Source organism: Mycobacterium sp. WUMAC-067, from assembly GCF_020217485.1.
Taxonomy (GTDB): Bacteria; Actinomycetota; Actinomycetes; order Mycobacteriales; family Mycobacteriaceae; genus Mycobacterium.
Window position 1 is genome coordinate 1 of record NZ_JAEKMI010000036.1, and the last position, 49,480, is coordinate 49,480.

The 49,480-nt window shown below is 67.5% G+C and carries 51 protein-coding genes and 2 pseudogenes; 29 read left to right on the forward strand and 24 right to left on the reverse strand.

Annotated elements, in window-relative coordinates; all coding sequences use genetic code 11:
- Window positions 1-302 precede the first annotated feature (302 nt).
- Together JF781_RS20930 and JF781_RS20935 are read left to right on the forward strand one after the other, a co-directional pair.
- Entirely contained in the window at window positions 303-1,484 is a 1,182-nt protein-coding gene (locus JF781_RS20930; RefSeq protein ID WP_225329295.1) for a glycosyltransferase, read from the forward strand.
- Between the two features lie 49 nt (window positions 1,485-1,533).
- The gene (locus tag JF781_RS20935) at window positions 1,534-2,580 is read left to right on the forward strand and encodes a bifunctional 2-polyprenyl-6-hydroxyphenol methylase/3-demethylubiquinol 3-O-methyltransferase UbiG (protein WP_225329294.1); all 1,047 of its coding nucleotides are present in this window, start codon (window positions 1,534-1,536) and stop codon (window positions 2,578-2,580) included.
- Between the two features lie 13 nt (window positions 2,581-2,593).
- Here the strand turns inward: JF781_RS20935 and JF781_RS20940 are convergent, their stop codons facing one another.
- On the reverse strand, window positions 2,594-4,084 hold the full coding sequence (locus tag JF781_RS20940) for an FAD-dependent oxidoreductase (protein WP_225329293.1): 1,491 nt from the start codon (window positions 4,082-4,084) through the stop codon (window positions 2,594-2,596).
- A gap of 60 nt (window positions 4,085-4,144) precedes the next feature.
- Window positions 4,145-4,897: a hypothetical protein gene (locus tag JF781_RS20945; protein ID WP_225329292.1), complete on the reverse strand. Its 753-nt coding sequence runs from the start codon at window positions 4,895-4,897 to the stop codon at window positions 4,145-4,147.
- Between the two features lie 99 nt (window positions 4,898-4,996).
- On the opposite strand from JF781_RS20945, the gene JF781_RS20950 reads away from it, so the two are divergent.
- The 3 genes from JF781_RS20950 (at window position 4,997) to katG (ending at window position 9,066) form a co-directional block, all read left to right on the forward strand.
- On the forward strand, window positions 4,997-6,223 hold the full coding sequence (locus JF781_RS20950) for an Ig-like domain-containing protein (RefSeq protein ID WP_225329291.1): 1,227 nt from the start codon (window positions 4,997-4,999) through the stop codon (window positions 6,221-6,223).
- A 111-nt stretch (window positions 6,224-6,334) separates the two neighbouring features.
- Window positions 6,335-6,775: a Fur family transcriptional regulator gene (locus JF781_RS20955; protein WP_225329290.1), complete on the forward strand. Its 441-nt coding sequence runs from the start codon at window positions 6,335-6,337 to the stop codon at window positions 6,773-6,775.
- A 50-nt stretch (window positions 6,776-6,825) separates the two neighbouring features.
- Window positions 6,826-9,066: a catalase/peroxidase HPI gene (gene katG, locus JF781_RS20960; RefSeq protein WP_225329289.1), complete on the forward strand. Its 2,241-nt coding sequence runs from the start codon at window positions 6,826-6,828 to the stop codon at window positions 9,064-9,066.
- Between the two features lie 123 nt (window positions 9,067-9,189).
- Here katG and JF781_RS20965 read toward each other — a convergent pair whose 3' ends face one another.
- Entirely contained in the window at window positions 9,190-9,993 is an 804-nt protein-coding gene (locus JF781_RS20965) for a DUF1906 domain-containing protein (protein ID WP_225329298.1), read from the reverse strand.
- A gap of 290 nt (window positions 9,994-10,283) precedes the next feature.
- On the opposite strand from JF781_RS20965, the gene JF781_RS20970 reads away from it, so the two are divergent.
- Genes JF781_RS20970 through JF781_RS20980 form a run of 3 tightly spaced genes read left to right on the forward strand, consistent with a single transcriptional unit; the run spans window position 10,284 to window position 13,349 of the window.
- The gene (locus tag JF781_RS20970; RefSeq protein ID WP_225329288.1) at window positions 10,284-11,534 is read left to right on the forward strand and encodes a glycosyltransferase family 4 protein; all 1,251 of its coding nucleotides are present in this window, start codon (window positions 10,284-10,286) and stop codon (window positions 11,532-11,534) included.
- Complete coding sequence (locus tag JF781_RS20975) at window positions 11,528-12,286, forward strand: class I SAM-dependent methyltransferase (RefSeq protein ID WP_225329287.1); 759 nt, start codon at window positions 11,528-11,530, stop codon at window positions 12,284-12,286. Before JF781_RS20970 ends, JF781_RS20975 begins: the two co-directional genes overlap by 7 nt.
- Window positions 12,273-13,349, forward strand: coding sequence for a prenyltransferase (locus JF781_RS20980; RefSeq protein WP_225329286.1), 1,077 nt, complete (start codon window positions 12,273-12,275; stop codon window positions 13,347-13,349). The genes JF781_RS20975 and JF781_RS20980 overlap by 14 nt, the downstream gene beginning before the upstream one ends.
- A gap of 13 nt (window positions 13,350-13,362) precedes the next feature.
- Here the strand turns inward: JF781_RS20980 and JF781_RS20985 are convergent, their stop codons facing one another.
- Window positions 13,363-14,025 carry a class I SAM-dependent methyltransferase gene (locus JF781_RS20985; protein WP_225329285.1) on the reverse strand — a complete coding sequence of 221 codons (663 nt, stop codon included), beginning with the start codon at window positions 14,023-14,025 and terminating at the stop codon, window positions 13,363-13,365.
- Window positions 14,026-14,144: 119 nt separating this feature from the next.
- Here JF781_RS20985 and JF781_RS20990 point away from each other — a divergent pair, with 119 nt between their 5' ends.
- The 3 genes from JF781_RS20990 to JF781_RS21000 all read left to right on the forward strand — a co-directional run bounded on the left by JF781_RS20990 (window position 14,145) and on the right by JF781_RS21000 (window position 17,102).
- On the forward strand, window positions 14,145-14,840 hold the full coding sequence (locus JF781_RS20990) for a cutinase family protein (protein ID WP_225329297.1): 696 nt from the start codon (window positions 14,145-14,147) through the stop codon (window positions 14,838-14,840).
- Between the two features lie 127 nt (window positions 14,841-14,967).
- Window positions 14,968-16,452, forward strand: a complete 1,485-nt coding sequence (locus tag JF781_RS20995; protein WP_225329284.1) for a UbiD family decarboxylase — start codon at window positions 14,968-14,970, stop codon at window positions 16,450-16,452.
- Window positions 16,452-17,102: a UbiX family flavin prenyltransferase gene (locus JF781_RS21000; protein WP_225329283.1), complete on the forward strand. Its 651-nt coding sequence runs from the start codon at window positions 16,452-16,454 to the stop codon at window positions 17,100-17,102. Before JF781_RS20995 ends, JF781_RS21000 begins: the two co-directional genes overlap by 1 nt.
- 14 nt (window positions 17,103-17,116) lie before the next feature.
- Here the strand turns inward: JF781_RS21000 and JF781_RS21005 are convergent.
- Window positions 17,117-17,263 (reverse strand): annotated as a pseudogene (locus JF781_RS21005) (LLM class flavin-dependent oxidoreductase); the annotation flags it as partial.
- A 356-nt stretch (window positions 17,264-17,619) separates the two neighbouring features.
- Between JF781_RS21005 and JF781_RS21010 the strand changes: the two are divergent.
- Together JF781_RS21010 and JF781_RS21015 are read left to right on the forward strand one after the other, a co-directional pair.
- Complete coding sequence (locus JF781_RS21010) at window positions 17,620-17,919, forward strand: PE family protein (protein WP_225329282.1); 300 nt, start codon at window positions 17,620-17,622, stop codon at window positions 17,917-17,919.
- Between the two features lie 41 nt (window positions 17,920-17,960).
- Window positions 17,961-18,137, forward strand: a complete 177-nt coding sequence (locus tag JF781_RS21015; RefSeq protein ID WP_225329281.1) for a PPE family protein — start codon at window positions 17,961-17,963, stop codon at window positions 18,135-18,137.
- Window positions 18,138-18,369: 232 nt separating this feature from the next.
- Here the strand turns inward: JF781_RS21015 and JF781_RS21020 are convergent, their stop codons facing one another.
- Entirely contained in the window at window positions 18,370-18,585 is a 216-nt protein-coding gene (locus JF781_RS21020) for a hypothetical protein (RefSeq protein ID WP_225341300.1), read from the reverse strand.
- A 245-nt stretch (window positions 18,586-18,830) separates the two neighbouring features.
- Between JF781_RS21020 and JF781_RS21025 the strand changes: the two genes are divergently transcribed.
- Window positions 18,831-19,679, forward strand: coding sequence for a family 16 glycosylhydrolase (locus JF781_RS21025; protein ID WP_225329279.1), 849 nt, complete (start codon window positions 18,831-18,833; stop codon window positions 19,677-19,679).
- Window positions 19,680-19,689: 10 nt separating this feature from the next.
- On the opposite strand, the gene JF781_RS21030 is transcribed toward JF781_RS21025, so the two are convergent.
- The 6 genes from JF781_RS21030 to JF781_RS21055 form a co-directional block, all read right to left on the reverse strand.
- The gene (locus JF781_RS21030) at window positions 19,690-20,535 is read right to left on the reverse strand and encodes an SAM-dependent methyltransferase (protein ID WP_225329278.1); all 846 of its coding nucleotides are present in this window, start codon (window positions 20,533-20,535) and stop codon (window positions 19,690-19,692) included.
- Between the two features lie 155 nt (window positions 20,536-20,690).
- Entirely contained in the window at window positions 20,691-22,145 is a 1,455-nt protein-coding gene (locus tag JF781_RS21035) for an aldehyde dehydrogenase (protein ID WP_225329277.1), read from the reverse strand.
- Between the two features lie 110 nt (window positions 22,146-22,255).
- Window positions 22,256-22,666, reverse strand: a complete 411-nt coding sequence (locus JF781_RS21040) for a VOC family protein (RefSeq protein ID WP_225329276.1) — start codon at window positions 22,664-22,666, stop codon at window positions 22,256-22,258.
- A 4-nt stretch (window positions 22,667-22,670) separates the two neighbouring features.
- Window positions 22,671-23,123, reverse strand: a complete 453-nt coding sequence (locus JF781_RS21045; protein WP_225329275.1) for a helix-turn-helix transcriptional regulator — start codon at window positions 23,121-23,123, stop codon at window positions 22,671-22,673.
- A gap of 69 nt (window positions 23,124-23,192) precedes the next feature.
- Entirely contained in the window at window positions 23,193-24,047 is an 855-nt protein-coding gene (locus tag JF781_RS21050; RefSeq protein ID WP_225329274.1) for a lysophospholipid acyltransferase family protein, read from the reverse strand.
- Window positions 24,040-24,858, reverse strand: a complete 819-nt coding sequence (locus JF781_RS21055) for a class I SAM-dependent methyltransferase (RefSeq protein ID WP_225329273.1) — start codon at window positions 24,856-24,858, stop codon at window positions 24,040-24,042. The genes JF781_RS21050 and JF781_RS21055 overlap by 8 nt, the downstream gene beginning before the upstream one ends.
- A 79-nt stretch (window positions 24,859-24,937) precedes the next feature.
- On the opposite strand from JF781_RS21055, the gene JF781_RS21060 reads away from it, so the two are divergent.
- Window positions 24,938-25,507, forward strand: coding sequence for a TetR/AcrR family transcriptional regulator (locus JF781_RS21060; RefSeq protein WP_225329272.1), 570 nt, complete (start codon window positions 24,938-24,940; stop codon window positions 25,505-25,507).
- A gap of 48 nt (window positions 25,508-25,555) precedes the next feature.
- On the opposite strand, the gene JF781_RS21065 is transcribed toward JF781_RS21060, so the two are convergent.
- The gene (locus JF781_RS21065) at window positions 25,556-26,458 is read right to left on the reverse strand and encodes an NAD(P)-dependent oxidoreductase (protein WP_225329271.1); all 903 of its coding nucleotides are present in this window, start codon (window positions 26,456-26,458) and stop codon (window positions 25,556-25,558) included.
- Between the two features lie 62 nt (window positions 26,459-26,520).
- Window positions 26,521-27,705, reverse strand: a complete 1,185-nt coding sequence (locus JF781_RS21070) for an acyl-CoA dehydrogenase family protein (RefSeq protein ID WP_225329270.1) — start codon at window positions 27,703-27,705, stop codon at window positions 26,521-26,523.
- Window positions 27,706-27,781: 76 nt separating this feature from the next.
- On the opposite strand from JF781_RS21070, the gene JF781_RS21075 reads away from it, so the two are divergent.
- Both JF781_RS21075 and JF781_RS21080 read left to right on the forward strand, forming a co-directional pair.
- Window positions 27,782-28,162 carry an NYN domain-containing protein gene (locus JF781_RS21075; RefSeq protein WP_225329269.1) on the forward strand — a complete coding sequence of 127 codons (381 nt, stop codon included), beginning with the start codon at window positions 27,782-27,784 and terminating at the stop codon, window positions 28,160-28,162.
- Window positions 28,159-29,133: a nitronate monooxygenase family protein gene (locus tag JF781_RS21080; protein ID WP_225329268.1), complete on the forward strand. Its 975-nt coding sequence runs from the start codon at window positions 28,159-28,161 to the stop codon at window positions 29,131-29,133. The genes JF781_RS21075 and JF781_RS21080 overlap by 4 nt, the downstream gene beginning before the upstream one ends.
- A gap of 13 nt (window positions 29,134-29,146) precedes the next feature.
- Here the strand turns inward: JF781_RS21080 and tpx are convergent, their stop codons facing one another.
- Window positions 29,147-29,641: a thiol peroxidase gene (gene tpx / locus JF781_RS21085; protein WP_064941189.1), complete on the reverse strand. Its 495-nt coding sequence runs from the start codon at window positions 29,639-29,641 to the stop codon at window positions 29,147-29,149.
- 120 nt (window positions 29,642-29,761) lie between these two features.
- On the opposite strand from tpx, the gene JF781_RS21090 reads away from it, so the two are divergent.
- Both JF781_RS21090 and JF781_RS21095 read left to right on the forward strand, forming a co-directional pair.
- On the forward strand, window positions 29,762-30,712 hold the full coding sequence (locus JF781_RS21090; RefSeq protein ID WP_225329267.1) for a GlxA family transcriptional regulator: 951 nt from the start codon (window positions 29,762-29,764) through the stop codon (window positions 30,710-30,712).
- An 18-nt stretch (window positions 30,713-30,730) separates the two neighbouring features.
- Window positions 30,731-31,474, forward strand: coding sequence for a DJ-1/PfpI family protein (locus JF781_RS21095; protein ID WP_225329266.1), 744 nt, complete (start codon window positions 30,731-30,733; stop codon window positions 31,472-31,474).
- Window positions 31,475-31,550: 76 nt separating this feature from the next.
- Here JF781_RS21095 and JF781_RS21100 read toward each other — a convergent pair whose 3' ends face one another.
- On the reverse strand, window positions 31,551-32,027 hold the full coding sequence (locus JF781_RS21100) for a nuclear transport factor 2 family protein (RefSeq protein WP_225329265.1): 477 nt from the start codon (window positions 32,025-32,027) through the stop codon (window positions 31,551-31,553).
- A 59-nt stretch (window positions 32,028-32,086) separates the two neighbouring features.
- Between JF781_RS21100 and JF781_RS21105 the strand changes: the two genes are divergently transcribed.
- The gene (locus JF781_RS21105) at window positions 32,087-32,857 is read left to right on the forward strand and encodes an SDR family oxidoreductase (RefSeq protein WP_225329264.1); all 771 of its coding nucleotides are present in this window, start codon (window positions 32,087-32,089) and stop codon (window positions 32,855-32,857) included.
- Window positions 32,858-32,864: 7 nt separating this feature from the next.
- On the opposite strand, the gene JF781_RS21110 is transcribed toward JF781_RS21105, so the two are convergent.
- The gene (locus tag JF781_RS21110; protein WP_225329263.1) at window positions 32,865-33,542 is read right to left on the reverse strand and encodes a hypothetical protein; all 678 of its coding nucleotides are present in this window, start codon (window positions 33,540-33,542) and stop codon (window positions 32,865-32,867) included.
- A 61-nt stretch (window positions 33,543-33,603) separates the two neighbouring features.
- A complete protein-coding gene (locus tag JF781_RS21115; protein WP_225329262.1) occupies window positions 33,604-35,448 on the reverse strand; it encodes a fatty acyl-AMP ligase in 1,845 nt (614 codons plus the stop codon).
- A gap of 201 nt (window positions 35,449-35,649) precedes the next feature.
- Between JF781_RS21115 and JF781_RS21120 the strand changes: the two genes are divergently transcribed.
- Window positions 35,650-36,117 carry an SRPBCC family protein gene (locus JF781_RS21120; RefSeq protein ID WP_225329261.1) on the forward strand — a complete coding sequence of 156 codons (468 nt, stop codon included), beginning with the start codon at window positions 35,650-35,652 and terminating at the stop codon, window positions 36,115-36,117.
- 61 nt (window positions 36,118-36,178) lie between these two features.
- Here the strand turns inward: JF781_RS21120 and JF781_RS21125 are convergent, their stop codons facing one another.
- The 4 genes from JF781_RS21125 to JF781_RS21140 form a co-directional block, all read right to left on the reverse strand.
- Window positions 36,179-37,342, reverse strand: a complete 1,164-nt coding sequence (locus JF781_RS21125) for an LLM class flavin-dependent oxidoreductase (RefSeq protein WP_225329260.1) — start codon at window positions 37,340-37,342, stop codon at window positions 36,179-36,181.
- A 171-nt stretch (window positions 37,343-37,513) separates the two neighbouring features.
- A complete protein-coding gene (locus JF781_RS21130) occupies window positions 37,514-37,891 on the reverse strand; it encodes a hypothetical protein (RefSeq protein ID WP_225329259.1) in 378 nt (125 codons plus the stop codon).
- A 408-nt stretch (window positions 37,892-38,299) separates the two neighbouring features.
- The gene (gene aceA / locus JF781_RS21135) at window positions 38,300-40,588 is read right to left on the reverse strand and encodes an isocitrate lyase ICL2 (protein WP_225329258.1); all 2,289 of its coding nucleotides are present in this window, start codon (window positions 40,586-40,588) and stop codon (window positions 38,300-38,302) included.
- A gap of 151 nt (window positions 40,589-40,739) precedes the next feature.
- Entirely contained in the window at window positions 40,740-41,438 is a 699-nt protein-coding gene (locus JF781_RS21140; protein ID WP_225329296.1) for an MBL fold metallo-hydrolase, read from the reverse strand.
- Between the two features lie 84 nt (window positions 41,439-41,522).
- Here JF781_RS21140 and JF781_RS21145 point away from each other — a divergent pair, with 84 nt between their 5' ends.
- Entirely contained in the window at window positions 41,523-41,969 is a 447-nt protein-coding gene (locus JF781_RS21145) for an SRPBCC family protein (RefSeq protein ID WP_225329257.1), read from the forward strand.
- 62 nt (window positions 41,970-42,031) lie between these two features.
- Window positions 42,032-42,634 carry a YbhB/YbcL family Raf kinase inhibitor-like protein gene (locus tag JF781_RS21150; RefSeq protein WP_225329256.1) on the forward strand — a complete coding sequence of 201 codons (603 nt, stop codon included), beginning with the start codon at window positions 42,032-42,034 and terminating at the stop codon, window positions 42,632-42,634.
- 10 nt (window positions 42,635-42,644) lie between these two features.
- On the opposite strand, the gene JF781_RS21155 is transcribed toward JF781_RS21150, so the two are convergent.
- The gene (locus JF781_RS21155; RefSeq protein WP_225329255.1) at window positions 42,645-44,213 is read right to left on the reverse strand and encodes an NAD(P)/FAD-dependent oxidoreductase; all 1,569 of its coding nucleotides are present in this window, start codon (window positions 44,211-44,213) and stop codon (window positions 42,645-42,647) included.
- A 104-nt stretch (window positions 44,214-44,317) separates the two neighbouring features.
- On the opposite strand from JF781_RS21155, the gene JF781_RS21160 reads away from it, so the two are divergent.
- From JF781_RS21160 to JF781_RS21180, 5 genes are all read left to right on the forward strand, one after another.
- Entirely contained in the window at window positions 44,318-44,917 is a 600-nt protein-coding gene (locus tag JF781_RS21160) for a TetR/AcrR family transcriptional regulator (protein ID WP_225329254.1), read from the forward strand.
- Window positions 44,918-44,994: 77 nt separating this feature from the next.
- Window positions 44,995-45,966 (forward strand): nitronate monooxygenase family protein, encoded by a 972-nt coding sequence (locus tag JF781_RS21165; protein WP_225329253.1) that lies wholly within the window; start codon window positions 44,995-44,997, stop codon window positions 45,964-45,966.
- 155 nt (window positions 45,967-46,121) lie between these two features.
- Window positions 46,122-46,751, forward strand: a complete 630-nt coding sequence (locus tag JF781_RS21170) for a nitroreductase family protein (protein ID WP_225329252.1) — start codon at window positions 46,122-46,124, stop codon at window positions 46,749-46,751.
- A gap of 69 nt (window positions 46,752-46,820) precedes the next feature.
- Complete coding sequence (locus tag JF781_RS21175) at window positions 46,821-47,477, forward strand: hypothetical protein (RefSeq protein ID WP_225329251.1); 657 nt, start codon at window positions 46,821-46,823, stop codon at window positions 47,475-47,477.
- A gap of 16 nt (window positions 47,478-47,493) precedes the next feature.
- Entirely contained in the window at window positions 47,494-48,456 is a 963-nt protein-coding gene (locus tag JF781_RS21180; RefSeq protein ID WP_225329250.1) for an FAD-dependent oxidoreductase, read from the forward strand.
- Window positions 48,457-48,458: 2 nt separating this feature from the next.
- On the opposite strand, the gene JF781_RS21185 is transcribed toward JF781_RS21180, so the two are convergent.
- Window positions 48,459-48,848 carry a phage holin family protein gene (locus JF781_RS21185; protein WP_225329249.1) on the reverse strand — a complete coding sequence of 130 codons (390 nt, stop codon included), beginning with the start codon at window positions 48,846-48,848 and terminating at the stop codon, window positions 48,459-48,461.
- A 213-nt stretch (window positions 48,849-49,061) separates the two neighbouring features.
- On the opposite strand from JF781_RS21185, the pseudogene JF781_RS21190 reads away from it, so the two are divergent.
- Window positions 49,062-49,480, forward strand: a pseudogene (locus tag JF781_RS21190) (DUF222 domain-containing protein); the annotation flags it as partial.

A 49,480-nucleotide genomic window follows, 5' to 3' on the forward strand; every position in this document is an offset into this window, starting at 1 on the left:
GTCGGCCTCACACGTTTGCAGGTGTGACCCAACGTTAACGAATACAGCGAAGTTGTTGCGATGGGTTAACGATAGGTTACCGGCGCATGACTCAGGAAACTCACAAGGGTTATCCGCGTGGTGCGCAAATCCTTTTCAGCCCGTTCTCAGTGGGACGCGAGGGTTTCGTCCATCGGCCCGGCGCGGCCCGTATCTCCCGAGCGGCGATAAAAGCGGTGGTCAGACGGCTGTCTCATGCCCAGCGGGTTAGGCGTCGACGGTTCTGCTTGGATTTGTGGCACCACCGTGAGCGAGGTCCTTTCATGAAATGTGTGCTGGCCGCCTACGGCAGTCGCGGCGACGTCGAACCCTGCGCCGCCGTCGCGCGGGAGCTGCAACACCGGGGCCACGACGTCGTGATCGCGGTGCCGCCCGACAAGCTCGCCTTGGCCGAGTCGGCCGGGCTGGCCGCGGTCGCCTACGGGCCCGACAGCCGCGAGCAGCTCGATACGGCCACCGACTTCGTCCGCAACGTCCAGGAGCCGATCGGCGTCTTGCCCCAACTCATCGAACGTGTCACCCAGATCTGGACGGAAAAGAGCGAGACGCTGGCCTCGCTGGCAGCCGATGCCGGCCTCCTGGTGGCGGGCATGAACGAGCAGCGGCTCGCCGCCAACGTCGCTGAGCGCTTCGGCATTCCGCTGGCCGCGCTGCACTTCTTCCCCGCCGACGCCCTGGAGCTCGGCTGGTTACAGTCCCACGTCACGAGCGCGGCCGAAGCCGCACAACGTACAGCGCTCGGTTTGCCCGCGGCAGCCGCACCGTCGACAGGGCCGACGCTCGAGGTGCAAACCTATGACGAGCTGTGCGTGCCCGAGCTGGCAAAGCGGTGGGCCACCCCGCAGTACCGACGGCCGTTCGTCGGTTCCCTGACGCTGGGCATGCCCGGCGATGCCGACGACGAGGTGTTGTCCTGGATCGCCGGCGGGGCCCCGCCCATCTACTTCGGGTTCGGTAGCACCCCCGTCACCTCCCCCGCCGAAACGGTCGCCGTCATCAGCGCGGCCTGTGCGCGCCTGGGCGAGCGGGCGTTGATCTGCAGCGGCCCAAACGATTTCACCCGCATCCCGCCGTCTGATCACGTCAAGATCGTGGAGGCGGTGAATCACGCCGCCGTCTTTCCGGCCTGCCGCGCGATCGCGCACCACGGCGGGGCCGGCACCACCGCCGCGGGTTTGCGGGCCGGAGTGCCCATGCTGATTCTGTGGCTCTGGCTCGATCAGCCGATGTGGGCCGAGGCCGTCAGCGCATTGGAAGTCGGCGTAGCGCGGGCGTTCTCGGAGTCCACCCTGGACTCACTGGCCGCGGACCTGCGCTGCGTGCTCGACGCGCGCTACCTCGGCCGAGCCCGCGAGGTCGCCGCCCAAATGACAAAACCCGCCCAGAGCGTTGCCCGCGCCGCCGATCTCCTCGAAGACGCCGCCCGCACGGCGCGGCGCGACTGACCGGCGCAGGCCAGTGGTGCAAAGCCGCCATGTCGTGTAGAAGGTTCTGGTGCAGGAACCGCCGGATGGATCATTCGATCCGTTGATGCTGCGCGAAGCGCTCATCCGGCGGATGTATCGCCGGTCGTCGGCCGAGGGCCAGATCAGGGTGCCGGCCGTGCCGGGCCTGATCGACGAGTACGTGCAATTGTGCGGCAACGTCTGCGCCACGCTGGGCGTCTGGTACACCCCCGAACAGTCCGCACAGCTGCGGGCCGCGCTGGAAGTCGAGTTGGCGAAGGCGTTCAAGGCCTCCCCCCGCTCCGACGTGGTCATCGCCTACCACTCCCCGTTCGGGTCGGGCGGCGTGAACTTCCGCGTCCAGGCCGACGCGCGGACAATCGAGGCCGACTACGAGCAGTGGGTTGCCGCGCGCCCGCCGCCGCTGTTCGGCACCGAGCCGGACGCGCGGGTGCTGGATCTCGCCGCGCAAGCGGCCGACCCGGCCGCCTTTCGGGTGCTCGACGTCGGCGCGGGGACCGGCCGCAACGCCCTGGCCCTGGCCCGCCGCGGTCACCCGGTCGATGCGGTGGAGATGACCCCGAAGTTCGCCGACGTCATGCGCGCGGAAGCCGACAGTGCAGCGCTGCGCGTGAACGTCATCCAAAGCGACGTGTTCACGGCGATGGAGGGTGCGCACGCGGACTACCACCTGATGGTGCTCTCGGAGGTGGTGCCCGACTTCCGAACTCCGCACGAGTTGCGCGGCATGTTCGAACTCGCCGCGGAATGTCTGGCGCCGGCCGGGCACCTGGTCTTCAACACCTTCCTGGCCCGTGAGGGCTACGCGCCCGACGACGCCGCGGTGCAACTCAGCCAACAGTGCAACAGCATGATCTTCACCCGAGACGAGGTGAAAGACGCGGCGGCCGGACTGCCTCTCGAGCCCGTTGCCGACGACTCCGCCTACGCATACGAGAAGGCGCGGTTGCCCGCCGAGGCGTGGCCGCCCACGGGGTGGTTCGAGGGATGGGCCACCGGCATCGACGTGTTCGACGTCGAGCGAGACGACTGCCCGATCGAGCTGCGCTGGCTCGTCTTTGCGAAGACGGGCTGAGATCGGTTGCGGCCTATGCGGTCAGGTCGCGCGTAGCCGGACCTTCCAACAAGGTGCCGTCGGGCGCGAAGCGCGACCCGTGCAGCGGGCATTCCCACGCCTTGTCGGCGTCGTTCCAGTTCACGATCCCGCCGAGGTGTGGGCACACCGGTGAGACGCGGTGCTCGATACCGTCGACGCGGCAGCGGGCTTCCAGGTGCCACGGCGGACCGCTCACCACGCCGCCTTCCCCGTCGACGGGGCTGCGGCGCCCGATCCGTGTCGCCGGGGTGATCCAGCCCTTGGTCAAATTGAACCCGACCTCGAGGTTGGCCTGCAGGGCCGTCGCCAAGCCCGTCAGCTCGTGCGGGCTCCAGCTGGCGAACGCGCGGGCCCAGTCCATCCGCCCGCCCAGCATCCGGCTCGACAGCGCCAAGGCCGCCGCGGCCCCGTTGGTCATGCCCCATTTGTTGAAACCCGTTGCGACAAAGATGCTTTCGTTGTTCGGCAGGATGGGACCCACGTAGGGCAGATGGTCGATGGGCGTGTAGTCCTGCGCGGACCAGAAGTGGGTTTGCACGGCGCCGGGATAGTGCTTGCGCGTCCACGCGGCCAGTTCGTCGAGCGCTTCGGACGGGCTCTTCTCGCGACCGACCGTGTGGCCGGCTCCCCCCACGATCAGCCGCTCGCCGTCCGCGACCGGCGCGTAGCGCACCGAACGTGTCGGCGAGTCGGTGGTGATCATCATCGGCCGGGTGATGTTGCCGGGGACCTTGAAGGCAAGGCAGTAAGACCGGCTGGGTTTGACCCGCGCGAAGTAGCCACCGCGATCCAGGATCGGGATCCCGGTGGCAAGCACCAGCTGGCCGGCCTGGAGTTCGACGTCCTGCTGGGCGGCGTCGTTGACGTGCACCCGCACCCCCTTGCCGCGCGAGGAGACTCGCCGCACCCGGGTGTGCTCGACCAGCCGCCCACCCCGATTGAGCAACTCGACGGCCAACGAGTCGAGGAAGGGCATGGGGTCGAACTGCGCCTGGTCGGGCAGCCGCACGCCGCCGTGATATTCGAACGGCACGTCGGCATCGTCTTCCCACACCGCCGGCAGGCCGACCGCCTGGCACGCCTTGAGTTCGGCGCGCGCCGACGGCACACCCCGAGCCGATTGGGCGTAGGTGTAGGCATCCTCGCGCTGCACTGCCACCCCGTGCGCCTCGCAGTGGCCCAGCACCCATTCCTGTCCTTCGCGATTGCCGTCGACGTACGCGCGCGCCACATCCCTGCCGTGCCGCGGCAGCACCTTCGACAGGTGGCTACCTTGCAGCAGGCTGATTTTGGCGGTCGTGTTGCCGGTCGCGCAGGCACCCACCGTGCGCGCCTCCAGGACCAGCACGTCCTTGCCCGCGCGGGCCAGCAGCACCGCCGTCATCAGGCCGGTGATGCCGGCGCCCACGACGATGACATCGGCGGATGCGGGGCCCCGGTCAAGCGGGCTTGCCGCCCAAGGCCGTTCGGTTCGGTCGGTCATCCACAAAGAAGTCACGGCTGTGCTGATACCCCAACCCGGCACGGGGAAACGCCGCGCGGCTCACCCCTGCGTCAACCGGGCTTTCGCCTCCTTAAGCGCGTCGGCGGCGGCTCGGCTGGCTTCCTTGGCCTTGTCATAGTCGTGTTCGGCGCTGGCGAGTTCCCGCTCGGCTCTCCGCAGCGCCCTTGCGGCCTCGTCGCGGTGCTGCCGGGCCTCATCTCGTTGGGCTTCCCGCTCGGTCAACCGGTCGTCGGCATCGGCTTTGGCCCGTTCGGCGGCGGCGACGGCCGCGCCGAGCTTCTCGCCGCGCCGGCTCGGGGATTTCTTGCGCGACGATCCCGGCGCCGCGTCACCGAAGGCGCCGAAGCCCGACCACTGCTCGGGCCGGGTCAGCCGGCCCAGCCGCGCCCTCGCCTGCGGGTCGGCGATGGCGGCTTGCAGCGTGCTGGTCAGGTCTTCGCGCACGGACGCCGATGGCTGTTTCACATCGGCGACGTGTAGCGCGTCGCGAGTGAGTTCGTCGATGAGCGTGCGTTGCTCGGCCGACAGGTCGCGGATGCGTGCGCCGTCCATCGCGGCGTGCGCGGCTCGCAACCGCTCACCGAGGTCGGCCAGACGCTCCCGGGTGTCCTTGCGCCGCAGGGCCAGCCGGTTGACGATCCACGCCGCCGTCGTCGGTTTGTTGGCCGCCGAAATGCGTTGGGCGGCGTCGTCGTCACCGCGCTGCTTGGCCGCCGCGGTCAACCTGGCGCGCTCCGCCGTGAAATCCTTGGGCGGCACGTCATAGAGATCGTCGAGTTCGTCGTCGGCCATGAAGCCATGATCTCTCGCGGCCCGGGCGACGGCCCGCATCCAAGGGCGCAGGGCACCCCACGTTTACGAGAGCGTTGCGGGGGTTATCAGGTGCACACCATGACAATCCGTTGGTCCCGCCGGCTGCTGCTGGCCGTGTTCGTAGTCGTCGGGGTGGTCGGCTCGATCCAGATCGCGGCGCGGGGTCATCACCCCGGAACCGCCGCGACGGCGCCCGGGCCGGCGCAAGTGACGTTCACCCCCGGCCCCGACGCGCACGATGTCGACCCCGTCGCCCCCGTCATGGTCAAAGCCGAGGTGGGCACCCTGGCCGGTGTCGACATGGTCAACGAGGCCGGCACCTCGGTCCAGGGCGTCATGACCCCGGACAACCTGGTGTGGAAGCCCACCGTCCCGTTGGGATACGGGCGCACATACACGCTGACGGTCACCAGCCGTGGCACCAATGGCGTTGCGGCCAAACAAGTCTCGACGTTCACTACCTTGCGACCGTCCAACCAGACCAAGGTGTCGTTCACCACCACGGCGGAGGCCCCGCTGCGCGACGGCGGCACCTACGGTGTCGGAACGGTGATCGTCGCGCACTTCGACGAGCAGATCGCCGACCGGGCCGCCGCCGAGCGACGCCTGGCCGTGACCACCACCCCGAAGGTCCAGGGGTCGTGGTTCTGGGTCGACGGCCAAAACGCGCACTGGCGACCGGAGCACTACTACGCCCCGGGTACGCAGATCACGGCCGAGGCGCAAATCTACGGAATCGCCTTGGGCGACGGGCTATTCGGCCAAACCGACAGCCGGGTCTCGTTCCGGATCGGTGACGCGCACGTCTCCATCGCCGACGACGCCACCAAACAGGTCAGCGTCTTCAACAACGGAGCGTTGGTGCGCACGATGCCCACCAGCATGGGAATGGGCGGCACCGAAGATGTCGGCGGCCGCAAGATCTCGCTGTGGACCCCGCCGGGCGTCTACACCGTGCTCGACAAGGGCAATCCCGTGGTCATGGACTCCTCGACGTTCGGGTTGCCCAAAAACTCCCGGCTCGGGTACCGCGAAACCATCAACTACGCCACCAAGATCAGCACGGACGGCATCTACCTGCATGAGCTCGAGGCGACGGTGTGGGCCCAGGGACATCGCGACACGTCCCATGGGTGCTTGAACCTCAACGCCGACAACGCGAAATGGTTCTACGACTTTTCGGTGCCCGGCGACGTGGTCGAGGTCCGCAACAGCGGCGGGCCGCCGCTGGCGCTGGAGCAAAACGGCGATTGGACGCTCAGCTGGGACCAGTGGCGCGAAGGCAGCGCGCTCAAGCCCACCTGACGCCGGCCCGCCGTGGCTGCGAAGTGACGCAGCCCATTGGTCACCCGGAATTGTGCTCCACTTCACAAGAAACTCTTGACTCGTTCCAGATAAGTGCGTCATATTGGTGCGGTGTCATCGACGGCCGATTACGCGGACAGGTTGCGGATGGCCGATCTGCGGGTCACCCGTCCCAGGGTTGCCGTGCTGCAAGTCGTGGACGCCAACCCGCACGCCGACACCGAGACGATCTTCTCGGCGGTCCGGGTGGGCCTGCCCGATGTGTCGCGCCAGGCCGTCTACGACGTTCTCAACGCGCTGACCACGGTGGGTCTGGTCCGGCGCATCCAGCCGTTGGGCATGGTCGCGCGCTACGAGTCGCGGGTCGGCGACAACCATCATCACGTCGTGTGCCGGTCCTGCGGGATCATCGGCGACATCGACTGCGCCGTCGGGGAGGCGCCGTGCCTGACACCGTCCGACGACGACAACGTTCTTGATGGCTTCGTTCTCGACGAGGCCGAAGTCATCTACTGGGGCCTGTGCGCCGATTGCTCGACTGCAGGCTCCTAGATCACGCCCCGTGATCGCAGCCCGATTCACCCACCCTCGAAAGGAATGCTGTGTCATCTGATACATCCGGTAGCCGCCCACCCCAACCGGCCGGCGGGACGGCTAGCACGAGCGAGAGCGAAAACCCAGCAATCCCTTCACCGCAGCCGAAGGCCCACGCCCCGCTGACCAACCAGGACTGGTGGCCCGACCAGGTCGACGTCTCCAGGCTGCACCCGCACTCGCCGCAGTCCAACCCGCTCGGGGACGACTTCGACTACGCCGCGGAGTTCGCCAAGCTCGACGTCGACGAGCTCAAGGCCGACATGATCTCGCTGATGACCACGTCGCAGGACTGGTGGCCCGCCGATTACGGCCACTACGGCGGCCTGTTCATCCGCATGAGTTGGCACGCCGCGGGCACCTACCGCATTCACGACGGCCGCGGCGGCGCCGGCCAGGGCATGCAGCGTTTCGCCCCGCTGAACAGCTGGCCGGACAACGCCAGCCTGGATAAGGCCCGACGGCTGCTCTGGCCGATCAAGAAGAAGTACGGCAACAAACTCTCCTGGGCGGACCTGATCACCTTCGCCGGCAACGTGGCCCTGGAGTCGATGGGCTTCAAGACCTTCGGCTTCGGCTTCGGTCGCGAAGACGTCTGGGAGCCCGAAGAGATCCTCTGGGGAGAAGAGGAGGAATGGTTGGGCACCGACAAGCGCTACTCGGGTGAGCGCGATCTCGCGCAGCCCTACGGCGCGACGACCATGGGCCTGATCTACGTCAACCCCGAAGGCCCGGAGGGCAAGCCCGATCCGATCGCCGCGGCGATCGACATCCGCGAGACGTTCGGCCGGATGGCGATGAACGACGAGGAGACCGCCGCGCTCATCGTCGGGGGTCACAGCTTCGGCAAGACCCACGGCGCCGGCGACGCCGACCTGGTCGGTCCCGAGCCGGAGGCCGCCCCGATCGAACAGCAGGGGCTCGGGTGGAAGAGCTCGTATGGCACCGGTTCGGGCAAGGATGCGATCACCAGCGGCCTCGAGGTGGTCTGGACGCCCACCCCGACGAAGTGGGACAACAGCTTCCTCGAGACGCTGTACGGCTACGAATGGGAGCTGACCAAGAGCCCCGCCGGGGCGTGGCAGTTCACCGCCAAGGACGGTGCGGGAGCGGGCACGATCCCCGACCCGTTCGGCGGTGCGGGCCGCCCCCCGACGATGCTGGTCACCGACATCTCGTTGCGGGAGTCCCCGATCTACGCCGACATCACGCGGCGCTGGTTGGACCATCCCGAGGAGCTCGCCGACGCGTTCGCCAAGGCGTGGTACAAGCTGCTGCACCGCGACATGGGCCCGATCACCCGCTACCTGGGCCCGTGGGTCGCCGAGCCGCAGCTCTGGCAGGACCCCGTCCCCGCCGTCGACCACGAACTCGTCGACGACAACGACGTCGCGGCGCTGAAGAAAAAGGTGCTCGACTCCGGGCTGTCCATTCCGCAGCTCGTCAAAACGGCCTGGTCGGCGGCGGCGAGTTATCGCAACACCGACAAGCGCGGCGGAGCGAACGGCGGTCGGCTGCGCCTGCAGCCGCAGCGCAACTGGGAGGCCAACGAGCCCTCCGAGCTGGACAAGGTGCTGCCGGTGCTGGAAAAGATCCAGCAGGACTTCAACGCCTCGGCATCCGGCGGCAAGAAGATCTCGCTGGCCGACCTGATCGTGCTGGCGGGCTCGGCCGCCGTCGAAAAGGCCGCCAAGGACGCCGGCTACGAGATCTCGGTGCACTTCGCGCCGGGGCGTACCGACGCCTCGCAGGAGAGCACCGACGTGGAGTCGTTCGCGGTGCTCGAACCGCGGGCCGACGGGTTCCGCAACTACATCCGGCCGGGCGAGAAGGCTCCGCTGGAGCAGCTGCTGCTGGAGCGGGCGTACCTGTTGGGCGTGACCGGTCCGGAGATGACGGTGCTCGTCGGGGGCCTGCGTGCCCTCGGCGCCAACCACGGCGGCAGCAAGCACGGCGTGTTCACCGACAGGCCGGGCGCGTTGACCAACGACTTCTTCGTCAACCTGCTCGACATGGGCACCGAGTGGAAGGCGTCGGAGACCGCGGAGAACGTCTACGAGGGACACGACCGGGCTTCCGGCGCGCTCAAGTGGACCGCGACCGCGAATGACCTTGTCTTCGGCTCCAACTCGGTGCTGCGTGGACTGGTCGAGGTCTACGCCCAGGATGACGCCCACGGGAAGTTCGTCGAGGACTTCGTCGCGGCGTGGGTGAAGGTCATGAACAGCGACCGGTTCGACCTCAAGTAAAGGCCGGACAGCGAGCGGCACCCCGCGGGCCATCGGCGCGCGGGGTGCCGTTTCGAGTGTGGGGCTTGTGCACTGAAACGGGCCGCCGCTTTTCGTGCATGAGCCCCACGGTCGACGCGCGGATCAGCGGGCCAGATCCCATTGCCCATAATCGGCCGCGAGGACGTCGTCGACGTCCACGTTGATCCCGCCGAGCAGCGGGCCCGGGTTCGACGGGCTGTTGACGACGGCCTGATAGAGCACCGCCGCCGGTTCGCGCTCCCCGTGCGACCACGAACGCGTCTGCCACGCCCACCGGTGGCCGGGCGTGCTGGAACTCCCGATGACGCCGTCGCGGATGGCCCACCCGCACGCCCTGGCATGCCCGTAGATGCCGGTACGAGCGACGCCCAGCACCGAATTGATCCCCCGCAACCAGTCGACACCAACGCTATTCCAGGTGTTGTCGTCGATATCGTCGTCGATGCTGAAGAAGATCGGCGCCGAATCCGGTCCCCCGGCCGCGGCGTGCAGCCGCATCGCCGTCTGGGCGTCGGCCACGCCGCCGTCGTGCCCGCGGGTGCAGTCCGACGGGTCGGGCCAACCCGGCTTGCCGTACTGGAAGTTGCTGACGATCTGCAACCCCGCCGCGCGCAGCGAGTCCGCGTACTGGCGGGTAATGGGCTTCGCCTCGAAGTTCGCGCCGGGGCGCGACTCCGACACGTAATTGACCACCCCGCCGTATCCCGCGGCCTTGATCTCCTCCGGCGCGATCCTCTTCTCGGCGAAATCGATCAGCGTCAGACCGGCGGCCGCCGCTTGCGGCCCCTCGGCAATCGCGCCGACCGCGCCCACGCTCAGCAGGGCCGGGGCGAGCGCGTACTTCAGGACGTCGCGTCTGGAAACAGAGCGCGGCGTGTGTCCCGCCGGTGCAGCCGAATCCCGCACCGCGCGATGGTAACAAAGCCCCCCGACCGCGCGTTGTCGCCGGTCAGCGGCCGCGACCCACCGGCCGGAAAGCCGGCCGCCGTCGGCCAGTGGCATGATCTTGGCGTGTCGGATATCCCGGAAGCCGTCGTCGCGCGGGGCGGTGGATCTCGGGCTCGTTGCGCTCACTTAGGTGACCGAACTATAGTCTGGACACATGTCCAGTTTGCTGTCACGGAGTTCGGGAGCCCGTTGACCGCGATGGATTCGGCGCCTTTCCGCGGTCATTTTCCAGCACAGAAGAGTTGAGTATGCGAATTGCCCTGCTGTCCTACCGTAGTAAGACCCATTGCGGCGGACAGGGCGTCTACGTGCGCCATCTCAGCCACGGCCTGGTGGAACTCGGTCATGACGTCGAGGTGTTTTCCGGCCAGCCCTATCCCGACCTGCTCGACCCCCGCGTCCGGCTCACCGAGGTTCCGAGCCTTGATCTCTATCGGGAACCCGACCCGTTCCGGGTGCCGCGGCCGAGCGAAATCCGCGACTCCATCGACCTTCTGGAATTGCTGACCACATGGACCGCGGGCTTTCCCGAACCGCGGACCTTCACGATGCGGGCCGCACGGTTGTTGGCCGAGCGGGCAGCCGATTTCGACGTCGTCCACGACAACCAGAGCCTGGGCACCGGACTGCTCAGCATCGCGGGCGCGGGGCTGCCGGTGGTGGCCACGGTGCACCACCCGATCACCCGCGATCGGGTGCTGGATCTGGCGGCGGCGCGATGGTGGCGAAAACCGTTGGTGCGCCGCTGGTATGGGTTCTTGGACATGCAGCAGGAGGTCGCCCGCCACATCCCCGACCTGTTGACGGTCTCGTCGTCGTCGGCCGCCGACATCATCAGTGACTTCGGTGTCTCGCCGGACCAGCTGCACGTGGTGCCGCTCGGGGTGAACACCGAGCTGTTCAAACCGGGCTCCGGCCCGCGGGAGCCGGGCCGCATCATCGCGATCGCCAGCGCCGACACCCCGCTGAAAGGCGTCCGCACCCTGCTGCAGGCCGTCGCCAGGCTGCGCACCGTCCGGGATCTCGAGCTGCGGCTCGTCGCCAAGGTCGAACCCAACGGCCCGACCCACAAGCTCATCGCCGAGCTCGGCATCTCCGACATCGTGCACATCACCAGCGGGCTCTCCGACGCCGAGCTCGCGGCGTTGTTCGCGTCCGCGGAGGTGGCCTGCATCCCGTCGCTCTACGAAGGCTTCTCGCTGCCGGCCGTGGAGGCCATGGCCAGCGGCACCCCGATCGTCGCCAGCCGGGTGGGCGCGCTGCCGGAAGTCCTTGGGACGGACGGCGCTTGCGCCGAGCTGGTGCCGCCCGCCGACGTGGACGCCCTGACCCGCGCGCTCGGTGAACTCCTGGATTCTCCGGAAAAGCGCCGCCACCTCGGCAAGGCGGGACGGACACGCGCAGTCGACGTGTTCAGCTGGGAAGCCGTCGCCGCCCAAACCGTTCGGGTCTACGAGCGGGCGATCGCACGCGCCGCGCGAGGTGAAGCGACATGCTGACAGTCGATTTCGATCGGCTGGGGATCGGGCCGTCGAGCAAGGTCATCGACGTGGGTTGCGGCGCGGGCCGGCACGCCTTCGAAGCGTACCGGCGTGGTGCCGACGTTGTCGCCTTTGACCGCGATGAGGACGAATTACGGTCGGTGGACACCATTTTGCGCGCGATGGCCGACAACGGCGAGGCGCCCGCCGGCGCCTCGGCGAAGGTGGTCGTCGGGGATGCGCTCAAGTTGCCCTACGCCGACCAGACATTCGACTGCGTCATCGCCTCGGAGATTCTGGAGCACATACCGCACGACGACATCGCCATCGCCGAACTGATCAGGGTGCTCAAAGTCGGTGGCACGCTGGCGGTCAGCGTGCCGCGTTGGCTGCCCGAGCGGGTGTGCTGGTTGCTGTCCGACGAATACCACGCCAACGAGGGCGGCCACGTGCGGATCTACCGGGCCAACGAATTGCGCGGCAAGATCCTCGATGGCGGAATGGAATTGACGCATACCCATCACGCGCACGCGCTGCACTCCCCCTTCTGGTGGCTCAAATGCGCTGTGGGTGTCTCCAACACCGACCACCGGGCGGTGACCGCCTACCACAAGCTTCTGGTCTGGGATCTGATGCAGCGGCCCAAGGTCACCCAGCTGGCCGAGTCGCTGCTCAACCCGCTGGTGGGCAAGAGCGTGGCGATGTACTTCGTCAAACAACAGGAGGCCGATAGCCAAGCGACCGCGGGATATTCAGTTGCATCGGTCTAACCTGCCCGCGGTCGCGGGGGTACTCACTCCCGAACAATGCCGACAGACCGCGCTGTCCATTGCCGCCGCACAGGAATCCTCGGGAGCCATCCCCTGGTTCGACGGCGGCCACACCGACCCGTGGGATCACGTGGAGTGCGCGATGGCGCTCACCACCGCCGGGCTGCTGGAGCCGGCGCGGGCGGCCTTCGACTGGAGCCGCCGCACCCAGCGGTCGGATGGTTCCTGGCCCATCCAGTTTCGGGCGGGTGTGATCGAAGACGCCAACAGCGACAGCAACTTCTGCGCCTACATTGCCGCGGGTGTCTGGCACCACGTGCTCGTCACCGGCGACGCGTCGTTCGCGGCCGAGATGTGGCCGGTGGTGCACAAGGCGATTGACTTCGTCATCGACATGCAGATCGGCAACGGCGAGATCGCTTGGGCTCGAAGCGAAGCCGGTCTGTTGCCGGAGGCCCTGCTGACCGGGTGCTCCAGCGTGTTTCACAGCATCCGCTGCGCGCTCGCGCTGGCCGCCTTCGTTGACGATCCCCAGCCGGAGTGGGAATTGGCGGTGGGCAGACTGGGCCACGCCATCACCGACCACCCGGAGGCGTTCACCGAAAAAGAGCGCTACTCGATGGACTGGTACTACCCGATCCTCGGCAGCGCCTTGCGTGGTCCGGCGGCGGCCGCGCGCATCAAGCAGCGCTGGGATGACTTCGTGGTCGATGGTCTGGGCATCCGATGCGTCGGCGATCGCCCCTGGGTCACCGGCGCCGAGACGTGCGAGCTGGTGATGGCGCTGGATGCCCTCGGCCAGCGCCAGGACGCCCATCGCCAGTTCGCCGCGATGCAGCACCTTCGCGAGGACGACGGATCCTATTGGACGGGCCTGGTTTTCGCGGACGGGAAACGGTGGCCCGAGGAGCGCACCACCTGGACCGGCGCCGCGATGATCCTGGCGGCGGACGCCCTGTCGGGCGCGACCGGCGGCGCGGGGATCTTCCGCGGCGACGCGCTACCGATGGGCCTGCAGACCGACTTCGACTGCGAATGCGTCGTCACCGGGCCGGGCCGGTAAGCGCAGACCTCCGCTACACCGGCTCCCCGGGCTGGCCGCCGACCCGTTCGAGCACCCGTAGCGATCCGGTGGCCGATACCTCCCGGAACTTCCCGGAATCGATTGCGCGGCAGTAGATGTAATACGGCGGACGCCCACCGTCTTTGGGGTCGGGGAACACGTCGTGGATGACCAGCGCCCCACCGGCATCGACCCACTTGGCCCAACCGTCGAAGTCCCGGTTCGAGGCGTCCTCGCTGTGGCCGCCGTCGATGAACAGGAACTGCAACGGGGCCCGCCACGCCCGCGCCACCAGGGGCGACTTGCCGACGATCGTGACGACGTGTTCGTCCAACTGGGCGGTGTCGAGGGTGCGACGAAACGTCGGCAGGGTGTCGAACAAGCCCGTGACCTCGTCCACCAGCGAGGCGTCGTGGTATTCCCAGCCGGCCTGATGCTCCTCGGAGCCGTGGTGGTGGTCGATCGTGTAGAGCACGCTGGCGGTCTGCTGCGCCGCCGCGCCCAGCAACAGCGTGGACTTGCCGCAGTATGTCCCGATCTCCACGCCGGTGCCGCCGCGGAGATAGCGCAGCGCGGCGTCGTAGAGCGCGCGCCCTTCGTCGGCCGGCATGAAACCTTGTACCTGTTCGGCCAGTGCGAACAAGCGCTCGGGCGCGCCCGCGTCGACGTGATCCATCAGGTGAACCTATCGTCTGGATCGGCGCCGCCGTCGCCGTGGTCGATGTTCGCGCTGAGCGATCACACGAGGTCGTCGTGCCGGCCGGCCAGCGGGCGCGGCGCGATCCCTTTACCATCATGGGCGTGCGCGCCTTGCCTATTCGTAAATTCGGTGCTGTCGGCCTTGCCGCGGTCACGGTCGCGGCCGCCCTTGTGCTGGCTGCCGCACCCCTTCCGCCCGCGTCGCCACTCGCGGCGCCACCGGCGGCGGCCGCCTGCCCGCCGGTGCAGGTTGTGTTTGCCCGCGGCCGCAATGAGTCGCCCGGACCCGGCGTGCTGGGCAACGCGTTCATCAGTGCCCTGCGGTCCAAGGTGAACCGGACCGTCGACGCCTATGCCGTGCGATACCCCGCCGACACCGAGGTCGCCCAGGGCGCCAACGACATGAGCCACCACATCCAGGACGTGGTCAACAGTTGCCCCGACACGCGGCTGGTGCTCGGCGGCTACTCGCTGGGCGCGGCCGTCACCGACGTCGTGCTCGCGGCGCCCATCGGCGCGTTCGGTTTCGACAGCCCCCTGCCGCCGGGCGTCGATCAGCACATCGCCGCGGTCGCGTTGTTCGGTAACGGAAGCCAATGGGTGGGTCCGATCACCAACTTCAACCCGACCTATAACGACCGGACCATCGAGCTGTGCCACGGCGCCGACCCGATCTGCAACCCGGCCGACCCCAACACGTGGAAGCAGAACTGGCCGCAGCATCTCGCCGGCGCCTACATCGACGCGGGCATGGCCAATGAGGCCGCCGACTTCGTCGCGGGCAAGCTCTGATCGATTCGGCTAGGCGCCGATAGCCCAGGCTCCAGACGCCCGTGTTGTTTCCGGCGGCTGGTGCGTGCGTTGATCCCGGCACAGACGGGTATTAGGAACTCCAGCTGCGCGCGGAGGGATTTAGCCATTGCCGGATGACCAGATCGTCGACCTCAGATCCGCGCTCGCCAGGCTAGCGCGCCATTCCAAGCAGCTGATCGAGACCGACCGTCCGATCGACCCTATCGGCGAACTCGCCGGCGTCTACCGCCGCATCGGCGCCGGTGGAACCGTCGAACGACCGACACGCATCGGACCGGCCATGATTTTCAACAACGTGACCGGCTTCCCCGGCTGGCGGGTGCTCGTCGGACTGATGGCCAGCCGCAAACGTGTCGGCATCCTGCTCGAATCACCGGCGAACCGGCTCACCCAACGCATGGCCGAAGCCTACGAAAACGCCTTGGGACCAACGGATTTCAGTGGCGACCAGGCGCCCTGTCAAGAGGTCGTGCATCGCGCCGACGCCCCGGACTTCGATCTGCGGACTCTGCTGCCCGCGCCCACCAACACCGACCTGGATGCCGGCCCCTACTTCTGCCTCGGTTTGGTGCTGGGCAGCGACCCAGAACTCGGCACCGATGTCACCATTCACCGGTTGTGCGTGCAGGGCCGCGACGAGATGACGATCTTCTTCGCGCCCGGCCGCCACATCGACGCCTTCCGGCAACGCGCCGAAGCCGAGGGACGCAAATTCGAGATCACGGTCAACATGGGCCTGGACCCGGCGATCCCGATCGGCGCCACCTTCGAGGCGCCGACGACCCCGCTCGGCTACGACGAGCTGGCCATCGCCGGCGGCCTGCGCGGCAGGCCGGTCGAACTTGTCAGGGGCGTCACGGTCGAACAGAAGGCAATCGCCTCGGCCGAGGTCGTCATCGAGGGGCACATCATTCCCGGGGAACGGCAGGCCGAAGACCAGAACACCCACACCGGGCACGCCATGCCGGAGTTCCCCGGTTACGACGGGCCGGCCAACCCCGCGTTGCCGGTGATCAAGGTGACCGCGGTGACCACCCGCACCGATCCGATTTTGCAGACCCTGGTCGGCCCCGGCGAAGAGCACGTCAGTCTCGCCGGAATCCCCACGGAGGCCAGCATTTTCCACGCCCTGCACGACGCCATGCCCGGATTCGTGACCGACGTCTACTCCCATAGCGCCGGGGGCGGCAAGTTCCTGGCCATCCTCAAGTGCAACAAGACCAAGGCCTTTGATGACGGTCGCGCGCGCCAAGCCGCGCTCGTGGCGTTGGGTGTCTATTCGGAGTTAAAGAACGTCATCCTGGTGGATGCCGACGTCGACATCTTCGACAGCGACGACGTGCTGTGGGCGATGCAAACCCGGATGCAGGGTAACCGCGACATCATCACCATTCCCGGTGTGGCCGGCCACGTTCTGGATCCGACCCAGCAGCCGGAGTACGACCCGACGCTGCCGGCTAAAGGCACCAGCTGCAAAACAATTTTCGACGCCACCGCACCGTTTCACATGCAAGCCCAGTTCGAACGCGCGCACTTCCGCGACGTCGACCCCCGCCCGTATGCCCCCGATCTCGACTTGGAGTATCCGTGATGACCCAGCCGACCCAGCCCGACCGCCTCATCGTCGGGATCACCGGCGCCACCGGAATCGTCTACGGTGTCCGGGCCCTCGACGTGCTGCGCAGCGTCGGCATCGAGACCCACCTCATCGTCACCCGCGCCGGGCACCTGACCCGCGCCTACGAAACCGACCTGACCCGAGAGGAAATCGAGGCCCGCGCCGACCACGTGTACAGCGTCACCGACGTCGGCGCCCCCATGGCGTCAGGTTCCTTCCTCACGCGGGGCATGCTGATCGCGCCCGCATCGATGCGCAGCGTGGGCGAGATAGCCAACGGCGTGTCCAGCTCGCTACTGTCCCGGGCGGCGGACGTCGTCCTGAAGGAACGTCGCCGTTTGGTGCTCATGGTGCGCGAAGCGCCACTCAACCTGATCCACCTGCGCAACATGGCGACCATCAGCGAAGCCGGCGGCACCATCTTTCCGCCGGTGCCGGCCTTCTATTTCCGGCCCACCAGCATCGAGGACATTGTCGACCACTCCGTCGGCCGCGCTCTCGACCAATTCGGCATCCACACCGACGTCTTCCCCCGGTGGGACGACGACCTGCGCCGGGCCGTCGCGCAACGCGGTACGCCGGAAGTGCAGGAATCGCAGGAAGTGCCGGCGGGCCACGCCTAACGCAGGTTGGTGTGGGTCAGGTAGTCGAGTTGCACGAACCGGTCGGCCACCATCATCGGATGGTGGTGGGGCAGGCTGACCACCCCGGAACCAAGCCGGATCCGTTGGGTCCGTTGCCCGGCAACCGCCAGGAATATCGCCGGATCGGCGATATTCTCCCAGGCGGATACCCCGCCCGGAACCTGGCGCGGCGGACCGTCGCCGGATCAGGCCCGAGGACCGCTGAGTCAATGTGCGAGCGGAAACTAAAATAGAACACATATGTTCAGCCGCAGTATATGTTTTTCCGGCCGCGATATATATGTCTATAGCAAATTCATAAGGTGGATTGCGCGTGTTTATAGGGCCGCCAAAAGGTCAATTAAAATCAACGAGAACGTGTACGAAAACCGAAGTTCAGCGTCCTTTTGGCCACGTCGGACGTGTTGAGTTCGCCGCAACCCGATAAATAGCGTCTCGGGGCAACCGGGCACGCCGACGTGTTCGTTCCGGTCCAAGTCCGCTGAAGGGAAATCGGATGTCATTCGTATCTGGTGCTCCAGACAAGTTGTCGGCCGCGGCCGCAAACCTCCAATCGATCGGCGCCGCGCTGAACGCCGAGAACACCGCCGCGGCGGGCCCGACGGTCGCGGTCGTTCCGGCGGCGGCCGATGAGGTTTCGGTCTTGGCCGCGGTGCGGTTTGCCGCTCATGCTCAGCGGTTTCAGGAACTGAGTGCGCGCGCGGCCGCGATTCAAGACTTGCTGGCGGTGATGTTGGCCGCGAGCGCCGGCTCGTATGCGGCGACCGAGGCGGCCAACGCGGCGTCGGCCGACTGAGCGCGCGGGGCTACTGAGGGATCAGAGCAACGGACTATGGCTTGCTGCCGCCCGAGGTCAACTCGGCGCGCATTTACGCCGCGCTGAAATCTATTGACGATTATATTTCGGAATACACGATGATCGACGATATGGTCGCGCTGCACAGCAAGTACTCGGGCCATTCATGCCAACGGCAACGGCAGCCGCGCAGGGCACCAACGCCATTGTTGCCGTGACGACATTCATGAAAGGTTTGACGCCCGCGGCCGCCAGGGTGTCGAGGGTGTCGAGGGTGGAGCTAATGCGCTGGGTTCCGCCGCGGCCGGGGCCGGCGGAAACGCGCGGCGGCCTGGGCGGGGCGCACCCTTCCGGCGTACGGATTCACGCCCGGTCGTGATGGCCAGGCCACCGGCCGCCGGCTGGGACGATAAAAGGGCGCTACGCGCGCCCGGCGAATCAAAAAGGTGATCAGGCCGGAGTGTTACTGCTGGAGCAGGCCCTGAAATTGCGGATCAGCGGAATAACCGCACTGCCCGAGACCGCGGCGCGCTGACGGGCGCGAAACGAAGGGTGGCGACGCATCGCTTCGTTACGTTCGCGTTCCCGACGTTGGGCGGCGGCCCATACCGGGTGGGACTGAAGGAAGATAACCGTGCCTTCTTGGGTATTCGCCACGATCGTCACTCCTCTCAGACCACCCGCAAAAGCTAGGACAGTGGTTATTGGATCGTGATTCCAGAATGCCCGCCGAATCCTGAGACCAAACCATCCGTCAAGATGAGAATTGACCATGAATTCCTCAGGTCTCGTTCGGATGCCACTGCCGTGCCGCCGTCCGCGTTGACCCGGCCGCGATTCGCACCATAGCGGCACGCTCCGACAATTCCCGTTTAACGTCGTGCACGGTTGGCTGCTATGGTCCCTTGCTTATGCCGGAGATCGATCGTCGCCGCATGATTCTGACGACCGGGATCGGCGTGCTGGCAGCCGCGCTGCCGGCCCCGAAAGCCTGGGCCCACCCGGCCGGACGGGATGAACCCGCCGGTCGGATACCGGCGCCTGCCGCGCCCAGCGGCCAGTCGGGGACCTATATTTTCGCCGACGAGTTCGACGGCCCTGCCGGTTCGGCACCCGATGCGTCCAAATGGGCAGTGGCGAAGGCCCGCGAGACGATCAAGGACCCGACCTATTGGGAGCGCCCCGAGAACATCGGCCAGTACCGCGATGATCGCCGGAACGTGTTCCTGGACGGCAAGTCGAATCTGGTGCTGCGCGCCGCCAAGGACGGGCCCACCTACTACAGCGGCAAGGTGCAGAGCCTGTGGCGCGGCGGGGTCGGCCACACCTGGGAGGCCCGGATCAAGCTGAACTGCCTGACCGCGGGCGCCTGGCCCGCGTACTGGCTCGGCAATGACGATCAGGGCGAGATCGACGTCATGGAGTGGTACGGCAACGGCAAGTGGCCGTCGGCCACCACCGTGCACGCCAAGGCCAACGGCGGCGAATGGAAGACGCACAACATCGCGGTGGACAGCGCCTGGCATACCTGGCGCACGCAGTGGGACGAGGCGGGCATCCGGTTCTGGAAGGACTACACCGACGGCGCCGCGCCCTACTTCGACGTGCCGGCCAGTTCCCTGCCCGATTGGCCTTTCAACGGGCCGGGTTACGCGGCCTATCCGGTCTTCAACCTGGCGGTGGCCGGATCGGGCGGCGAAGACCCGGGCCCCGGCACCTACCCCGCCGACATGCTCATCGACTGGATCCGTGTCTGGTAGACGGGCGCTCTCACTGCGTCAGCAGGGCGGTCGCGCTCCAGGCCCTGCCACCCGGGCGGCGGGGATCTGGCTGCGGCAGCCAGGCAAGTGGGCGCATCACGAGCGGCAAGCGATGCATTCGGCGAGCGGCTAGATACAGCGCTTCCACGTCGACGGTGCGCCAGCCGAGGTTTTCGAAGTAGGCCAGCCCGTTCTCGGGCGCGAACTTGAATGGCGCGTTCTGCAACATGCCCGCCATCTTCTTGTTCATCATCTTCTTCAAACCGGGCCCGGCGAAGTCGAGCATCCACCAGTGGACCTCGGGCCGCTTGATCGCCGCGGAAAGGGCTGTCACGTCAGCGTCTTCCAGATACATCAACAGGCCTTCGGTGAGCACCAACGCCTTGGTCGCGCCGTCGAGCGCCTCGTTCAGGAAGGCATCCCGGGCCTGCGGGTCGGCAAGGTCGACGGCGGCCCGCGTCAACCGGCAGCGCGGTACCTGGTCGGCCAGCACTTCCGTCTTTTCGGGGAGCAGCTTCGGCAGATCCGCCTCCACCCAGACGAAGTCGGGCGGAAGGTCGAGCCGATACGGCCGGGTGTCCAACCCGGCGGCCAGATTCAGCACCCGGTCGCAACCGTCGGCGATCGCTGCGGCGATGGCGTCATCGATGATCTTGGTCCGGGCGACCAGCCACCAACCATTGCGGGTCGTGCGGGGCACGTTGTCGACGATCGCGCGGCCGTGGTCACCGGCGAGAAGCCCGGCGAGCGGGTCGCTGAACAACGCGTCGGGACGGGCCGATTCGGTCGCCCGGTGCAACGCCGTCCAGCGGGCCGTATCCGATACATGGGTGATCGTGTGCGCTGGGCCTGACATACGTGCGTTATAGCAGCCTCGTCGCCGCCCTACTGACCTGCCCCGCCCGTGCAGCTTTCGCGCGAGAGTGCGACTACCGACGGTCTCTCTCGAAAAACGTGTCGGCAGTTGCACTCTCGCGCGTCGGATAGCCGGCGGCGGGGTCCGACAGGGGTCTAGAGCTGGGCCCAGACCGACTTCGTCTTCAGGTAGATCTCCAGGCCCTCTTTGCCGAACTCGTGACCCCAGCCGGACTGCTTGTAGCCGCCGAACGGCACATCGTGGTCGAAGACCAGCTGGCAGTTGACCTGAACGCTGCCGGCCTGCAACCGCCTCATGATCCGGTGGGCCCGACCGAGGTTCTCCGTCCACGCGGTGGCCGCCAGGCCGTAGGTGGTGTCGTTGGCCAGGGCCACGGCCTCGTCTTCGTCGTCGAACGGCAGGATGGTGACCACCGGCCCGAAGATCTCCTGCTGGTACAGCCGCATGCTCGTGCCGACGTTGGTGAGGACCGTCGGGTGGACGAAGTAACCCTTGCGGTCCAGACGGTGGCCGCCGGTGACCACCTCCACGCCGTCCTGCTTGCCCTCGTCGATGAAGCCCATGACCCGGTTCAGCTGCTTCTGGCTGATCAGCGGGCCACTGACGCAGCCCTCCTCGCTGGGGGCGCCCAGCTTGAACGAATTCGCCATCATCGCAACGCCTTCCACGACCCGGTCGTAGACGCCGCGCTGGGCGAAGATGCGCGACCCGCACACGCAGCCCTGGCCGGAGTGCACGAAGATGCCCAGCGACGCCATCATGATGGCGTTGTCGAGGTTGGCGTCGTCGAAGATCAGCACCGGCGATTTCCCGCCCAGTTCCAGCGTGACCTTCTTCAGGTTGTCCGCCGAGGCCCGCACGATCTCCTTGCCGACCTCGGTCGAGCCGGTGAAGGCGACCTTCTGGACGTCGGGGTGTGCGGTGATCGCGGCGCCCGCGGTGTGGCCGTAACCGGTCAGCAGGTTGACGACGCCCTCGGGCACGCCGGCCTCGTGAATGAGCCTGTCCAACAGCAGCGCCGACAGCGGCGTCTCCTCGGCGGGCTTGACGAGCAGGCTGCCGCCCGCGGCCAGGGCCGGTGCGAGCTTCGCGCTGGCATTGAAGATCGGGCCGTTCCACGGGAAGATCAGGCCCACCACGCTGTAGGGCTCTTTGAGCGTGTAGGCGTGCATGTTGACGTAGTTGTCGGTGGCGATGCCGTCGGTCTTCACGTCGTAGGCGACGCCGTTGATCTTCGAACACCAACCGGCGTAGTAGCGGAAGAACTCCGAGCAGGTGGACATCTGTAACTGGGCCTGCATCAACGGCATTCCCGTGTTCAGGGAGTCGAGTTGGGCGAACTCCTCAGCGTGTTCGTCGATCAAATCCCCGATCCGCCACAAGATCTTGGCCCGCTCTCGGCCGGGAAGCTCGGACCAGACACCCGACTCGAACGACTCCTTCGCCCGCGCGGCGGCGTCGTTGACCGCTTCCTGCCCGCAGTCGGTGAATTCGGTGATCGTCTCTTCGGTCGCGGGATCGATGACCGTGATGACGTCCCCCGTTCCGGGGCGCTTTCGAATGTCGTCCAGTACCGCCTGCACTGTCATCTGATCCCTTTCGTCTTGCCAGTCGTCGCACCAGCGCCGAATGCGCTCAGTGCTGAGCACTTGCTTAGCATTCTGCACACGGCCGGTCAAGCATTCGCAGGCGGATGGCCTCAGCGCAGTTCTTGGATGCGAATGAGGTTGCCCGCGGGATCGCGGACGGCGCAGTCGCGAAGGCCGTACGGCTGGTCGGTGGGCTCCTGGACGATGTCGACATCATTGTCCTGCAGGCGTTCGAAGGTGCCGTCCAGGTCCTTGGTGGCCAGCAGCAGCATGGCGTAGCTGCCCTTGACCATCATCTCGGCGATGGTGCGGCGCTCGTCGTCGGTGAGGCCCGGGTTGGCGGCGGGGGGGTTCAAGACGATGGAGGTGTCCGGCTGGTTCGGCGGGCCGACCGTGATCCAGCGCATCGTGCCCTTCCCGACGTCGAGGCGGACTTCGAAGCCGAGGACGTCGCGATAGAAGGCGAGCGACGATTCCGGATCGTCATGGGGAAGGAAGCTCGAATGAATGGTGATGTTCATGCGGTCAGGCTAGGCCCGGTGCGACGGCGGCTGCTTCTCGATTCCTGATCGGTCTCGTCACCTGTTTTTCCACGCATGGAGGTATGCCGGCCAGCGCATCGGCCGACTGCCGGCGGTAGGTGCTGGGCGGCACACCGACCAATTCGGTGAACCGGCTGCTGAAGGTGCCCAATGACGAGCAGCCGACCGCGAAGCACACCTCGGTGACGCTCAGATCGCCGCGGCGAAGCAGCGCCATCGCGCGCTCGATGCGCCGCGTCATCAAATAGGAGTACGGCGATTCGCCGTAGGCAGACCGGAATTCGCGGCTGAGGTGGCCGGCGGACATGTGCGCGTCACGGGCCAGCGCTTCGACGTTCAACGGTTGCGTGTAGTCCCGGTCGATGCGGTCCCGGACGCGGCGCAACAGCGCCAGGGTCCGCAGCCGCTGCGCCGTCGCGTCCGATCTGCCGGCCACCCGCTCGATGCTGCCACCCCGGGCCGCAAATCGCCTAAACCCGTGCGTCTCTGACCGTGCGTCGGGCGTTCAGGCCGTCACGGCGTTGTGCCATGCCAGCGGGTTGAGCCCGCGGTAGGGATCCTTTTCCCGCAACCGAAGCAGTTCGGCCAGTAGGGCTTCCAGTTGCCGTCGAGCCCGCTCTTTGACGATGTCCACCCACTGCTGGTTCTCGACACCGAGCGGTGTCGTGGTGTCGATCGGGGCGCCGAACCGCAAATACATCCGCTGCGGCCGCGGGATGAGGGTGGGGCCAATCCCCCGCACCAACGGCATCGCCATGTCCGGTCGGCCATTCAGTCGTCGAGTCAGCGCCGCACTGAACTTCGCGTACGCGCTGTCGCGTGTGGTCCAACTGCGATAGACGTCGTCGCCCCCGACCAGCCCGACCGGCACGATCGGGTAGCCGTTCTCCACCGAAACGCGGGCGAATCCGGAGCGTCCTTGCCAACGCAGCGCGTACTCCTCGCCCTTGAATTTCGCGATCTCGCGTCCGCCGCCGGGAAACACCAGGATGGTTTCGTCGTGGCGCATCAGTTCGCGGACAGTCTCGGGTGCGCCGATGACGCCGCCGAACGCCGCCATCAGGTCGGCGGGCAGCCCCCGCAGCCGCCCGAAATTCCGGTCAGCCAGCGGCCGCACCCGCGTTCCGATGCTGCGGCGCACCGTGTCTGGGATCAGAAAGACCTCGGAGCCGAACTGAGTGTGGTTACCCACCAACAGGAATCGCCCGTCGGGCGGCAGATTCTCCAGGCCGTCGACGTACGGCCGGGACAGGTCCAGAACGGGTTGCAGCCGGTTGGTCACCACATCGAGCACCCGGCGCAGCGACCGGACGCGCCCACTGGGTTCCATGATGCCAACCAGATCAACGTCGTCACTCATGGTCGGCGGGGCCGTCCGGACGCGAGAACACGACGATGCTCGCCGGCATCCCGAGTCGGCGCGGCGAGGTCAGGACCTCGACCCGTATCCCCGGGGCGGCGGCGTGGCCAAGGGTCTCGAGCGCCGATGTGCTGTATGCCCGCAACGCGCTGATGAACCCGTCGTGCAACGTCGGTGGTATCCAGGACCACGGCAATAGCGCGAGGTTCACCGGCAACGCCATCACCGGAAACAGCAAGGTAGCCAACGGCGTTCGCCTCTTGAGGTCAATGACCAAGAACCGCTTCCCGACCCGGGTGGCCTCGGCGATGGCGCGACAGGCGATCGCCGGCGGCAAGTGGTGAAACGCCATCGCAAACACCACCAGGTCATAGCTGTCGTCCGGGGCGTCAATGGCGGTTGCGTCGATCACCTCGGCGTGCGCCCGAGGGTGAGCGCCGAGCTCACTCGCGTTGATGTTGGCGACCGAGGTGGAGTCCACATCGGAGACGGTGACCGTAGCCGTGGGGTGCAGTTCGAGGAGCTTGGCGGACAGCTTGCCGTGACCCGCGCCCAGCTCGAGGACGCGTGGGTTGGGGATGTCGCCGACAACGTCCAGGGCGATCCGGGCGAAAGTTTCGTGCTGGTTGGTCAGGGTGCCGATGCGATCCAGCATCCCGATGACCTTCTGCTTGACCTCGTCGGCGATGTCGTCGCGGTCGAGGTACTCCAGCGCATCGGTCTCGAACCGACGATCCAGCCACGACGCATCAGGGCCGCCCCGCGGCATCGTCGCAATAGCGGTCTGGTCGAGCGTCTTGGCCGTGCCCATCACAACGTCTCCTTCACGATTTACCTTGTGCTCCCACCACCCTAACAAACGAACCAGTTCGTCCGCCTATGATGACCGTGTGAGGACGACCACTGAGCTGCGCGGCGAAATTCTCGCCGCTGCCCGAGCGGAATTCGCGCAGTACGGATTGGCGGGCGCGCGCATCGATCGCATCGCGCGGGCCGCGAGCGCGAGCAAGGAACGCCTGTACGCGCACTTCGGCGACAAGGAAACGCTCTTTCGCGGCGTGGTAGCCGCCGACGGCGCGGAGTTCTTCCGCGCGGTGGAGTTGCGTCCCGATGCCGTGCCCGAGTTCGTCGGTGACATCTTCGATCTCGCCCAGAACAGGCCGGAGCATCTGCGGATGATCACCTGGGCGCAGCTGGAGGGCTTTCCCCTCGACAAGCCGGAGTTCGAGGGCGAATCCCCACCCGATACGGCCATCGCCGCGCTGGAACAGGCCCGGCTCGACGGCCACGTCGACCCGTGGTGGGACCCTCGCCAACTGCTGGTACTGCTGTTCGGAATCGGGCTCTCCTGGGCCCACTGGCCCGACCCCGACGCGGCGACCACGGACGCGGACGTCATCGCAGAGCGGCGCGCGGCCGCGGTGGAGGCGGCTGCCCGCATCGTCAGCGCGCGAGCTTAGCCCGGTCGTCGACGAATTTGCCGTCGAATAGTATTGTGCTGCAACGTATTAGACGCCGACAAGTTCAGGGTGGAACTTGGCCGCCATGCGCCGAATTCCGTCCTGCCAGTCGACCGTGGTGCCGCCGATGAGCTCGTGCATCCGGTCGATGGTGGTCGGGTTGCCGCGTAGCGCTTGCTCGTTCGCCTCGAAGATCGGCTCCTTGCCGACCAGGGAGCCGAGGTAGTCACACCACTCCTGCAGGCTGACGGTCTGGTCACCACACCAGTTGACGGTGGTCGCCGGGACCGACGCGACCTCCAGCAGCTTGGGGATGGTGGCGATGATGTCGTCCTCGTGAATCGGGTTGTAGCGGGCGGGCTCACCGGGCGGGACCGGGATCGGGATGCCCGCCAGCATCATCTCCATGTGGTAGAACGGCCACCCGCCGTTGTCGCCGTAGGGGACGTTGAGCCGGGCGATCGTGGTGGGCAGCCCGATGACCCGCGCCACCGAACGGGCGACCACCTCGCCGGCGATCTTGGAGATGGAATAGGTGGGAAACAGCGGCTTGTGGTTGTCGCCCAGGGCGGAGCGCTCGCTGCGCGGGGCGTCGTCCGGCGGGTCGTACACGGCGGCCGACGAACAATGCAGGAAGGCCTTCGCCTCGCGGCAGTGGGCCATGAGCAGGCCGACCGACTCCGCGTTGGCCGCCAGGTCCTTGTCCCAACTGCCGCTCTTAGCCACCGCCAAGTTGAGGACGTAATCGAAATCCGTTGGCAGACCGGAGAAGTCGCCGGCGGCCAAATTCACCGCCTCGCAACGAATTCCGGCCGCCTCCAGGGCTTCTCGCGCGGCGGGATCGGTGAAGCGGGCGATTCCCCACACTTCGTTGTCGGCCGCGAGCGCCCGGGCGATGGGGGTGGCGATTTGACCGGTCGGACCGGTGATCAGGATCTTGGAGCCGCGCATGGGCGCAATGCTAGCGAGGAGCTGATTGGCCGTCAGTGGATCCGTCAACGTTCGCCGGCGAATCACAGCCCGGGCTGGTCGTCGATGATGCCCAGCCATATCTGCGCGACGTCGATGGCCACCTTCTCACTGATGAAGGCGTGCTGGGTTCCGGTGTAGATGTCACGGAAGGCGCGTTCCAGCCGGCTGCCCTCCCGGATCGAGCTGGTCCCCGCGACCAGGTGGGCCCACTCGGCGCAGCCTCGGGCGGTGTCGGTGGCGTAGACGGCGGCCACTCGCATGTCGGCGCGCAGGGCCGGCGTGAGCTCCTCCCCCGACGCCACCGCCGCCTCGGCGGTGGTGAACGCGTCGAGCACCAGCAGGCGGGCCGCTCGCCAGGCCGCTCGGTGGTGCGCCAGTCCCTTCTGGAAGGTCGGGCGGCTGGCCAGCGACGCCATGTCGCTCATCCGGAATTTCGTCGCGGCCAGCTCTTGCACGTCGTCGAGCATGCTCTTGGCCACCCCCAGCGCCCACGAGGCGTGCCCGGCGGCGCTGACGGGCATCAGGCCCATCCGGGTGGCCGGCGACGTGCCCCGGTACGGGCGCCGCGTGAACAGTTCGAACGTGCGGCCGGCGGGGACGAACACGTCGGTGGCGCTGTAGTCGTAGGAACCGGTTCCCTTGAGCCCCTGGACAAACCAGCCGTCGTCGAAGCTGATCTCGGACCGGGGAATGATGGCAACCCGCATCTCGGGGAAACCCTCACTGATCCAGCGCATCTCGCCGTTGTCCGTCGGAAGGAATCCGGCCGCAACGTATTGCGAGTGCCCGATCCCCGGACCGAAGTTCCACGCCCCGGTGACGAGGTAACCGCCGTCGACGGCCGACCCCTGCCCATTGGGAAAGAACTGACCGCCCATGGTGACGCGGTTGTCGTGGGCGGTGAACACTTCGGCGAAGCCCTCGTCCGGCAAGTACGCGGCGGCCGCGAAGGACGACGGCAGATTGGCGATCCCCACCCAGCCGAACGAGCCGTCCTGCCAAGCCATTTCGATCCAGGTTTCGATCATCTCGGTGAAGGACGGCTCGACGCCGCCGGCCACGACCGGGTTGAACGCGGACATCAGCCCGCTGGCCCACATCTCGTCGACGATCGCCGGAGTCAGGGTGCGCAAGCGTTCGGATTCGGCGGCCTGGGCAGCCACCAGCTCGCGCATACCGCGCGCCAGCGAAACGACCCGGTTTTCGGTGTCGGCGATCGACGTCATGAGGGTGACCGTATCAACCAGCCGACGCACGACGAATGAAAATCGCGCGTCACGCCGCGTCGCTTACCGTGTATTCGTGCGCTGGATCGTTGACGGCATGAACGTGATCGGGAGCCGGCCCGACGGCTGGTGGAAGGATCGCAACGGCGCGATGGTCGCGTTGGTGCAGCGCCTGGACCGATGGGCAGCCACCCAAGGAGACGGGGTGACCGTGGTGTTCGAACGTCCGCCCGCGACCGCCCTCACCTCATCGGTGGTCGACATAGCCCACGCCCCCAGGGCCGCCGCGAACTCGGCCGACGACGAGATCGTCCGGCTCGTCGCGGCCGACGCCCACCCGCACGACATTCGCGTCGTGACATCCGACCGAACCCTGGCCGAGCGAGTGCGAAGCCTGGGCGCCTCGGTGCACCGGTCGGAGAGCTTTCGCGACCTCGTCGACCCGCGCGGCCGATGAGTACCGCCGGCGGAGCCCCAGCGCCCAACCGGGTGTGCACGCTCGCGGGCATCGACATCCCGATCATTCAGGCGCCGATGACCTACATCGCCGGCGCCCAGCTGGCCGCGGCGGTATCGAACGCCGGCGCCCTGGGAATCATCGAAACCACCTCGGATCAAGGTCGAGCCGACCTGCGGCGCGTGCGTGACCTGACCGACGGCGCCGTCGGCGCCAACATCGCCCTGCTGTTCAACCGTGATCCCGCCATGCTGGATCTGCTTGTCGCCAACGACATTCGGTTCGTGACCACCTCGGCCGGGGACCCCTCGCTGTTCACCGATCGGCTGCACGACGCGGGCATCACGGTCTTCCACGTGGTGGGTACCCTGGCCGCGGCGCGCAAGGCCGTCGACGTCGGCGTGGACGGGCTCGTGGTCGAAGGCGTCGAGGGCGGCGGATTCAAGAACCGCTTCGGTGCCTCCACCATGGTGCTGTTGCCCTTGGTGGCGGCCCACGTCGACGTTCCGATCGTGGCCGCCGGCGGGATCTGCGACGCCCGGTCGATGGCGGCCGCCTTCGTCCTGGGCGCCGAGGCGGTGCAGATGGGCACGCGGTTACTCGCCTCGGCGGACTCCCCCGTGCACGGCAACCTCAAGCGAGCGGTCGTCGAGGCCGACGAGACGGGGACGGTCCTGCTCCCCCTCGACGGCAAACGAATGATGCGCGTCATCCGCACGCCCGCGGCCGAGCGGCTGGACACCGCGACGTCGGCCGGCGAGGGCGCGGCGGCGCTGCAACGCGTGCAGCGGCTCTACTTCGAGGGCGACCTGGACGCCAGCGTCGCCAACACCGGCCAGGTGGCCGGCCGTATCCACGACCTGCCCCCGGCCGCCGACATCATTGATCAGATGTGGAAAGGCTGCCGCGAGGCGCTGGCCGCCACCGCCGACCGCCTCGGGACGGTCGGCGATGGCGAGGCCGGCGCCTAGCTGTCCGGCGAGATCAGCCCGCCGCGGCCAGCGCCGCGTCGTAGTTGGGCTCCTGCGCGATCTCGGGCACCAATTCGGTGTAGGCGACATTGCCGTCGGCCCCGATCACCACGATGGCCCGCGCGAGCAGCCCGGCCATCGGGCCGTCGGTGATGGTGACGCCGTAATCCTCGCCGAAGCTGTCCCGGAACGCCGACGCGGTCTTGACGTTCTCGATGCCCTCGGCGCCACAGAAACGCGCCTGCGCGAACGGCAGATCCTTCGAGACGTTCACCACGGTCGCCCCGCCCCCGGCGGCGCGCTCGTTGAAGGTCCGCACGCTCGTCGCGCAGACCGGGGTGTCCACGGACGGAAAGATGTTGAGCACCACGGGCTTACCGCCGAACTGCTCACTGCTGACCGGGGCCAGATCGCCGCCCGTCAGGCTGAAGCCGGGGGCTTTGGATCCGACGGCAGGTAGCTCGCCGACTGTGTTGATCGGGTTTCCACGCAACGTTATCTGTGCCATGCGCACAGTCTGCCAACACCGCCCCGGACGCCCCGGGGCAGGGTCGGCGCAGGCCTTCGTGTCCTAATTAGTGGGATACATGGCGTAGACGACACGCCCGATGTGTCCAACACTGGGTTCATGCCTCGCAAGGTGGTCATCGCCGGTTACCCCGGCGTGCAGGCGCTCGACGTGATCGGGCCGCACGACGTGTTCACGACCGCATCGCTGTTGACGGGCGGCAGCTACGACGTCACCGTCGCCTCGGTCGACGGCCAACCGGTGTCGACGGCCACCGGGCTGGCCCTCGTCGCGACGCCGTTGCCGGGTCCGGGCGAGCCGATCGACACGGTCGTGCTGCCCGGCGGCGCGGGCGTCGACGCGGCGCGGGCCGATGCCGAGCTGGTGGCCTGGGTCAAGGCCGTCGCCGGACATGCCCGCCGCATGGTGACGGTGTGCACCGGCGCGTTCCTTGCCGCCGAGGCGGGTCTGCTCGACGGGCAGCGCGTGACCACGCACTGGGCCTTCGCCGAACGTCTGGCGAGCGAGTTTCCCGCCATCGACGTCGACGCCGACCCGATCTTCGTCCGCACCTCGGACACCGTATGGACCGCCGCGGGGGTCACCGCGGGAATCGACCTCGCCCTGGCGCTGATCGAGGAGGACCACGGCACCGAGGTCGCCCAGACGGTGGCTCGCTGGCTGGTGCTGTATCTGCGCCGGCCCGGCGGACAGACGCAGTTCGCGGCGCCGGTGTGGATGCCGCGGGCCAGGCGCGACTCGATTCGCGAGGTGCAGGAGACGATCGAGGCCGAACCGGGCGGCCCGCACACCGTCGACGATCTGGCCCGCCGGGCCGCGATGAGCCCGCGCCACTTCACCCGGGTGTTCACGGCCGAGATCGGTGAGGCGCCCGGCCAATACGTCGAGCGCATCCGCACCGAAGCCGCGCGCCGACAGTTGGAGGAGACCGACGACACCGTCGTCGCGATCGCCGCCCGATGCGGCTTCGGTACCGCGGAGACGATGCGCCGCAATTTCCTTCGCCGCGTGGGCATTTCGCCCGACCAGTACCGCAAGGCCTTCGCTTAGCCGGAAAGGACGACACCAATGACCCAGATCGCCATCGTGGCCTATCCAGGATTCACCGCGCTGGACATGATCGGCCCCTACGAGGTGTTGCGCAACCTCCCGGGCGCCGACGTGCGGTTCGTCTGGCACGACGCCGGGCCGATCACCGCCGACTCCGGCGTGCTGGTCATCGGCGCCACGCACTCGCTGGCCGAAACGCCTTCTCCCGACGTGATTCTCGTCCCGGGAGGCCCCTCGACCCCGGTCCATGCGCGCGACGACGCGCTGCTCGACTGGCTGCGCCGCGCGCACCGCACCGCGAGCTGGACGGCGTCGGTGTGTTCGGGCTCGGTGATCCTGGCGGCCGCGGGGCTATTGCAGGGCCGGCGGGCGACGTCGCACTGGCTGACGATTCCCGCGCTGAAAGCCTTCGGCGCCGTTCCGGTGGGAGACGAGCGAATCGTGCACGAGGGCAACGTCGTCACCAGCGCGGGCGTGTCCGCCGGACTCGACCTCGCGCTGTGGCTGGCCGGACAGATCGGCGGCGAAAGCCGCGCCAAGGCAATCCAACTCGCGCTCGAATACGACCCGCAACCACCGTTCGACTCGGGCCACATGTCGAAGGCGTCGGCGACCACCAAGGCCGCGGCGACCGCGCTGCTGTCCAAGGACAGCGTGAAGCCGGCCAACGTGAAGGCCACGACCTTGCTGGCCTGGGAGCAGGCGCTGGGCAAGGTCCGGTCGCGGCGCCGGCGGCACGTCAGCCCGGTGGTCGCGCGCTAACACCAACGCCGAGTGTGCGATTCACGACGCGACACGCTGGTGATGCGTCGCAGACCGCACGCTCGGGTCGGCCTAGTTAGGCGTTGGGCTGCAGGATCTCGGTCGTGGCGAGCTGCCCGCCGGCCTGCATCCAGGCCGCGACGACACGGGGTGCGTCACGGTCGGGGTTGTAGATGTCCTCCTCGCTGGAGAACAGGCCGTCGCCGGCGTAGACCAGCCGGGTCCAGTTGGGGAACCAGAACGGTTCGCCGTCCGGATCGGTGGGGTGGTCCAGCAGGTTCTTGATCATGACGACGACGGCGTCGTTGTCCTCGTCGTGGGCGATCCAGTCGTTGGGGAAGCGCATGTGCGGAAACGGCGCCATCACCGCGACGATCCAGTCCCGCACCGCCTCGCGCCCGTGGAAGACGCCGTAGTGATGCTCGGTGTAGACGACATCTTCGGTGAACAGATCCGCGAACGGGCGCCAGTCGCCCGACGCGCTGCACCCTTCGACGACCTTGGTGTAGTTCTCGACGGCTTCGTCGATTTCTGCCCTGGTGAATTTGCCCATAGCGGACACACTAGAACGTGTTTCGGTTTTGGGTTGCCGGTTGCGAATAGGGTTATCGAATGAACGTGTGGGACCTGTTCGACTTGCGCGGCAAGCGCGCGTTGGTGACCGGCGCGTCCAGCGGCATCGGCAAGCAGGTGGCGCAGGCGTATCTGCAAGCCGGCGCCCAGGTCGCCCTTGCGGCACGGAATTTCGAAGCCTTGCAACGCATCGCCGGCGAGCTGTCCGCAGACGGAGAAGGCAACGTGGTGCCGATCCGTTGTGACGTCACGCAACCGAACCAGGTGGGCACCATGGTGGACCGGGTGATCGCGGAGTTGGGCGGCATCGACATCGCCGTGTGCAACGCCGGGATCATCGCCGTCACCCCGATGCTGGAGATGTCACCGGAAGAATTCCAGCGCATCCAGGACACCAACGTGACCGGAGTCTTTCTCACCGCGCAGGCGGCGGCCCGGGCGATGGTCCGGCAGGGACACGGTGGCGCCATCATCACCACCGCCTCGATGTCGGGCCACATCATCAACGTGCCGCAGCAGGTCGGCCACTACTGCGCCTCCAAGGCGGCCGTCATCCATCTGACCAAGGCGATGGCCGTCGAATTCGCGCCCCACAACATTCGGGTCAACAGCGTCAGCCCCGGCTACATCCTCACCGAACTCGTCGAGCCCCTCGAGGAGTATCACCGCCTGTGGGAGCCCAAGATTCCGCTGGGCCGCATCGGCCGGCCTGAGGAACTCATCGGCCTCTACCTGTATCTGGCCAGCGAGGCGTCCAGCTACATGACCGGTTCGGACCTCGTGATCGACGGCGGGTACAGCTGCCCGTAACGGGACGTCAGCGCTCGATCTCGCCGGAGATCCCGCGTTCGATGTTCGCCCGTGCGCCCGACGGCAGCACCAAGAGGCCGTCGAGTTCGTTACGGGCCACCTCGTAGGCGCGCTGACGTTCGTGCGCCGCCGCCGCGGGGTCGGCCGCCACCCGAAGCAGGCTCTGCGCGCGGGCGATCCGTTGCTGATCCGCCCGGGAAAAGTCGTTGCGGCGTCGGCGCATCGCCTCGGCCTCCGCGGCGTTGAACGCGGTCGCGTAATCCTCGACGGCGGCCATGTATTGCGCGGCGGCTTCCCGATCGTCGAGGAGATCTTCGGCCTTGACGGGCCGCAGGAAGTCGGCGCGGAGTTTGGCTTTGTGGAACGCGACCGTCAGCGCATCGCGCATGTCGGTCATGAGCGGAAAGTCCAGGAGCTTGGCGACGTCGAGTTCGTACTCGAGCCAACGATCGTCGGTGCGGCGGTGTTCGTCGAGGACACGCCGGATCGCGCGCCATTGGGCCGCGTGGTTGTTCGCGGCGGCTGGGCCGGCGGGCGCGTCGGGCAGCGGTGTCCGCTCGGATTCCCGCGCCCGCTCGTCGGCGCGCCGCCGGTAGGCGCCGAACGCACGCACCGCGGCCACGATCGCGCCCGTCAGCGGCAGGATGAGGATCAGCAGCTCCGCCAATCGGAATAGCAAGCCCACATGGCCAGGATGCCATCAGGACGGTCGGTGTCCGGCCTGCTCCGCCGCCGCGCGAATCCGATCAGTGGGCGCCCAGGCCGCCACCGAGGTATTCGGCGCGGCATGCGCGACGGGCGAGCTTGCCGCTGGTCGTCCGTGGGATGGCCCCCGCCGGTAAGAGGCGCACGTCCGCGACGGTCAGACCGTGGCGCTGCGAGACCGCTTCACGAATCGCCCCGATCGCCGGCTGTGGGTCCTGACGGCTGGTGCCGGCGGCGCGTTCGGCGACGACGACGAGCCGGTCGGCGGCCGGGTCCTGCTGGGCCGGTACGGAAAACGCCGTCACGTATCCGCGCCGAACCATCGGGGACGCCTCCGCGACGGTGGCCTCGATATCGTGCGGATAGTGGTTGCGGCCCTCGATCGTGATGAGGTCCGCCATCCGCCCCGTCACGTACAGCTCGCCGTCGAGGTACACGCCCAAATCGCCGGTGCGCAGCCATGGGCGTTCGAGGTCGGCGCCCTCAGCGTGGCTGCCATCGGTGCGTCGCGATCGCAGTGCGGCGCCGAACGCCAGCCGGGTCTCTTCGGGGAGTCCCCAGTATCCGCGACCAATGTTGTTGCCCTGCAACCAGATTTCACCCACCTCGCCGTCCGGCAATTCGGCGGCGCTGCCGGGGTCGACGATCACGGCCCATTCGCTGCGTGCCACCTGCCCGCATGACACCTGAGCGACGGCGTTGGGGGCGTCCGCGGGCACGCGCACCGCGTGCCCGGCGCCCAGCTGTTCGCGGTCGAAGTACACCGCCGTCGCCTCGGCCACCGGCGCGATGGTCGCGACGAGCAACGTTCCCTCGGCGATGCCGTAGGACGGATTGAACGCGGTGCGGGGCAACCCGTATGGCGCGAACGCCTTGTTGAACGTCCTGATCGCGTCGATGCTGACGGGCTCGGAGCCGATGATCATCACCACGTTGCGCAGGTCGATGTCCTCGCCGCCGGTGGGCAGGCCGCGCTGCGCCGCCCACTCGTAGGCGAAGTTCGGCGCCGCGGTGACGACATTGCCCTGCCGCGAGCCGTCGGACAATGCCTGGATCCACCGCAGCGGCCGGCGGACGAACGCGGCTGGAGACATCAGGGTGGAATGGCCGCCGTAGACGGCCGGAAAGCCGATCATCGACAAACCCATGTCGTGGTAGAGCGGTAACCAGCTGACGCCGTGAGTGTTTCGGTCCAGCAGGTCGATCGACAGAATCATCTGCACCAGGTTGGTGCCGACCGCGCGGTGGGTGATCTCGACGCCGACCGGCGGCCGGGTGGAGCCCGACGTGTACTGCAGGTGCGACACATCGTCCATGCCGAGCTCGGTCGCCACGAACGACTCACCCGCCGAGTCGGGAATCCGGTCGATGGCGATCACCTGCGGCCGGCCCAGGTGCGGGTGACCGGCTAAGAATCCCGCGACCGCGCCTTCCGCGGCGGTGGTGGTGAGCAGGACCGTGGGCTTCGAGTCGCGCAACGCGGTATCGAGGCGCTCGGCATGCCCGGGCAATTCCGGGGCGAACAGCGGCACCGCGATGGTTCCCGCCTTGACCGCCGCGTAGAAGCCGGCGACGTAGTCGATGCCCTGCGGCGCGAGGACCGCAACGCGCTCACCACGGCTCGCGACTTGTTGGATGCGCGCGCCGATGGCTTCCAGCCGCACGCCGAACCGGGTCCACGTCACCTCTTCGGCTTTGCCATTCCCCTGGCCGCTGTAGTCGAGGTAACGATAGGCCACGGCGTCACCGACGTTGGCGATGTTGCGGTCGATCAGCGATATCAGGTTGACGCCGGGCGGCAGCGCGATATTTCCGTCGCCGTCCAGGCAGTCCTCGATTCGAAGCAGCCCGGGGACACCGGCGTCATGCCGGGAGCCGTGATCCATGGGTGCCAGTCTAGGCAAGCCGTTTCCGCGGTCCCTGCGCCGACGAAGCGGGCAAACGCCAAGCGACGCGGCCGCATTCGCTCATTCCGTGAGGTGTAGGTGGCCCCCGAGCCGGGGGTTCGGCGGGTGGGCGGTAGCCTACCGGCGAGCGCAGTCCAGGGCCATCGAGGGCCGTAGCGTTTGCTATCACCAGGAGTTGTCATGTCGGGCCGCAAGTTCTCCTTCGAAATCACCCGTACCAGCAGCGCGCCCGCCGCGACGCTGTTTCGGCTCGTCGCCGATGGCGCCAACTGGTCGCAGTGGGCCAAGCCGATCGTTTTGCGCTCGAGTTGGGCCCGCCAGGGCGATCCCGCGCCGGGTGGGATCGGGGCCATCCGCAAGGTGGGCATGTGGCCCGTCTTCGTGCAGGAGGAGACCGTCGCGTACGAGCCGGACCGCCGCCACGCCTACAAGCTGGTGGGACCGCCGACCCCGGCCCAGGACTACGCCGGCGAGGTGGTCTTCACGCCGAATGCGGCCGGCGGCACGGACATCCGGTGGACCGGCTCATTCACCGAGGGCGTTCGCGGAACGGGACCGGTGATGCGCGCCGCGATGGGCGGGGCGGTCCGATTCTTCGCCGGCCGCTTGGTCAAGGCCGCCGAACGCGAGTCGAACACCGGGCGGTAGCAGTCCGCGAAATACGCGATACGCGAAGCACACTCGCGAGGATGGTCGCGGCTGTGCGCCGCTACTTGGAGCCGACCTCGTCCTGATACTTCTTGGTCATGTGCGCGACGGCGTCGAGCTGTGACTGCGCGAGGCTCTCCCGGGCCTGCCCGGCGCGCGCCGCGGCGTCCAGCGTCGGCTGCGCCTGGCCCTGGAAGTGCGGCATCACTTCGGCGGCGAACAATTCGGCGGACCGTTTGGTGGCGGCGGGGTTCGCCCACTCGTGACCCATCTGCAGCATGCAACCGAACCCGCCGGACTGGTCCCACAGCCGCTGCACCTGCTCGCGCGCCCGCTCGGGCGTGCCGATCACGCCGGCCCCGTTGTCGTTGATCACATCGATCATCTCGTCGAGCTGTTCTCCCGGCATCGTCATCTGCGGGAAGGTGGCCACCTTCTGGAAGTACCGGAACCACGGCTCGATGCCGAACTTGACCTCTTCGCGGGCCTGCTTTTCGGTCTCGGCGAGATGGAACAGACCGACCAGGCTCCAGTTCCCGCGGTCGACCTGCGCGCCGAACGTCGCCGCGCGCTCCTCGACGATGTCCCAGTGGTAGGACAGCGCGTTGAAGCCCTCGACGGTCAGCGTCGCCCCGATGGACAGCAGGCCGATGCCGTGCTTGCCGGCCAGCCGCGCGCCCGTCGGCGAGGCGACCGCGGCCACCGACAGCGGGATCCCGCCGTCGGAGTACGGGGCAAGCTGCAACCGGGCATCGAACAGCTGGTGGGTCGCCGTTTTGGCGCTCACCGTCTCCCCCGCGAGCAGCCGGACGACGATGTCGAGGTTCGTTTCCAGCAGCTCCCGCGTGTCGGTGGGGGTGAGACCGATCATCGACGAGTCGCTGGGCAGCGAGCCCGGACCGACGCCGCCGATGATGCGGCCATGTGTGAGATGGTCCAGCAGCATCAGGCGGTCCGCGACCCACAGCGGATTGTGATACGACAGCGAAATGACCCCGGTGCCGAACCGGATTCGCTTCGCACGTTCGGCGGCGGCGGCGATGAAGATCTCCGGGGAGCTGATGATTTCGCTCCCGGCCGAGTGGTGCTCGCCCATCCAGACTTCGTCAAAGCCGAGGGCGTCGAGGTGCTCGATGAACTCGAGATCGCGTTGCAGGGCCAGCGTCGGATTGGTGCCCGCGCGATGGAAGGGGGCGATGAAATATCCAAACCTGAGCTTGCCCATGGGATCCCTTTGCAGTCGAGTCCCCCGAACCATAGCTCAAAGGACGCTGCGGGAAGCCGGAAGAAATAAGCCCAGAGTTATCAGCCGGTGGGGCCAGGTAACCATGACCCCACCGGCTAGGGCAACAAGTCTGGGACTTCGAACTAGAACGGGCTCAACGACAGTGGCTGATCACGGGTAGCCGCCGCAGACGTTGCCGACGCACCCGCCGCCACCGCCCGGGCCACCGCCGCCACCGCCGACGCCGGGGATGCTGCCGCCGCCGCCACCGGGACCGCCGCCACCGGTCGGGCCACCGGGGATGCTGCCCCCGCCGCCACCGGGACCGCCGCCACCGGTCGGGCCACCGGGCACATTGCCACCACCGCCGCCGGGACCACCGCCGCCCTCACCGGGTGTCGTGGAGGGCGCGACGCTCGAAGACGGCGTGGTCGTCGGGGTGGTCGTGCTGCTTGGCCCTTCTTTGTGCCCGCCGCCGCAGCCGACCGCCAGTACGAGCATGGCCGCGCCGCCGAACAGGGCGACCGTTGTCCTCGGTCCAGATCCCATCAGATCCCCCAATCTCCACGTGCGCCACGTCGCGGCGCCCACTGTTTCTTACCCCGGGGCATGGGCGCGCAAACTACTTCCGGCGGCGAGTTTGCGATGCACGACGGTGGCCGTCACGCGGGCGATCGCGGGCCATCGGGAAAGAGCGGGTTAGCGATTCACGGGCGGAGCCGTAGCGGCACAAGGGAATGTGCCAACGCGGGGCACCATCGAGGCTTTGAAGCCGATGGCCCATCTCGGGCCTATGGACCATCGGCGAAACAAATCGTATCTGTGTCCGGCGCTTGCCGTGGGCGAAATGTCTTACTCGCAAATTAGAAAATTTCTTATATTCACTAAGTAGACCGTCCTCGGAGCGAACTCAGGCGGCCGCGAAAGGCCGTGACCAGGGCCGCGGCTGCATCGCGGCTACCCCTCCTTGGTGATCAGCTTGCGCAGCGCCACGCGATCGGGCTTGAGCAGTTCGGCGATGCGGGGCTGGTTCACCTCGGCGACGATGATCTCGCCGACCTCCTGGTAGACCTCGCTGAAGATACCGTGGGACTTCATCTTCGAGGTCTGATAGAGGTTGTCCTCGGTCGGCGTCACGTAGATCACCCCGTCGGCCTTGAAGCGGTGCACCAGCCAGAGGTGAATCAAGGTCATCAGCCGCTTTTGCCGGAGCTTCTCCGCGAAGGTGTTCTGGTCGCGCACCTGCAGGATGCTGCGGCCGTGCCGGTCCTTGATCGGATCGACGACCACGTTGGCCAGCTGCTCGTCGCCGTTGCCGTAGATGCCGAGTTCGAGCACGTCCGAGCCGGCCCGGCGGGGCCGCAGTTGCACCCGCAGTTTCTCGCCGAGGTCGTAGTTTTCGCTCCACATCGCCAGCCACTCCTCGAGCAGCTTCTTGGGCACCTCGGTCTGCACCAGGTGCTGGTGCTGGGTCGAGCCCTCGCCCATCGACTTGGTGGTGGCGGTGCGCCCCGAGGATGCCGTCAGCGCGGCGTCGCTGCGCGGCCCCCCGACCAGGGTTTGCGGTGTGCGGTAAGGGGATTCGACCAGGCGCATCTTGCGCTGCAGCCGGGCCAGCGCCAGCATGCCGTCCTGTTGCAGCGAGGTGGCGAACTCCTCGGCGGCGACGCCGTCGATCTGGTGTCCGCCGTAGGTGATGAAGTTGAAGACGAAACCCATCTTGCCCAGTTCCTCGGGGAACTGCTTCATCTGCTCGTCGGTCATGCCGGTGGTGTCCCAGTTGAACGACGGGGACAGGTTGTAGGCCAGCATCTGGTCGGGGAACTTGGCGTGGATGGCGTCGGCGAACTGCCGGGCGTCGGCCAAGTCCGCGGTCTTGGTCTCCATCCAGAGAATGTCGGCGAACGGCGCGGCCGCCAGCGATTTGGCGATGGCGTACGGGATGCCGCCACGGATCTGGTAGTAACCCTCGGGCGTCTTCGACAGTTCGCAGTCCCAACCGGGGTCGACGCCCAATTCCTTCGCCTTGGCCTTGGCGGAGTACAGCGAGGCAGTCGCCGCGAAAGCCCGCCATTCGTCGGCGCTCATATCGGCCGGTTCGCCCTCGCTGGCGGCGAACGCGAGCACATCGGCGACGGCCTCGCCGTAGGTCATCAGGCCGGCGTCGTCCTCCCAGGCGGCCACGAACCGCGACTCGACTTGGTCGAACAGGTCATCGATCGATTGTTGGCCGTTCTCGCGCCAGGCGTTGACGGCGTCGGAGATCACGCCCTGGATCCCTTGGCGCTCAAGCCATGCGGCGGCCTCCGCGTACTCGCCTTCGGGCAACGCGTAAAGCAGGTGCCCGTTGAGATCCTTGACACCCAACTCGTAGAAGCGACGCACCAACGCCAGGAAGCACGACTTGTACGAAGGAATCTTGAGGTTGGTGGCGCCGAGCAGGAACGGCTGATCGCGCTCGTCGGCCCGGCTGTCCAGCAGGTTGGCGGCCTCGGCGTCGGTGCGCGCGACGATGATGCCCGGAACCTTCATGATGTCGAGCTGGAAGCGCGCGGTATTGAGGCGTTTGATCTGTTCGTCGGATGGCACCAAGACCTTTCCGCCCTGGTGTCCGCACTTCTTGGTGCCGGGGCGCTGGTCCTCGATGTGGTAGCCGGGCACGCCGACCTCGACGAACCGGCGGATCAGGTTGCGCACGTGCGGGTCACCGCCGTGGCCGGTGTCCGCGTCGGCGATGATGAACGGCCGGTAGTCGTAGGTCGTGGCCGCGGCGCGCTGCTTCTCGCTCATCTGCAGGCGCTGGTACTGCTGGTTGCGGTCGGCGGTGAGCAGGGCGCGCACCAGCACCGCGGCGTCGTCGGGCACCTGGCTCAGCGGGTAGCTGGCCAGGTCGGGTCCGGGATCTTCAGTGGTGGAGCCCTTGGCCGAGGTGGCCCAGCCGCCCAGATAGATCCCCTCGATGCCCATCCGCTTCATCGCCACCGCCTGGCCGGGCGAGTACGGGCCGAACGTCGTGATGCTCTTCTTCTGGGCGAACAGCTCGCGCAACCGCTCATAGAAGGCCGCCGCCGCGTCGCGTGCCACGGTGTAGTCGGTCGGGATAGTCCCGCGCTGCTCGGCTACCTGGCGGGCGGTGTAGAGGCGGGTGATCCGGGAAAAGCGCGGATCGTCGAAGTATTGCTGCGTGGCAGCGACCTCGTCGTCGAACGACGGCCGGACTTGCGTGTCCTTATCGATGATCGCCATGTCTTACGCCCCTCTCCGGCACGACTCCACTGAACGTGAGTCTATCCCCGCGAACGGCAGTTCAATCAGGAGTCGAAAGATCGGGCCAAAACAGTCGTGAAACGCTTGGGACACAACATGTTTCAGTTCACTATCGCTCACGGCTGGGCCACTACGCGGCCAGCCAGTCCCGCTGACGACGGACGAATGCCGCATCGACGACCTTGCCATGGCCCGGGACGTAGATGGCGTCGGGGCCACCGACCGCGAGCAGCCGGTCCAGGGTGGCCGGCCACGCCGCCACGTCGGAATCGGCGTCGATCGCGGGGTCGGCGGACTCCTCGACCAGATCACCGGTGAACACCACCACCCGCTCGCCGGCGTTGGTCGCCGGCGCGAGGACCACCAGGTCCGAGGCGGTGTGGCCGCGTCCGAGGTATGAGATCGTCACCGTCCGGTCCCCCAGATCGACCGAGGCGTCATAGACGCCGCGGGGCGGAGGGCGTAACGCGGCGATCGCCGCGTCCACCTCGGCGGCGTCGGCACCGTGACGCAGCGCGTCCGCGCGGATCTGGTCGGTCGACGACGTGAGATGCCCGACCACCTCGGGCGCGCAAAGTATCTCCGCCTGCCCGAACAGCGAGGAGCCCAGGACGTGGTCGAAGTGCTTGTGCGTCAAGACGATATGGCTCACCGGTCGCCCGGCAAGCCAACGGACGTCGGCGTCGACCGCGGCCGCTTCGGTCAGCGTGGTGCCCGTGTCGATGAGCAACGTTGCCGCGCGGCCGCACACCAGACCGATCGTGACATCGCAGAACGGGAGCCGGCAGCGATGCACGCCGCCGGTCAGCGTTTCCCAGGCGAAATGCACACCCTGGAAGGTAACCCCCGGGGCTTGCCTCCGGGCGCTGACGCGGTCGGTTTCGAGCGTCATCGCACCGGCTATCTCCCCGACATGGCTATCACCGATTCCCGCGAAGTCGTCATCGAAGCGACGCCGGACGAAATCCTGGATGTGCTGTTCGACCTCGAGTCGTTGACCGAATGGTCGTCGGCGCACAAAAAGGTCGAGGTCCTCGAGCGCGACGATCAGAACCACCCGATTAGATCCAGACAGGTGGTCAAACTCGTCGGAGTCAGCGATGAACAGGAACTCGCCTACACCGTTCACGACGATGGCGTCGGCTGGACCCTGGTCAGCTCCAAACAACAACGCGCTCAGGAGGGGCGGTACACGTTGACGCCCGACGGGGACTCGACCCGGGTCCGCTTCGATCTCACCGTCGACCTGGTGGCACCCGTTCCCGGATTTCTGGTCAAGAAGGGCGCCAAGAGCCTGATGGACACGGCCACCGAGGGATTGCGCAAGCGGGTACTCGAAGTCGAGAAGCGCGGTAAGTAACCGCGTGCGTCGCCGCGAAACGGGTGCTTCCGCAGCGCGACCGGGCGGGTCAGACTGTCTTCATGGACACGACTGCGGTGTTTCGTCGAATCGCAGCGCTCATGGGCGGGGCGACGCTGCTGGGGACGCTGGCCGGCTGCGGCTCCGCTGGTGATAGCCCTCCGACGTCGTCTCCGGCGCCGAAGGTCACGACGCTCGGGAAGACGGCGCCCAACGCGCCCGCGGGCGGGCCACTGACGATCAGCAGTCCGGCCTTCGCCGACGGCGCGCCGATTCCGGTGCAGTACACGTGTAAAGGCGCCGACATCGCACCGCCGTTGGCGTGGTCGGCCCCGCTGGGTGCGGCCCTGGTCGTCGATGACCCCGACGCCCCGGCCGGGTTGTACGTCCACTGGGTGGTGATCGGAATCGCGCCCGGGGCCGGCAGCACGGCCGAGGGCCAGACCCCGGCCGGCGCCATCACCCTGCCGAATACGGCCGGCCAGCCGGCGTATCAGGGCCCCTGTCCCCCGGCCGGAACCGGCACGCACCGTTATCGGTTCACGCTCTATCAGCTTCCCAACGACTACCGGCTGCCCGGCGGCCTGGCCGGCGTGCAGGCCGCACAGGCGATCGCCGGCGCCGCGACCGCCCAGGCCCAGCTCGTGGGGGCGTTCGGCGGCTGATCCGTCCTCGTCAGGACGCGTCGTCGAGCACCTGATAGCCGGCGTTGTACCCGGGGGTGAAGGTGATGCCCGGTCCGCCATGACAGCCGGCGCCGCCCAGGTAGAGGCCGTCGATCGGGATGGGCAGATCGAGGAAGCCCCTCGGTCCGGGCCGGTTGGGGCCCATCAGGTCTGGGTGCAACAGCCCGTGGCAGAAGTCGCCGTCGGGCGCTCCGAACATGGTGTTCATGTGGTAGGGCGCGAACGTGATGTGCCGTATCACGATGTCCTTGAAGTTCGGCGCGAACCTGGTGATCTTGTCGATAACCCGTTGCGCCATCTCGTTTTTGAGGTGTCCATGCTGCGCGCGGCTGACTTCGACCGGAAACGCATAGGCGAACGCGCTCGCCGCGTGCTTGCCCGGCGGCGCCATTGCGGGGTCGTGGACCGATGGGATCTGCATGCCCATCGACGGATTGTCCGGGACGATGCCCCGCCGGCAGTTTTCCCAGTGCAGTTGTTGGGATTCGGGCGACCCGAAGATGCCGATCGACTGTTGCATGCCGTCGGCGTTGAGGAACTCGTACGGCGGGGCGAATTCGGGCAGCCCGTCCAGGGCGAAGTGGATCTGCACGAACGAGGCTCGGTGGTCGCGACCGGACACACGCGAGACAAGCTCCGCCGGAACGTGTTCGGGTGCGACGAGGTCGGTGAGAGTGACATCGGGTGACAGGTTGGACACCACGATCGGAGCCGCGATCGTCGACCCGTCGCGCAGTCGCACGCCGGTCACCCTCTGCTGGTCGACGAGGATCTGCTCGGCCTTGGTGCGAAAGCGGATCTCGCCGCCATGGGAGATGAAGAGCTCGCGTAGGTGTTCGGTGAGTGCGCCGATGCCGCCCTTCAGCTTGGTCATCATCGCGGTGCTGCCGTCGGGCACCGCCAGCGCGAACGCCAAACATGTTGCGCTGCCCGGGGTATACGGGCCGCGGTAGGTCGAGTTGACGGCTAGGAACGCCAGCATCCCGCGCATGACCGCGTGCCTTTGCTTGTCGGGCAGGTAGCGGTCGATCACGTCCATCGCCGAGCCGAACAGCATTTCGTGAATGGCCCGGCGTTCGGCGTCGTTGGTCGCGCAGGCATACATTTCGTCGAGGGTCTTGGGCGGCCGGCGCACGTCGAAGCGACCCAGCGCCTTCGCCGGTGCCTGGCTCCAACCGATCAATTCGGCCATGCCGGTGACGGCCTCGATTCCGTGTCTCTCGCCCAGGTGCGTCATCAGTTGCATCGGATCGCGATAGAAGATCATCGGTTCTTCGCCGTGTTCGCCGAGGTTGATCGACATCACCTCGGGCTCCACCGCCGGCAGCGTGTCGAGCCCGAGGTCTTTGGTGAGCTCGCTTGCCATGGGGAACTGCACCGAACCGGCGATCTCGTATCGGAAGCCGTCGATCAATTCGACCGTCGCCGCCATGCCCCCGGCATAGGTGTTGGCTTCCAGGCACACCGTGCGCAGGCCCGCGCGTTGCAGAATCGCCGCAGCGGTCAGCCCGTTGTGCCCGGCGCCCACCACGATGGCGTCGTAATCCGTTGTGCTCATGGCCCTCGCCTTCGTCGGGTTATCGAATGCAGAATATGTCAGTACTGACATAAATGGAAGGTGTCAGTATTGACCACTTCGGCTGGGATACGATCTCCCCTGAGATGACCGCCCTGGGCAACCGTCATGAACAACGACGACGATCGACGCATGAGGCACTTCGTCGTGCGGCGTTGAAGAGCTTCGCCCGCAAGGGTTTTGCGAATGTCACCGTCACCGAGCTGGCGCGCGAGGCCGGCGTCACCGAGCGCACCTTCTTCCGGCACTTCCCCACCAAGGAAGCCGTCCTTTTCCAGGACTACGAGTCACAGCTGGAATGGCTGGCCGAGGCGCTCGCGCAACGCCCGCCGTCCGAGTCGTTGTTCGATGCGGTGCTGGCAAGCGTTTCCGCGTTTCCCCACGACCTCGAAGTGGTCCGCCAGGCCGCGACCGCGCGCGCCGAGCTGATCAGCGCCGACCGGATCGCCGGCCACCTACGGGTGGTGCAATCCTCGTTCGCCGGCGTGCTCACCGATTTCGTCAGGAAGCGCAACCGGGATCTGGCGGACATCGACCTCGCCGCCGAGGTCGCGGGTTCTGCGCTGGCCGCCGCCCTCGTTGCGGCAGTGGAGAATTGGGGCCGCAAGGGTTGCGCGGGCGACCTCGGCGAAGACGTTGCCGCGAGTCTGGATCTGGTGCGCTCCGGTCTGGCGCGGCTTGCCTGAGCAACCGAGGGATTTCCGCGGCCCTAACGTCGGTTGCAGTAGACGTCCCGTCCGCGCCAGCTGAAGCGAGTAACACCATGCCACTGCCTACGCGTCTGACGGAGTTTTTCGGTATCAGGCACCCCATCCTGCTCGCGCCGATGGCCCTGGTCTCCGGGGGCCGGCTCGCGGCGGCGGTGACATCGGCAGGTGGCCTGGGCCTGATCGGCGGGGGCTATGGCGATGCCGAATGGCTGGAGCGCGAATTCGACCACGCCGCCGGCACGCGAGTCGGATGCGGATTCATCACCTGGAGCCTGGCCCGTGATCCGCGTCTGCTCGACATCGCGCTGGCTCGGCGACCGGCGACGGTCATGTTGTCCTTCGGGGAGTTGCGGCCCTTCGCCGATCGCATCCACGCCGCCGGCGTTCCGCTCACCGCCCAGGTGCAGAACCTGGACCAGGCGCGCCGGGCCCTGGATGCCGGGGCAGAGGTCATCGTGGCGCAGGGCGGCGAGGCGGGCGGGCACGGGATGAGCGTGCGTTCGACGTTCACGTTGGTGCCCGAGGTCGTCGACTTCGTCAGCGAACGCTCCCCCGACACATTGGTCGTGGCCGCCGGCGGCGTCGGCGATGGCCGCGGGCTGGCGGCCGCGCTGGCCTTGGGTGCTGACGGCGCCCTCGTGGGCACCAGGTTCTGGGCGTCGCCGGAGGCGCTGGTGTCACCGCGGGCGCAGCAGCGGGCCGTGGCCGCCCGCGGAGACGACACCGTGCGCACCCGCGCCTATGACGTTGTGCGCCGCCTCGATTGGCCCGCCGAGTACAACGCGCGGGCGCTGCGCAGCGCCTTCCTGGACACCTGGCACGGTCGCGAGTCCGAGCTGTCGGCACAGCTGGACCAGGCGGTCACTGACTACGAGAAGGCCGTTGCCGCCGGGGATTTCGATACGGCCGCGATACTGATCGGCGAAGGCGTGGGGGGCGTCCGCGGCGTCCGTCCCGCGGCTGACATCGTCGCCGACATGGTCAGCGAAGCGGCGCACATCCTGAATCGCGACGCGACGGCCTAGACAGCCGAGCGAGGGGTCTGGTTTGCTCAGCTCGATACCCCATTGCGCGGGCAGGATTCGCCGACGGAATCCCCGCCGCGATGATCGGCCGCAACATCGAACGACCCTGTGCTATCGACCTTTACCCGCTCCCTACCGACACATGTAAGGACCCCATGGACATCGCCACCGTCGACGAACTGCTGAGCACCACCCGATCGGTGCGCAAACGGCTCGACCTGACCCGGCCGGTCGGCCGCGACGTGATCCTCGAGTGCATCCAACTGGCAATGCAGGCGCCCACGGCGAGCAACACGCAGGACTGGCGTTGGCTGGTGATCACGGACCCGGACAAACGCGCCGCCATCGCCGAGATCTACCGGAGCGTCGGCGCGCAGTACCTGGCGTACGCGGCGGACAACGCGACGGATCCGCAGACGCAGCGGGTGTACCAGAGCGCGATGAGCCTGACCGAAACGTTGGGGGACGTCCCGGTACACGTCATCCCCTGCCTCAACCAGCGCATCGACACCGCCGAACCGGGCATCGCCGCGGCGGCATGGGCGTCCATCATCCCGGCCGGCTGGAGCTTTCTGCTGGCGCTGCGCTCGCGTGGGCTGGGATCGGTGTGGACGACAATGCATCTGTTCAAGGAGCGGGAGGTGGCCGACCTGCTCGGCATTCCCCCCACCGTCACGCAGGCCGCGCTGTTCCCCGTCGCCTACACGCTCGGCACCGACTTCCGGCCGGCCGTGCGGCCGCCGGCGGCGACCATCACCTTCTGGGATGGCTGGGGGGAAAGCTGATGCAGTCCCACGCCGCGCGATTTCACAACGAGATGAATTAGGTTCTTGACCCCGGTACCCTCGATCCCTATGGGTGGAGTACCTAGGGCGGCACGGTTGGCTGCCGCGAGCCTGATGATCGCGGGGTGGGCCGCGTCGACGGTCGTTGCCAGCGCCGATCCCGACGAGACGCGGGGTCCCGCGCCCGGGCCCGCGGCCTCACCAGCACCGGCCGCCTCCCCGGCGCCGTCACCTGCACCTTCGGCAGCCCCGTCGCCCGCAGCGTCGCCTGGGGCCTCGCCGGCACCCGCCCCGGCAGGGCCGAAGACCACCATCGACAAGGACGGCATCTACGCGGTGGGGACCGACATCGTCCCGGGCATCTACAGCTCAGGTGGTCCCGTCGGCAACGGCACGTGCTACTGGAAACGGACCGGCAACCCCGACGGCGCGCTCATCGACAATGCCATGACCAAAAAGGCGCAGGTAGTTCAGATCGAGCCGGGCGACAAATCGTTCAAGACCTCGGGCTGCCAGCCCTGGCAACTGACGCCGGACGCGGTTCCGCCCTCGCAAGCGCCGCCCGCGGGCGTGCAGGGCACGCTCGGCATCCTCAACGGTCTGTTGGGTGGGAACGCGCAGCGGCCTCCGCAGGCGTCGCCTGCTCCGCAAGCCCCGGCACCGGCCCCATCGCCGGCACCGGCGCCGGCCCCGGCTGCGCCCGCCCCGCAAGCCGCGCATTCCTGATCGGCCCGCCGGCGCCGTGGCCAGCACGCAGCAGATCGTCGTGGTCGGCGCCGGCGTCAGCGGATTGACGTCGGCCATCTGTTTGGCCGAGGCGGGCTGGCCGGTCCGGGTATGGGCGGATGCCACGCCCAAACAAACGACTTCGGCGGTGGCGGGCGCCGTGTGGGCGCCCCCGCGGCCCGCGGAACGCGCGGGCGAGACGCTGCGTTGGACCGAGCACTCTTTGCAGGTGTTCCGTGATCTCGCCGGGGATCCCGACTCCGGCGTGCTGCTGGCGCCGGCCCTGGCCGTCGGCGAGCTGACCGCCGCCGAGGCGATGTCGTCCGCGGCCGCGCTGATCCCCGGCCTGCGGCCGGCCGACCCCGCCGACATCCCACCGGGTTTCGGAACCGGATTTCGCGCCACCGTGCCGATGATCGACATGCCGCACTATCTCGATTACCTGACCCGGCGGCTGGCGGCGGCCGGCTGCGACATCGAAGAACATCCCGTTCGATCCCTGGCCGAGGCGGCCGACACCGCCGAAATTGTGGTCAACTGCACCGGCCTCGCCGCGGGCGCGCTCACCGGCGACCCCACCGTGCGGCCGCTATTCGGCCAGCATGTGGTGCTCACCAATCCCGGTCTGCAGCAACTGTTTCTGGAACTGAACGACGGCCCGGAATGGACCTGCTACTTCCCCCACCCGCAGCGGGTGGTGTGCGGTGGAATCAGCATCCCCGACCGGTGGGACACCGCCGCGGAACCCGAAGTGACCGAACGCATCCTGCGACGCTGCCGCCGAATCGAGCCGCGACTGGGCGACGCCGAGGTGATCGAGGTCATCACCGGGCTGCGGCCCGACCGCCCCTCGGTGCGCGTGGAGGCCGAACCGCTCGGGCGGGCGCGCTGCATCCACAACTACGGTCACAGCAGCAACGGCGTCACCCTGTCCTGGGGCTGTGCGCGTGACGTGGTGAGCCTGGCCGGCAGCCGCTGATCTCACGCACCGGTGCGGCGAATTATCAAGGACAGCAACCAACTGACGATCGACAAGACGATCGCCGCCCAGATGGCGGTCCACCAAAAGTGGTCGATCTGCAGCCCCCAGTGGGTGGTGTGCTCGGTGATCCGCGCTGTGATCCAGAGCATCAGCGCGTTGATGACGACATGGAACAGGCCGAGCGTCACGATGTAGAGCGGGATCGACAAGATCTGGACGATCGGCTTGATGAACGCGTTGACCAAGCCAAAGATCACGGCGACGACGAAGATGATGCCGACCCGCTCGAGCCTCGTGCTGCCGCCCACGAAGCTCAGGCCATGCACGAAAAGGGTAACGATCCACAACGCGAATCCGGTCAGCGCGGCACGCACCAAAAAAGGGCCCATGCTCGTAAATCCTGCCATCCGGACCGCGAAGGTAAGCAGGAATCGGCGCGGTTAGTTCTGACCGGGGTGACCGGCTTCGCCCGTCGGTTCTCGTGCCTCGCTCGCTCGCGATTTCGGATATCGGGAACGTATATTGAATTCCCTTGTGTCACTGTGTTTTCAGTGGTCACAATTCGGGGTTTTGTGTCGGTGGGTCTTCGTAATGTCTGCGGCATGGGTTCGAGTACGCGTGAGGAGATCGTCGAAGCCTTCGACGCGCTCGACGCCGCCCTCGAGGGCGTGGCAGGGCTGAGTTTTGATGCGCTGGCCCCTCGGGAGTGCCTGGCGCTGTTGGAGCGCTGCGAAAAGGCGCGCCGCCGCCTGCCCGTGCCCGAGCATGCGTTGATCAATCACCTGGCCCGCCAAGCCAGCATCCAAGAACTCGGCGCCAAACTCGATCAGGCGATCGCCGACCGGTTGCGGATCAGCCACACCGAGGCCAGCCGGCGGGTCAAACAGGCCGCCGATCTGGGCCCGCGCCACGGCCTGACCGGTGAACCCCTGCCCCGGTGCTGGCCGCCACCGCCGCCGCCCAGGCCCGCGGCGAACTCGGCGCCGGACACATCGCGGTGATCCGCCGGTTCTTTCGCCGG

Coding starts and splice junctions, on each gene's coding strand:
- JF781_RS21050 (WP_225329274.1), bottom strand. CDS start 24,047: ATGAGTGACGACGTTGATCTGGTTGGCATCATGGAACCCAGTGGGCGC.
- JF781_RS20975 (WP_225329287.1), top strand. CDS start 11,528: ATGCTGACAGTCGATTTCGATCGGCTGGGGATCGGGCCGTCGAGCAAG.
- JF781_RS20930 (WP_225329295.1), top strand. CDS start 303: ATGAAATGTGTGCTGGCCGCCTACGGCAGTCGCGGCGACGTCGAACCC.
- JF781_RS21115 (WP_225329262.1), bottom strand. CDS start 35,448: ATGGATCACGGCTCCCGGCATGACGCCGGTGTCCCCGGGCTGCTTCGA.
- JF781_RS21090 (WP_225329267.1), top strand. CDS start 29,762: ATGCCTCGCAAGGTGGTCATCGCCGGTTACCCCGGCGTGCAGGCGCTC.
- JF781_RS21170 (WP_225329252.1), top strand. CDS start 46,122: ATGGACATCGCCACCGTCGACGAACTGCTGAGCACCACCCGATCGGTG.
- JF781_RS21120 (WP_225329261.1), top strand. CDS start 35,650: ATGTCGGGCCGCAAGTTCTCCTTCGAAATCACCCGTACCAGCAGCGCG.
- JF781_RS21070 (WP_225329270.1), bottom strand. CDS start 27,705: ATGACGTCGATCGCCGACACCGAAAACCGGGTCGTTTCGCTGGCGCGC.
- JF781_RS21125 (WP_225329260.1), bottom strand. CDS start 37,342: ATGGGCAAGCTCAGGTTTGGATATTTCATCGCCCCCTTCCATCGCGCG.
- JF781_RS21065 (WP_225329271.1), bottom strand. CDS start 26,458: ATGCGCGGCTCCAAGATCCTGATCACCGGTCCGACCGGTCAAATCGCC.
- JF781_RS21035 (WP_225329277.1), bottom strand. CDS start 22,145: ATGACAGTGCAGGCGGTACTGGACGACATTCGAAAGCGCCCCGGAACG.
- JF781_RS21105 (WP_225329264.1), top strand. CDS start 32,087: ATGAACGTGTGGGACCTGTTCGACTTGCGCGGCAAGCGCGCGTTGGTG.
- JF781_RS20985 (WP_225329285.1), bottom strand. CDS start 14,025: ATGGATCACGTCGACGCGGGCGCGCCCGAGCGCTTGTTCGCACTGGCC.
- JF781_RS20970 (WP_225329288.1), top strand. CDS start 10,284: ATGCGAATTGCCCTGCTGTCCTACCGTAGTAAGACCCATTGCGGCGGA.
- JF781_RS21030 (WP_225329278.1), bottom strand. CDS start 20,535: ATGTCAGGCCCAGCGCACACGATCACCCATGTATCGGATACGGCCCGC.
- JF781_RS20990 (WP_225329297.1), top strand. CDS start 14,145: ATGGGCGTGCGCGCCTTGCCTATTCGTAAATTCGGTGCTGTCGGCCTT.
- JF781_RS21160 (WP_225329254.1), top strand. CDS start 44,318: ATGACCGCCCTGGGCAACCGTCATGAACAACGACGACGATCGACGCAT.
- JF781_RS21100 (WP_225329265.1), bottom strand. CDS start 32,027: ATGGGCAAATTCACCAGGGCAGAAATCGACGAAGCCGTCGAGAACTAC.
- JF781_RS21150 (WP_225329256.1), top strand. CDS start 42,032: ATGGACACGACTGCGGTGTTTCGTCGAATCGCAGCGCTCATGGGCGGG.
- JF781_RS20945 (WP_225329292.1), bottom strand. CDS start 4,897: ATGGCCGACGACGAACTCGACGATCTCTATGACGTGCCGCCCAAGGAT.
- JF781_RS21025 (WP_225329279.1), top strand. CDS start 18,831: ATGCCGGAGATCGATCGTCGCCGCATGATTCTGACGACCGGGATCGGC.
- aceA (WP_225329258.1), bottom strand. CDS start 40,588: ATGGCGATCATCGATAAGGACACGCAAGTCCGGCCGTCGTTCGACGAC.
- JF781_RS20950 (WP_225329291.1), top strand. CDS start 4,997: ATGACAATCCGTTGGTCCCGCCGGCTGCTGCTGGCCGTGTTCGTAGTC.
- JF781_RS20940 (WP_225329293.1), bottom strand. CDS start 4,084: ATGACCGACCGAACCGAACGGCCTTGGGCGGCAAGCCCGCTTGACCGG.
- JF781_RS21185 (WP_225329249.1), bottom strand. CDS start 48,848: ATGGGCCCTTTTTTGGTGCGTGCCGCGCTGACCGGATTCGCGTTGTGG.
- JF781_RS21130 (WP_225329259.1), bottom strand. CDS start 37,891: ATGGGATCTGGACCGAGGACAACGGTCGCCCTGTTCGGCGGCGCGGCC.
- JF781_RS21095 (WP_225329266.1), top strand. CDS start 30,731: ATGACCCAGATCGCCATCGTGGCCTATCCAGGATTCACCGCGCTGGAC.
- JF781_RS21145 (WP_225329257.1), top strand. CDS start 41,523: ATGGCTATCACCGATTCCCGCGAAGTCGTCATCGAAGCGACGCCGGAC.
- JF781_RS21000 (WP_225329283.1), top strand. CDS start 16,452: ATGACCCAGCCGACCCAGCCCGACCGCCTCATCGTCGGGATCACCGGC.
- JF781_RS21155 (WP_225329255.1), bottom strand. CDS start 44,213: ATGAGCACAACGGATTACGACGCCATCGTGGTGGGCGCCGGGCACAAC.
- tpx (WP_064941189.1), bottom strand. CDS start 29,641: ATGGCACAGATAACGTTGCGTGGAAACCCGATCAACACAGTCGGCGAG.
- JF781_RS21040 (WP_225329276.1), bottom strand. CDS start 22,666: ATGAACATCACCATTCATTCGAGCTTCCTTCCCCATGACGATCCGGAA.
- JF781_RS21055 (WP_225329273.1), bottom strand. CDS start 24,858: ATGGGCACGGCCAAGACGCTCGACCAGACCGCTATTGCGACGATGCCG.
- JF781_RS21010 (WP_225329282.1), top strand. CDS start 17,620: ATGTCATTCGTATCTGGTGCTCCAGACAAGTTGTCGGCCGCGGCCGCA.
- JF781_RS21080 (WP_225329268.1), top strand. CDS start 28,159: ATGAGTACCGCCGGCGGAGCCCCAGCGCCCAACCGGGTGTGCACGCTC.
- JF781_RS21165 (WP_225329253.1), top strand. CDS start 44,995: ATGCCACTGCCTACGCGTCTGACGGAGTTTTTCGGTATCAGGCACCCC.
- JF781_RS21175 (WP_225329251.1), top strand. CDS start 46,821: ATGGGTGGAGTACCTAGGGCGGCACGGTTGGCTGCCGCGAGCCTGATG.